Source organism: Paenibacillus sp. 2TAB23, assembly GCF_052115165.1.
In the GTDB taxonomy this organism is placed as follows: domain Bacteria; phylum Bacillota; class Bacilli; order Paenibacillales; family Paenibacillaceae; genus Pristimantibacillus.
The window spans coordinates 1-57,671 of record NZ_JBFRGD010000024.1 but is presented as its reverse complement, the minus strand read 5'-3'; the positions used below and the strand labels follow the sequence as shown (position 1 = coordinate 57,671).

General features: G+C 45.7%; 39 protein-coding genes, 1 rRNA gene and 1 pseudogene (1 of these 41 running past the window's edge). 35 read left to right on the top strand and 6 right to left on the bottom strand.

Annotated elements, in window-relative coordinates; translation table 11 throughout:
- The 7 genes and pseudogenes from AB4Z29_RS26365 to AB4Z29_RS26335 all read left to right on the top strand — a co-directional run.
- Nucleotides 1-264, top strand: partial view of a GNAT family N-acetyltransferase gene (locus AB4Z29_RS26365; RefSeq protein ID WP_441945954.1) — the 3' portion only. Its footprint begins 213 nt before the window's first position; 264 of the gene's 477 nt are visible here — the last part of the coding sequence; the start codon falls outside the window, past its left edge; its stop codon occupies nucleotides 262-264.
- A 58-nt stretch (nucleotides 265-322) separates the two neighbouring features.
- Nucleotides 323-1,429, top strand: a pseudogene (locus AB4Z29_RS26360) (DEAD/DEAH box helicase); the annotation flags it as partial.
- A gap of 111 nt (nucleotides 1,430-1,540) precedes the next feature.
- On the top strand, nucleotides 1,541-1,828 hold the full coding sequence (locus AB4Z29_RS26355; RefSeq protein ID WP_441945995.1) for a hypothetical protein: 288 nt from the start codon (nucleotides 1,541-1,543) through the stop codon (nucleotides 1,826-1,828).
- A 176-nt stretch (nucleotides 1,829-2,004) separates the two neighbouring features.
- Nucleotides 2,005-3,015 carry a glycerophosphodiester phosphodiesterase gene (locus AB4Z29_RS26350; protein WP_441945953.1) on the top strand — a complete coding sequence of 337 codons (1,011 nt, stop codon included), beginning with the start codon at nucleotides 2,005-2,007 and terminating at the stop codon, nucleotides 3,013-3,015.
- A gap of 271 nt (nucleotides 3,016-3,286) precedes the next feature.
- Nucleotides 3,287-4,192, top strand: coding sequence for an ATP-grasp domain-containing protein (locus tag AB4Z29_RS26345; RefSeq protein ID WP_441945952.1), 906 nt, complete (start codon nucleotides 3,287-3,289; stop codon nucleotides 4,190-4,192).
- 30 nt (nucleotides 4,193-4,222) lie between these two features.
- Nucleotides 4,223-4,741, top strand: a complete 519-nt coding sequence (locus AB4Z29_RS26340; protein WP_441945951.1) for a DUF6933 domain-containing protein — start codon at nucleotides 4,223-4,225, stop codon at nucleotides 4,739-4,741.
- 42 nt (nucleotides 4,742-4,783) lie between these two features.
- A complete protein-coding gene (locus AB4Z29_RS26335; RefSeq protein ID WP_441945950.1) occupies nucleotides 4,784-5,326 on the top strand; it encodes a histidine phosphatase family protein in 543 nt (180 codons plus the stop codon).
- 86 nt (nucleotides 5,327-5,412) lie between these two features.
- Here AB4Z29_RS26335 and AB4Z29_RS26330 read toward each other — a convergent pair whose 3' ends face one another.
- A complete protein-coding gene (locus AB4Z29_RS26330; protein WP_441945949.1) occupies nucleotides 5,413-6,234 on the bottom strand; it encodes a helix-turn-helix transcriptional regulator in 822 nt (273 codons plus the stop codon).
- A 119-nt stretch (nucleotides 6,235-6,353) separates the two neighbouring features.
- Here AB4Z29_RS26330 and AB4Z29_RS26325 point away from each other — a divergent pair, with 119 nt between their 5' ends.
- The 8 genes from AB4Z29_RS26325 to AB4Z29_RS26290 all read left to right on the top strand — a co-directional run bounded on the left by AB4Z29_RS26325 (nucleotide 6,354) and on the right by AB4Z29_RS26290 (nucleotide 16,693).
- Nucleotides 6,354-8,060, top strand: a complete 1,707-nt coding sequence (locus tag AB4Z29_RS26325; protein WP_441945948.1) for a glycoside hydrolase family 2 TIM barrel-domain containing protein — start codon at nucleotides 6,354-6,356, stop codon at nucleotides 8,058-8,060.
- Between the two features lie 263 nt (nucleotides 8,061-8,323).
- Nucleotides 8,324-8,584: a hypothetical protein gene (locus AB4Z29_RS26320; RefSeq protein ID WP_441945947.1), complete on the top strand. Its 261-nt coding sequence runs from the start codon at nucleotides 8,324-8,326 to the stop codon at nucleotides 8,582-8,584.
- A gap of 353 nt (nucleotides 8,585-8,937) precedes the next feature.
- Nucleotides 8,938-9,843, top strand: coding sequence for an ABC transporter permease (locus tag AB4Z29_RS26315; protein WP_441945946.1), 906 nt, complete (start codon nucleotides 8,938-8,940; stop codon nucleotides 9,841-9,843).
- 15 nt (nucleotides 9,844-9,858) lie between these two features.
- Nucleotides 9,859-10,728: a carbohydrate ABC transporter permease gene (locus AB4Z29_RS26310; protein WP_441945994.1), complete on the top strand. Its 870-nt coding sequence runs from the start codon at nucleotides 9,859-9,861 to the stop codon at nucleotides 10,726-10,728.
- A 67-nt stretch (nucleotides 10,729-10,795) separates the two neighbouring features.
- On the top strand, nucleotides 10,796-12,418 hold the full coding sequence (locus tag AB4Z29_RS26305; RefSeq protein WP_441945945.1) for an extracellular solute-binding protein: 1,623 nt from the start codon (nucleotides 10,796-10,798) through the stop codon (nucleotides 12,416-12,418).
- Between the two features lie 39 nt (nucleotides 12,419-12,457).
- Nucleotides 12,458-14,701: a helix-turn-helix domain-containing protein gene (locus tag AB4Z29_RS26300; protein ID WP_441945944.1), complete on the top strand. Its 2,244-nt coding sequence runs from the start codon at nucleotides 12,458-12,460 to the stop codon at nucleotides 14,699-14,701.
- A gap of 40 nt (nucleotides 14,702-14,741) precedes the next feature.
- Nucleotides 14,742-15,893: an enolase C-terminal domain-like protein gene (locus AB4Z29_RS26295; RefSeq protein ID WP_441945943.1), complete on the top strand. Its 1,152-nt coding sequence runs from the start codon at nucleotides 14,742-14,744 to the stop codon at nucleotides 15,891-15,893.
- A gap of 575 nt (nucleotides 15,894-16,468) precedes the next feature.
- On the top strand, nucleotides 16,469-16,693 hold the full coding sequence (locus AB4Z29_RS26290) for a hypothetical protein (protein WP_441945942.1): 225 nt from the start codon (nucleotides 16,469-16,471) through the stop codon (nucleotides 16,691-16,693).
- Between the two features lie 409 nt (nucleotides 16,694-17,102).
- Here the strand turns inward: AB4Z29_RS26290 and AB4Z29_RS26285 are convergent, their stop codons facing one another.
- Together AB4Z29_RS26285 and AB4Z29_RS26280 are read right to left on the bottom strand one after the other, a co-directional pair.
- Nucleotides 17,103-17,978, bottom strand: a complete 876-nt coding sequence (locus AB4Z29_RS26285) for a Cfr10I/Bse634I family restriction endonuclease (RefSeq protein WP_441945941.1) — start codon at nucleotides 17,976-17,978, stop codon at nucleotides 17,103-17,105.
- Nucleotides 17,971-18,327 (bottom strand): helix-turn-helix domain-containing protein, encoded by a 357-nt coding sequence (locus AB4Z29_RS26280; RefSeq protein WP_441945940.1) that lies wholly within the window; start codon nucleotides 18,325-18,327, stop codon nucleotides 17,971-17,973. Before AB4Z29_RS26280 ends, AB4Z29_RS26285 begins: the two co-directional genes overlap by 8 nt.
- A 255-nt stretch (nucleotides 18,328-18,582) precedes the next feature.
- Here AB4Z29_RS26280 and AB4Z29_RS26275 point away from each other — a divergent pair, with 255 nt between their 5' ends.
- The 11 genes from AB4Z29_RS26275 (at nucleotide 18,583) to AB4Z29_RS26225 (ending at nucleotide 35,629) form a co-directional block, all read left to right on the top strand.
- Nucleotides 18,583-19,725: a DNA cytosine methyltransferase gene (locus tag AB4Z29_RS26275; protein WP_441945939.1), complete on the top strand. Its 1,143-nt coding sequence runs from the start codon at nucleotides 18,583-18,585 to the stop codon at nucleotides 19,723-19,725.
- Nucleotides 19,726-19,857: 132 nt separating this feature from the next.
- Nucleotides 19,858-20,997: a DNA cytosine methyltransferase gene (locus AB4Z29_RS26270; protein ID WP_441945938.1), complete on the top strand. Its 1,140-nt coding sequence runs from the start codon at nucleotides 19,858-19,860 to the stop codon at nucleotides 20,995-20,997.
- On the top strand, nucleotides 20,984-23,521 hold the full coding sequence (locus tag AB4Z29_RS26265) for an ATP-binding protein (protein ID WP_441945937.1): 2,538 nt from the start codon (nucleotides 20,984-20,986) through the stop codon (nucleotides 23,519-23,521). The genes AB4Z29_RS26270 and AB4Z29_RS26265 overlap by 14 nt, the downstream gene beginning before the upstream one ends.
- Nucleotides 23,518-25,254 (top strand): DEAD/DEAH box helicase family protein, encoded by a 1,737-nt coding sequence (locus tag AB4Z29_RS26260; protein ID WP_441945936.1) that lies wholly within the window; start codon nucleotides 23,518-23,520, stop codon nucleotides 25,252-25,254. The genes AB4Z29_RS26265 and AB4Z29_RS26260 overlap by 4 nt, the downstream gene beginning before the upstream one ends.
- Nucleotides 25,251-25,958, top strand: a complete 708-nt coding sequence (locus tag AB4Z29_RS26255) for a hypothetical protein (protein ID WP_441945935.1) — start codon at nucleotides 25,251-25,253, stop codon at nucleotides 25,956-25,958. The genes AB4Z29_RS26260 and AB4Z29_RS26255 overlap by 4 nt, the downstream gene beginning before the upstream one ends.
- 372 nt (nucleotides 25,959-26,330) lie before the next feature.
- Nucleotides 26,331-26,918, top strand: a complete 588-nt coding sequence (locus tag AB4Z29_RS26250) for a hypothetical protein (RefSeq protein WP_441945934.1) — start codon at nucleotides 26,331-26,333, stop codon at nucleotides 26,916-26,918.
- Nucleotides 26,919-27,207: 289 nt separating this feature from the next.
- On the top strand, nucleotides 27,208-28,188 hold the full coding sequence (locus tag AB4Z29_RS26245; RefSeq protein WP_441945932.1) for a hypothetical protein: 981 nt from the start codon (nucleotides 27,208-27,210) through the stop codon (nucleotides 28,186-28,188).
- A complete protein-coding gene (locus AB4Z29_RS26240; RefSeq protein WP_441945931.1) occupies nucleotides 28,185-29,714 on the top strand; it encodes a hypothetical protein in 1,530 nt (509 codons plus the stop codon). Before AB4Z29_RS26245 ends, AB4Z29_RS26240 begins: the two co-directional genes overlap by 4 nt.
- 1 nt (nucleotide 29,715) lies before the next feature.
- Nucleotides 29,716-33,258, top strand: coding sequence for a helicase-related protein (locus AB4Z29_RS26235; RefSeq protein ID WP_441945930.1), 3,543 nt, complete (start codon nucleotides 29,716-29,718; stop codon nucleotides 33,256-33,258).
- Nucleotides 33,255-35,141, top strand: a complete 1,887-nt coding sequence (gene drmB / locus AB4Z29_RS26230) for a DrmB family protein (RefSeq protein ID WP_441945929.1) — start codon at nucleotides 33,255-33,257, stop codon at nucleotides 35,139-35,141. Before AB4Z29_RS26235 ends, drmB begins: the two co-directional genes overlap by 4 nt.
- 131 nt (nucleotides 35,142-35,272) lie before the next feature.
- Entirely contained in the window at nucleotides 35,273-35,629 is a 357-nt protein-coding gene (locus AB4Z29_RS26225; RefSeq protein WP_441945928.1) for a phage integrase SAM-like domain-containing protein, read from the top strand.
- A gap of 356 nt (nucleotides 35,630-35,985) precedes the next feature.
- Here AB4Z29_RS26225 and AB4Z29_RS26220 read toward each other — a convergent pair whose 3' ends face one another.
- Nucleotides 35,986-36,954, bottom strand: a complete 969-nt coding sequence (locus tag AB4Z29_RS26220; protein ID WP_441945927.1) for a metal-dependent hydrolase — start codon at nucleotides 36,952-36,954, stop codon at nucleotides 35,986-35,988.
- Nucleotides 36,955-37,005: 51 nt separating this feature from the next.
- Nucleotides 37,006-38,190, bottom strand: coding sequence for a glycosyltransferase family 4 protein (locus tag AB4Z29_RS26215; protein WP_441945926.1), 1,185 nt, complete (start codon nucleotides 38,188-38,190; stop codon nucleotides 37,006-37,008).
- 275 nt (nucleotides 38,191-38,465) lie between these two features.
- Between AB4Z29_RS26215 and AB4Z29_RS26210 the strand changes: the two genes are divergently transcribed.
- The 6 genes from AB4Z29_RS26210 (at nucleotide 38,466) to AB4Z29_RS26185 (ending at nucleotide 55,069) form a co-directional block, all read left to right on the top strand.
- On the top strand, nucleotides 38,466-44,906 hold the full coding sequence (locus AB4Z29_RS26210) for an S-layer homology domain-containing protein (protein WP_441945925.1): 6,441 nt from the start codon (nucleotides 38,466-38,468) through the stop codon (nucleotides 44,904-44,906).
- 180 nt (nucleotides 44,907-45,086) lie between these two features.
- Nucleotides 45,087-45,923: a DUF3473 domain-containing protein gene (locus AB4Z29_RS26205; RefSeq protein ID WP_441945924.1), complete on the top strand. Its 837-nt coding sequence runs from the start codon at nucleotides 45,087-45,089 to the stop codon at nucleotides 45,921-45,923.
- The gene (locus AB4Z29_RS26200) at nucleotides 45,913-46,755 is read left to right on the top strand and encodes a class I SAM-dependent methyltransferase (RefSeq protein WP_441945923.1); all 843 of its coding nucleotides are present in this window, start codon (nucleotides 45,913-45,915) and stop codon (nucleotides 46,753-46,755) included. The genes AB4Z29_RS26205 and AB4Z29_RS26200 overlap by 11 nt, the downstream gene beginning before the upstream one ends.
- A gap of 121 nt (nucleotides 46,756-46,876) precedes the next feature.
- Nucleotides 46,877-48,739: a 3'-5' exonuclease gene (locus AB4Z29_RS26195; RefSeq protein WP_441945922.1), complete on the top strand. Its 1,863-nt coding sequence runs from the start codon at nucleotides 46,877-46,879 to the stop codon at nucleotides 48,737-48,739.
- 202 nt (nucleotides 48,740-48,941) lie between these two features.
- On the top strand, nucleotides 48,942-49,793 hold the full coding sequence (locus AB4Z29_RS26190) for an ornithine carbamoyltransferase (protein WP_441945921.1): 852 nt from the start codon (nucleotides 48,942-48,944) through the stop codon (nucleotides 49,791-49,793).
- Between the two features lie 305 nt (nucleotides 49,794-50,098).
- Nucleotides 50,099-55,069, top strand: coding sequence for an S-layer homology domain-containing protein (locus tag AB4Z29_RS26185; RefSeq protein WP_441945920.1), 4,971 nt, complete (start codon nucleotides 50,099-50,101; stop codon nucleotides 55,067-55,069).
- 67 nt (nucleotides 55,070-55,136) lie between these two features.
- Here the strand turns inward: AB4Z29_RS26185 and AB4Z29_RS26180 are convergent, their stop codons facing one another.
- Nucleotides 55,137-55,700, bottom strand: a complete 564-nt coding sequence (locus AB4Z29_RS26180; protein WP_441945919.1) for a guanylate kinase — start codon at nucleotides 55,698-55,700, stop codon at nucleotides 55,137-55,139.
- Between the two features lie 98 nt (nucleotides 55,701-55,798).
- On the opposite strand from AB4Z29_RS26180, the gene dgt reads away from it, so the two are divergent.
- The 3 genes from dgt to AB4Z29_RS26165 all read left to right on the top strand — a co-directional run.
- Complete coding sequence (gene dgt / locus AB4Z29_RS26175; protein ID WP_441945918.1) at nucleotides 55,799-56,383, top strand: dGTP triphosphohydrolase; 585 nt, start codon at nucleotides 55,799-55,801, stop codon at nucleotides 56,381-56,383.
- A 37-nt stretch (nucleotides 56,384-56,420) separates the two neighbouring features.
- Nucleotides 56,421-57,131 carry a hypothetical protein gene (locus AB4Z29_RS26170; RefSeq protein ID WP_441945917.1) on the top strand — a complete coding sequence of 237 codons (711 nt, stop codon included), beginning with the start codon at nucleotides 56,421-56,423 and terminating at the stop codon, nucleotides 57,129-57,131.
- A gap of 456 nt (nucleotides 57,132-57,587) precedes the next feature.
- Nucleotides 57,588-57,671: ribosomal RNA gene (locus AB4Z29_RS26165) — 16S ribosomal RNA — on the top strand; the annotation flags it as partial.

Below are 57,671 nucleotides of genomic sequence, written 5' to 3'. Positions count from 1 at the left end.
GATTATTTCAGCGATGACGAGAAATATTTGGAGAAGGACTTCTATATTGATATTAAGAACAAGAAGAACTTCGTCTTTATAGAGGCGCTTGATGTGCTGAAGGAATTCGAAAGCAAGGGCTATGCCGCGGCTTTTATCGACTGGCTCAAAGCGAAGTACCCGAACCAAAGAATGTACGTTTATTCACTCGAGAAATCCAGAAACTTCTGGTTTAAGCAAGGCTTTGAGGTTTTGGGCGGCACCGTGTGGATGACTTATAATTAACCGTATAAATAAGCAGCGTGATTCATCATTTATGCTTTTTAAACATGAAGGAGACAAAATGACTTTTAACGATCTAATGCTTTCCCCCGCGCTTCTTAAAGCGCTAGCCAAAGAGAACTACACCGAGCCTACGCCGATTCAGGAGCAGGCGATTCCCGTCGTGCTGGCAGGCAGGGACTTATTCGGCTGCGCGCAGACGGGTACAGGAAAGACGGCCGCATTCGCGTTGCCGATTGTTCAGCTTCTAAGCAGCCAGCCAAGCAAAGGGGGAAGAGGACGCCGTACGCGTTCGTTGATTCTAACCCCAACCAGGGAACTGGCTTTGCAGATTGGCGATAATATCAAGGCGTATGCCCAGTTTACCGATATTCGGTGCATGGCTATCGTAGGCGGCGTTTCACAGAAAGCGCAGGAGCGCTCGCTTGAGCAAGGCGCGGATATTATCATTGCGACGCCGGGCAGGCTCATTGATTTGATTAACCAGAAGCTCGTCGATCTAAGTGCCGTGCAAATCCTAGTGCTGGATGAAGCAGACCGCATGCTCGATATGGGCTTCATTAACGATGTGAAGAAAATCATCGCCAAGATGCCCAGCAAGAAGCAAACCTTATTCTTCTCCGCGACCATGCCTCCCGAGATCTCAAAGCTTGTCAAAGCGCTGCTGGTTAATCCGGCCAAGGTGGAAATTACGCCAGCGTCATCGACAGTGGACCGTATCGAGCAATCCGTTTATTTTATTGAAAAATCCAGCAAGCAGGGCTTATTAAATGAGCTTCTGAGGGATAAAACAATTGTATCGGCACTGGTGTTTACACGTACGAAGCATGGCGCTGACCGCGTGGTGCGCGGGCTGAATAAGGTAAACGTTACGGCTCAAGCCATCCATGGCAACAAGTCGCAGAATGCACGCCAGAATGCGCTTGCCAGCTTCAGAAGCGGCGCTACGAGAGTGCTTGTCGCAACGGATATCGCAGCGCGCGGAATCGACATCGATGAGCTGTCGCATGTCATTAACTTCAATCTGCCTAACATACCGGAAACGTACGTGCACCGGATCGGCCGTACCGGCAGAGCGGGATTAAGCGGTATCGCGATCTCCTTCTGCGAGACCGAAGAGCTGCCGTATTTGAAGGATATAGAGAAAAAAATCAAGAAAACGATTCCCGTAGCAACCGTACCAACCAATCAGGTGCTGACCGTATAGGGGAACGGCAATAGGCAGTCTGGAATACACTAATGAGAATGAGGAGTTGATCATTTGAGAAAGCAAAAGCCAATGTCATTTGAGGATCTACTAAAGGAACTGCAAGGTCAAAAGGACGTACAGGAGGATCCGAGCCACGTTTCACTGGAAGCTTTGTTTCATGATTCGTTCATGAGCAAGTATACCCGCTCGAATAGCTTTGCGGAGTTTCTGGAGAAAGGCAATTTCAAAGTCCAGACGCGCGAGGATATTCTAAACATCCCGGATGAGTTTTTTGACCGACATGTAGCTAGGGACACGGATTTCGCGAACTGGCAGAAGATGCTGGATACAGCGACTGCGGAGTACGGCGGCAAGTAATTAGGATATGGAATTCGGTTGGACGACTTAGCTTCGTCGAATCGTTTCATGAGGTCAGAGCAGCCTTGGCAAAAGGCGGCTTTGGCCTTTTTGCTGTTTCGGGGGTTGCTGCTCGTGTGTAAGGTAGTAAGACTACTTGCGTCTAGAACGATGGACGACACACATAGGGGGCTATCATGATGAGTAGACGAGATAAAGCTTATGTATGGCGAAGAATCGGAATCGCACTCGTGCTGCTAGGCTGCGCGACGCTGATCGTATCCGCATCCAATCCGAACACGCCGGAAGGCTTTCTAATTATTGCGCATCGAGGAGCATCCGGGCATGAGCCGGAAAATACGATGGCCGCTTTCGAGGAGGCCGAGCGCCTTGGCTCGGATTTCATCGAGTTCGACGTGCAGCTGAGCAAGGATAAGGAGCTTGTCGTTATTCACGACGATACGGTTGATCGGACGACCGATCATCAAGGAGCCGTGGACGATTATACGCTGGACGAGCTGGAGAATATGGATGCGCCGGCGGGGAAAGGCACGAGCCAAGCGGAGAAGGAAGAGACGGAGACGGATAAGGAAGAGGACGGAACGGGGAAGGATAAGGAAACGGAAAAGGATATGAAGAAAGAAAAGGAAAATGAAATAGATAAAGAGAAAGATAAAGATAAAGAGAAAGAGAAAGAGAAAGAGAAAATTGTGTCCTTGGAGGAGGTGTTGGACCGCTTTGCGGGAAAAATGGCTATGCTAATCGAGATTAAGGATTCCAAGCTGTATCCGGGCATCGAGGAGCAAGTAGCAGAGGTCATTCGCAGCTATGAGAAGCGGTTAGCCGCTGCGGGCTTGGGCGGGCATAAGTCCATCGTGGACCTTGCGGAGAGGAAGAACAGTATGGGCATTGTGATTCAATCGTATGATTTCGAATCGACGCGTCTCATGCATAACCTGCTGCCGAATGTTCCCATCGCGGCGCTTGTACATGAGGACAAGCATCCTCTCTCGGACGCGACGCTCGATGCGCTCACTTCTTTCTCCGCCTATATCCATTATCCGAAGGAGCTGCTGGACAAGCAGACCGTCGAGCGCATTCATGCGCGTGGGCGCAAGGTAATCGCTTGGACCATTCAGAATGACGAGGATATGGTGAAGATGAAGAAGCTTGGGGTGGATGGCGTGATTACGGATTATCCAGGGTGAGGGATAAAATGATGGTAATCATAACTTGGCGTATGTCGTTTGCAGCTACGGGAACGTTTGGACTTCCGGCCGCTGTTGTCTCCAGATTTCTTTGATTGTACCGCTGCCTATGGTTGAAATCCGGAGACAAAGGCGAACGCTGACGCTCCTCCAGTTCCAAACCTTCCCTTCGTGCTTACTCCACGCTTGTTTCGTTCTTCAATCCTTTTATTTAGTGAGTTTGAAGAATATGATACGATGATGTGAAAGTCGTATTGCGAGGTGCTCGTTTATGAGAATATTATTTGGCTCCGATGTTTTCGATTACCGAATCGTGGATTCAGGCTATGAAGCTGAATATGAGGAAGCCGCTCAGCTCGGTATGAAGGTTGAGCTTCTATCCTTAGAACTGCTGCTTGAAGGCCACGCTATGAAATCGGTCAAACGTATCCAGCCTGCTGAAGAGCCTGAGATCATCATTTATAGAGGATGGATGATGAAGCCGGAAAGCTATGAGGCCTTGTACAATGAACTGAAGAAAAAAAATCTACTGCTCATCAACTCACCATTCGAATACAGCAATGGTCATTATTTTCCTCGTTCGTATGAGATGATAAAAGATGCAACGCCTATAAGTTATTGGATGGATGTAGAAGCTCTTTCTACCGATTATGCTCCTGTTCATGAAATGCTCAAAAAATTTGGTCAAAAGCCGATTATTATTAAGGATTATGTGAAATCACGGAAGCATGAGTGGGAGGAAGCCTGTTATATTCCAGACGCGTCGGATAAGCTGCAGGTGGAATATGTGTTAAACAACTTCGTGGAACGTCAAGGTTCGGATATAAATGGAGGGGTTGTATTTCGAGAGTATATCGAGCTTGAGCAATTGTCTAAGCATCCGCTAAGCGGGATGCCTTTGTCTAATGAATATCGCTTGTTTTTCCTTAATCATGAGTTGCTGGCAAGCGCGGAATATTGGGATGAGGCAAGTTATCATAACGTAAAGCCTAATCTAGAGCCTTTTATTGCAATAAGCAAAAGAATTTCCAGTACATTTTTTACGATGGATATTGCTAAGACCGTAGAAGGCAATTGGGTTATTATTGAAATTGGGGATGGACAAGTATCCGGGCTGCCGGAAGAGATGGATCGAAACCAATTTTATAAGAATTTGAAAGAAAGAATGGAATCGTGACATTAAGTTCTCTGAGAGGTGATGTTTATCATGATTGTACAATGCACAAAAAAGCTGGCCGCGGAGCTTCAAGCACCTTTGACCGAGCTGCAACCAAGCTTTGATAAGTCGATATACGGGTGGCATGCCCATCTATTTTTATACAAGCGCAAGAAATGTGTACTCATTATGAATAATGAAACGAGATACAACTTTATGGTGTATGGGTTAGTGAAGGCAGATTTCAAACGATTGGATACTATCCTTGTCGAGCATTTACAAGACAATTTGCTTCGAGACGGGGCAGATCAAGGACTCATTGATACGTATCTTAGCGGGGCAAGAGGGATTAGCTATACGCCGACAAGCAATAGAAGCATTATTAGCCAGGTTAATGAAATGGTTATGGTTGCGTGGGATGAGTTGGATCGCAATATGTACCACTTTAATGATCCTATGCCACAGGATATCAATCGTTTTCTTAACCGATATGTATTCCTTAAATTACCTAAGCTTTATGCAGGTGAGACGATGCTGGATGCGCTTGGGAATCTAGAGGGAAGTCATTAATGTAAGTCTGTAGATAATCGGCTGCTGCGGGGGAATGCATTTATGAAAAATATATACATCGTCCGTCATTGCAAGGCTACAGGGCAAGAGGCGTCGGCTCCGTTAACCGAAAGCGGTGCTCGGGAGGCTGAGCAGCTGGCTGCGTTTTTCTTGACAAGAGACATTGATCATGTGATATCAAGTCCATACGAGAGAGCATACCGATCTATAAAGCCGTTAGCTGACCGCTTAGGGATGGAGATCGTGCTAGATGACCGATTAACCGAGCGTGTCCTTACTACCGAGAATAGCTTGGATTGGCTGGAGAAGCTAAGCAACACGTATGATGATTTGGAATTACGCTTTGAAGGCGGCGAAACGAGTAACGAAGCGATGCGGCGTGCCGTTCCGGTCGTATTGGAAGCAAGCGGGAGCGGATACAGTAATGTGGTGATCGTGTCGCACGGCAATCTGATTTCGCTAATTCTGAACCATTTTGATAGCCGAATCGGATTTAAAGAATGGCAGGCAATGAGCAATCCGGATGTGTTTCAGCTTTCATTCGCAGGCGATGAGGTTAAGCTGGAGCGAATTTGGGCGGAGTAAGGTTCCGGCGCTTAAAGCCGTGCCCGTATCGTAGCTGAGCCAATCATAGAGTTCTTCGGCTGCTTCAAGCTTCTCAGGCATCCAACCTAGCGCTCGGACTTGTTCCATGCACGGAAACGAGCAGGGGCGATCCCGTTCCATACGCGAAACATTTTGCCAAAATGAAACTCATCCGCAAATCCGCATGCATCCGCAATGGCCTTCATCGGCTCATCCGTAAGCAATAGCAGCGTCTTCGCTTGCTCATTCCGAACTTGATTTAAATAAGCCTTGGGCGAAATGCCGATATGCTTCATGAACATTTTGCGCAATTGCGAAACGGAAATACCAAGGTCTTGCGCAAGCTCCTCCAGCCGGATGGGCTGATGATAGCCTGTTTCCATCCACAGCTTCGCCTGTTGGAAGGCTTTCATAGAGGGACTCTGCGACGTATCGTTGTCTTTCATGAATGTAATCAAGCGAGTCAGCACATATTGGAACTCGGCTTGCCGCTCATGCGAATCGGTTCCTTGGATAGACCACATGCGTGCAAACTGCGACTCGACCCAATACGCTTGTTCTGGCGAGTATGTTTTATAAAAAGGCACATCCAGAGAGTCGACAGGGACGGGCTTCAGCCAGTGATCCTGTTCATAAGGTATATCGAGCACATCGAATAGCAGCATCCGAATACATAATGGCTTGTCCATAGAGGATGACATGGAGAGCGTAAACCCACGTTTCATATACAATAAATCCCCAGCCTGCACACGCAGCGGCACTTCCTCCGCCCCATAAAAAAAGTCTCCTTCGCCGCTCTGGACCCAGTAGAGAGAATGAACATCGGTTGTATTCCGTATATCCTTCCAGCCTGGAACAGGCAGCTTCTCATATGAAAGCCGATGATGGTACATTCGGTGGTTAGACAAGGAAATGGATCACCAGCCTTGTAGCGATTTTGACAAAGAGTGATGAGGTTTAGCCATGTGATGCGGCTCTTCTTTTATGATACGCTTTACGAAGCGAATAGGAAAGGGGCTCGTTAAACGTGATACGGACATTTCAGCAGCATATGCTGCGGCCTACAAGGCTATTGGATGGATTGTGGGATTTCATAACGGATGCAAGCGATATCGGCAAAAATGAAGGATGGGCATCCCAGTTTCCTGCAGGTTCCCGCAAGCTTGTTGTACCCTCCTGTTGGAACAATGAATTAGGAACTTATGATTATATTGGTGCGGCTTGGTACCGTACTTATTTTGACAATGTGCAGGAAGCCAATATTCGGTTGGCCTTTGAGGGTATTCTTCACCATGCGGATGTTTATGTGGACGGCCAGCATGTGGGGAATCATTTTGGCGGATTTACAGCATTCTCCGTCGTTCTCCCCAAGCTGCCTCAAGGCAAGCATGAGCTCGTTATTCGCGTGGATAATACGGTGGATTGGCAAACGCTGCCGACAGACATTGCGGATTGGCACTCCTACGGGGGAATTATGCGATCGGTCGAGCTGCAGGAGCTGCCTGATGTGTACATTGAATCGATGAAAATTGACTATCAGTTAAGTGGTGATACCGCCGATATTCAGTTGCAGGTAGAGCTAAGGTCGCTTAGCAAGGAAGACAGCCAAGTTGAAGTGAGTGCAGTGACGGAGGGGCTTTCGCTCTCTGCCTTCTCTGTGCAAGTCGCTGCCGATCAAGTTGTGAGCTTGACGCTTCAGGGGAGCCCTGCGCAAATCCGTAGATGGGACATCGGAGAGCCGGCGCTGTATACGTTCACGGTTCAAGCGGGGAATGATGATCTCATCGACCGGACTGGATTCCGCAGCGTGGAAGTACAGGGCAGCGACATTTTGCTGAATGGTCGAAAGCTATATCTCCAAGGCGTGAATCGGCATGAAGAGCACCCTGAGTGGGGCTTCGCTTTCCCGCCTAAGCTGATGCTGAAGGATCTTGATATTTTGACCGATATGGGCTGCAATATCGTGCGTGGATCTCACTACCCGCAGAGCCAGTTCTGGATCGACTTGCTGGATGAGCACGGCATGCTGCTGTGGAGCGAGATTCCGATGTGGGGCTGTTTTATGAGCGTCGAAACGCTGGCAAGCCCGATCTTCAGAGAGCGTGGCGTCAACATGCTTGATGAAATGATTACACGTGATTATCACCATCCGTCGATCATTTTCTGGGGAGCGCACAACGAGATTGATACGCGGACGGAGGAAGCGCTCGAGCTGACCAAAGCTTTTGTGGGCAAAATCCGCAGCATGGACAGCAGCAGGCTCGTCACTTATGCGACCATGCATCCGGAGGAGGATATTGTATTATCCCATTTCGACGTAATCGGGATTAACAAATATTACGGCTGGTATGAAGGCAGCGTCGATGGATTCAGCAGCATGCTGAAAAACTACTACAGCAATGCCGAGAAGCAGGGCGCGGGCGGCAAGCCTGTCATCATGAGCGAGTTCGGCGCAGCGGGGATATTCGGTGATTCAGGCTGGGAGCCGCGCTTGTTCAGCGAAGACTATCAGGCTGATACGGTGACGCGTGCGCTCAACATATTCCGTGACGACCCTCGCATTGCGGGTACGCTGATCTGGCACTTCGCCGATATTCGCGTTGATGTGCGGAGCGACCGACCTTACTTCCGCGATCGCGCGCGAAGCTTCAATAATAAGGGATTGCTAAACGAGTATCGCAAGCCGAAGCTGGCTTATCGTTTAGTGAAGGAGATTTATCGGTCAGAGCGATGAGAGTGTGGGAGCAGTAGAGTTGTGTAGCAGCTCAGCAAAAGCGTGTGGCGTTGAACTCATCCTTGTAGCAGTTTAGCAAAAGCGTGTGGCGTTGGGACTCATCCTTGTAGCAGCTCAGCAAAAGCGTATGGCGTTAGGACTCATCCTATTAAGGTGGGTCCCTTTTTGCGTATCATCGTATATCACTCCGCCATTTGGTTGGCACCATGTGAGCGGATCACGCATCTGATATATAGAAGTTTAATAGAATCGAGGTGATCGGTATGGGTGGACTAAAAGCTGTTCGTCAGCCTGACTTGGTGTTGATCAGTTGGACAAGAAATCCGCTTGTTCCCGGCTCTGCACGCCGAATCGTTTCTGTACGCGTCATTGGCAGCGCTGAGCCTTGCAAAGCTACTTTGGTAACGAATGGACTGCTTATTACTGCGTTGAACTGCCTGTTGGACGATTTCAAAATCGTGTACCAGAAAAAAACGTCAAATGTGAGCGGATATTTGCTGCTGCAGCGTTTTCGGAATGTGTAAGGCGGGAAGGAGGAGTGGCGGGAGCCGCTCCTTTTTTTTATGACGAATTGTCATATGAAGTATGGCAGCTAGAAAACGAAAGGCCAAGCATCGGCGAGCTCATTTCAGGTATATGTCCTGATTTTTGCTCGTCTTTTTTTATTTGAGCAGGTTTTTAGGTGAGATTGCTGAAAATGTGTGTTCTATTGAAAAGGTTTAGTTTGCGTTTTCCTTATTTGGTTTAGTTCAGCTTATTTTGTATCTTGTCTGGGAATTCCAAAACCTTGATGATGAAAAAGCATTCGAATTCCATGTCGGACGGAGGAGGTACAATGAAATGAAAACAGGCTATGCGAGCAACATGGAGGTGACGTATGGGAACAAGCGCAAGTAGACGGTTCAAACAAAATGTGCCGCTCCTATGGATGTTTATTCCGGGAGCACTCTTTTATCTTCTTTTCAAATACACACCGATGGCGGGGCTCGTAATCGCATTCAAAGATTACAACCTCCATGACGGAATTGTACGCAGTCCATGGGTCGGCTTGGACAATTTTAACTTGATCTTCAGCAATGCTCTCACAACGGATATTATTATTAACACGTTATGGCTAAGCTTGCTCCGACTCGTTGTTGGTTTCCCGTTTCCGATTCTTCTAGCTTTGCTGCTCAATGAAGTGCGTAAAACGTGGTTTAAACGTTCGATTCAGACGATGGTGTTTTTGCCTCATTTCTTCTCGTGGGTTATTGTAGGGGGTATCGTGCTGACGTTATTCTCGCAAGAAGCGGGGAGTTTGAACCTGCTGCTGGAACGGTGGTTCGGCTACAACCATGCATTTATGTACGATGTGACCTCATGGGTTACGATCTATCTCGGATCGGGGATTTGGAAGGAAGCGGGCTTCAGCGCCATCATTTATTTGGCCGCTCTGGCTGCGATCGACCCGGTCTTGTACGAAGCGGCTGCCATCGATGGTGCAAGCAAATGGCGGCAAATCTGGCATATTACATTGCCTGGAGTCAGTACGGTCGTGGTGATGATGCTGATTCTATCCATGGGAAGTATTATGGAGGTATCGTTTGATCAAATCTATATTCTGGGCAATCCCGTCGTGGCCAGCGTCTCGGAAGTCATCAGCACCTGGGTGTACCAGCTTGGGCTGCAGGGGGCGCAATTCAGCCTTACGACAGCCATGGGGTTGTTCGAATCGCTGGTAGGGTTGATGTTGATCCTGACGGCGAACCAAATCGCCCGCCGAATGGGGAAAGAACTGTGGTAAAGGAGGGATGGATTGATGCGCGCATCCTCTGGCGAAAAAGTGTTTTATGCAGTTAATTACTTCGTATTGTTGATGGCGGGACTGCTTTGTTTCTTGCCTTTAGTTCATCTTTTTGCAACCTCGTTCAGCGACCCGGGCATGATTATGGCGGGACGGGTCTCGTTATGGCCGGTACAATGGAATTGGGATTCTTATAAAGCTTTATTTCTCGGGACCCGGATCGTCGATGCATTCGGCAACAGTATCGTCATCACGATAGTCGGCGTGTTATGCAGTATGACAGCATCCATCGCTGTGGCATACCCCTTGTCCAGAGAATATTTTTATGGCCGCCGATTTTTATCGTTGGCCATCATTTTTACGATGATTTTTAGCGGCGGATTAATTCCTAACTATTTGTTGGTCAAATCGCTTGGTTTGGTCAATTCCTACTGGGCCCTGTGGTTACCGGGGATGATAAGCACGTATAACATGTGGGTTGTAAAAACGTTTTTCCAAAACATACCAAGAGAGCTGGAGGATGCGGCCCGCATCGATGGCTGCGGCGAGCTCCGATTGATTATGAGAATCGTGCTTCCCGTGTCGCTGCCAATGCTTGTGGCGATCTCCTTATTTTATGGCGTCGCGTATTGGAACAATTTCTTCAACGTATTGATTTACATCAATGATACGAGCAAATATAATTTGGCCGTGTTGGTACAGCAAATGATATTTTCCGCCTCGAACCCGCAGTTGGCCATCGATTCGGATTTGCAGAAAGCGATTACACCCGAGGGCGTGAAGGCTGCAGGTGTACTGGTTATGGTCATTCCAGTATTGATCGTCTACCCTTTCGTCCAAAAGCATTTTGTTAAAGGGGTAATGATTGGATCATTAAAAGGTTAGCTGAGGCTATGAATGGCAGCAGCATCTTACATTTGGAGCATGGTGAAATGAAAGGGGAGGCGCATACATGATCAATCGGAAACTTCGACGAGGTTCGATGATGGCGTTCGTTTACATCCTATTGTGCAGTGTAACGGTATTAGGATGCTCTACAACTCCATCCAAGGAAAACGATTCGGGCACGGACGGAAATAAAACCGCGGCAAAGGGTAAAATGACTGCAGCCGTATACGATCGAGGCAATGTCCCGGCCGATCAGGGCACCATTGCGGATAATTGGGCGACAAAGTGGATCAACGAGGAGGGACCTGCAGAGGTTAAGTTCGTTCCGATCCTGCGCTTTTCGGATACGGAGAAATATAATACCTTATTCGCGGCAGGGGGAGCCCCGGACATCGTATGGTCTTATAGCAGCGATTTCAAAGGCCAACTGATTAACCAGCGTCAAGCTATGCCGCTCGAGGATCTCATCAACGAAACGAGTACCACCTATAAGAAGCTGCTGGAGGACTACCCGGGACTGAAAAAACTTACGACTAACCCGGACGGACATATTTATCAAATCGGTCGAATGAACGGATTGCAGCCCAATGATTCATTGTTTATTCGGGCGGACTGGTTGAAAGCGCTGAATCTGTCGGTTCCCCAAACGACGGAGGAGCTCTATGAAGTGGCCAAGGCGTTTGCAACCCAGGATCCTGACGGCAACGGGAAGAACGATACGCGGGGCATAGCGATGAGTTTTATTACAGGTGCCTTGATTGACGTTATGTTCGGGAATATCACTCCTGTGGTGGAAAACGACGAGCTAGTAAACGGCTGGGATCGAAAAAAGGATGCACTGGCTTTCAAGAAGCAGCTGTTTGATGCGGATATTGTAAATAAAGACTTCCTGAACGATAAGGATGGGACCAAAGCAAAGGAAGAATGGGTAACGGGCAAGCTGGGCATTTACGGGGGCTCGATCGATGGAATCGACGAAATGCAGGTCCTTGCCACATTAAAGAACAATAATCCGAATGCAGAAGTGCTGTGCATTGCGCTGCCTGCGAGCACATACGGCCAGTTCAGCGGCGGCTTGATTCCGCCGATCCAAGTGGTGGGTATCGTCAATGCCAATGCCAAAGATCCGGCAGCCGTTATGAAGTATATCGATTTCCTATCGGATAAAGCGAGCATGACCAAGTTGGCTTATGGAGATGATGGAACCGATCATACGCTGACCGAGGCCGGTTTTCCGGCACTTAAACAGCTTGATAATCCAAAGTTCTCTTGGACAAATGACGTTAATTTATTGTATTCGCCGGCCTTCTTCGGGAGCGTGCCTGCTTATATCAATTCCCTGAACCTTGATAATCCGATAGAAAAGACATGGCTGGAGCTATACGGGCAAGCAACGGAAAATTACTTGAGTCCGGACCGTCCTTACCCGGGATTTACATTCCTTGAGTTTAGGCCTGTGCTGCCCAAAGAGCTGCAGACCATCTCCTCTACCGTAAACGGGCAGATCGATAATATTTTGAAGAAAGCGATCGTCAGCGGCGATTCCTACACCGCGGATCAAGCGATTGCCGATGCGCAACATGCATGGAAGCAGGTCGGAGGCGAACAAATCGACGATTGGTGGAAGGATTGGTATAATGCAAATAAAGACACGGCTTATTTAACCAAAGATTTATATACGAAGTAAGATCGTTCAACATCCAAACGATGGGCAGGGGGATAAAGAATGAAGCGCAATAAGTGGTTTTATCGGTTGTTGTTCTCTTATCTCCCGATCGTGCTCTTTGTTGTTTCGGGTTTGATTATCTCTTGTTTTCTGTTCATCGTGAAGCTATCGCAGGAAGAGGCGGGACGCGCCAATGCGATGTTCGCACAGACCGTGATGCAATCCGTGGACCAGTCGTTGCAGACAATTGACAGCGTTATCATGCAAGGGATTCAGACGGATGAAGTGTTCTCCGCTTTCTTTAACGAGAAGGGGACGGCGAATTCGTATTTCCTGAATTACGAAATGGGCGAGAAGTTGAGGGGATGGATGGATTCCAATCCGTGGATTTCGTCTATCTATGTCGTGCGATGGTCCGATCGCCTGCTGCTAGCGCAGGACGGCTTGGCCAATTTGGATGGATTTACGGACGAGGCGTTCATCAAAGAAGCTCAGAGCGCAAGGAACCATCTCAATTGGACCGGCAGACAGGACCCGTTCGCGCCGCATGATCCGTCGCAAAAGGTGGTTAGCCTTGTACGCAAGGCTCCGCTGGAGCACGGCAGCCAGGGGGTGGTCGTCGTCAATATTCGGTCCCAGGCCATTGCCGGGTCGATTGAAGAAAAGACGGCCTTGAAGTTAGGTTTTATCGCGATCCATAGGCAAGGGGACATGCTGCTCGATACGAGCGAAAGATCTAAGGAGAAGGCTAAGAACAATCATGTGCAGCTGGCAAGTGTCACATCGCCTTATACGGGATGGACATTTGAAAGCGGTATCAAGCAAGGGAATATGATCAGCTACGCTTCTGCCTTTTCATACTTATGGATCATTCTGGGATCGTTGGTCACCGTAGTTGGCGTGATTTGGGTGGTATATGCGACGCGCAGAAATTACAAGCCGATCGAATCGATTATCACTCGCATTCGAATGAATGCTCCCAGCAAGAAAGACGAATTTGCCGAAGTTCGGCATATGGACGAATTCGGGTTTATCGAATCCACGTTCGGAAATATGGCGGAGGAGCTAGGCAAGTTCCGGGAGCAGTCGGCAAAGGATGATGTCATCAAGCGCAAGCATGTGTTTCAAAAGATCATGAGCGATGACGTCACAGGTGAGGTCGAACAATTACTTTCGGAATTGAAGGACGGACACTTGTTGATCCAGTCCAAGCAGTTTCAATTCTCGATCGCCGAGATCGACCGTTTCCACCAGTTCGACAGTCGATACTCGGCGTCGGATCAGTATTTGCTAAGGTACGCCGTGACCAAAGTGATTCAGGAGATTGCAGAGTATTATCCATTCGGCATCTATTGCGAATGGATGTCGCAAACAAGGCTGATCCTCCTATTTAGCCTCGGCGAATCCGATTCGTGCAACATGTCCGAGACAGTGAACGGATTTTGGCGGGAAATGCTCGATTGGATGGAACGGTTTATGACGTTCAGCATTACCGTCGGCATAGGTCGCGAAGTGTTTTATATTCGCGATTTGAAAAGATCCTATCGGGATGCCGAGGAGATTTTGCGATATAAGTGGCTGCTTGAAGACCGCAAAATCATCTCGCGCGAAGATGTCGAGGGGAAATCAGGGAAGGTTTATTACGAATACCAGCATCTTGTCCATGCTCTCGCCGACTCGTTCAGAGTAGGCGACGCGAAGTGGGAGAACACCTTCGAGCGGCTGTTCAGCGAAGTGAAAGGGGCTATTTTAACCGCGGAAGATATGGTGAATTTACTGAATTACCTGCTCTTTGAGCTGGATAGAGAACTATCCTACTTAGATATGGAGTCCATCGAATCTTTGAAAGAAAACAGCTTGTCCCATATACGCGAAGAGATTTACATCATTGAGTCTGTTACGGATACCCAGGAAAATTTAAAGAACATCCTCTTGACCTTATTTAATGATATTCAAGGCATGCGGGAAAATCATAGCAACCATGAGACGGTTCGTGACATTAGAAGTTATATCGAAATGAATTATCATGATTCGAACCTATCTTTGACCTCGATTAGCGATAAATTCGGCATGAGCGGAAATTATTTAAGCCGCCTCTTCAAGGAAGAATTCGGGGAAAGCTTCGTCAGTTATTTAATTTATTTTCGCATGGAGAAAGCCAAACAATATTTGAAGGCAACCGCGGAACCCATTCAACATATTGCTAACTTGGTCGGGTACACCCATTCGGTTTCCTTTAACCGCGTATTTAAGAAACTCGAAGGCAAAACGCCGGGGGAATACCGGAGTATGAATGTGAAATAACCATAATAGTCACATCTAATCATGAAGGAGCGGGATAGGAATGAATCTTGCAGGAATAGATAAGAACTGGGTAATTGAGAGGATCGAATTCGCTAAGCTTCACGGGGAGCGGGCGCGCAGTGCCGGGGCAAACGCCAGACTAGGCATTCATGGCACGGCCTGCGAAGTGAGCCTGGTCCGGATCACCATTGACGGCCAAACGGCATATGGCGCATCGCGCATCACGGCAGAGCAGGCGAGAACGCTTGTCGGGAAGCCTATTCGCGACTTATTCGACGATAAGGGGAAAATACTTGAGCCTTATCGCATCTGTCTCGAATTTCCGTTACTCGATTGGTTGGGGCGTAGATGGAACCAGCCGGTGTATGAAATGTATAATGGGGCGAGCAGCCAAACGCAAAACGGGCTGGCCGTTCCATGCTATGATACTTCTCTTTATTTTGACGATTTGCATCTAACCAATGACAAGGATGCGGTCGCGCTCATTCAGGAAGAAGCGAAACAAGGCTACGCGAAGGGACATCGTCATTTTAAAATAAAAGTAGGACGCGGCGGGATGCATATGCCGCTGATGGAAGGGACTAGACGGGACATCGCGATCGTGGAGGGCGTAAGGGAAGTGGCTGGCCCGGAAGGAAAGCTGATGATCGATGCCAACAATGCGTATAATCTTAACCTGACAAAAGAAGTTCTGACCGCTTTATCGGATATTGATCTGTATTGGATCGAAGAAGCCTTCCACGAAGATGACGAATTGTATAAAGATTTGAAGTCGTGGCTGAAGCAACGTAATCAGAACGTGCTAATCGCGGACGGAGAAGGGTATGCCTCCCCCCGATTGGTTGACTGGGCTATACAGGGGAGAGTCGACGTGTTGCAATACGATATTATCCATCCCGGCTTTACCCACTGGCTGGAGCTTGGCGCAAAGCTGGATGAGCATGCCTTGTTGACTGCGCCGCACTGTTATGGCAATGCTTATGGCATATACGCAACGGGACATCTGTCTGCCAGCATCAAAGGTTTTCAGTTCGTGGAATGGGATGACATCACGATCGAAGGAATGGACGCTAGCGCGTATTCCGTGCGAGACGGAATGTTCTATGTTCCTGCAAAAGCAGGATTCGGACTGGAGTTTGATAATGATCGGTTTACCTATCAAGTAACTCAAGGTGGATGGGTGATAGATTAGTTATGTAGGATTGAATGGTTGCGGGGTAGTGTTTTTTTGTAAGTTGTACGGTTGGGAGAAGGGGCTGTCCGGAAAGTCAGAAAGCTGACTGCTGGAAGCCCCTGTTTGTATAGCCTGTGTCGGCAAAGAAAACTCAGCAAGTTACTCCAGATGTGGAATAAAGCAGTGCGTAACCGTTGGACGCTGATGAAGGTTGTAAAATTAATTGAACTGGTTTTCCGGAGTCAATTGAACATTGTAGCCAAGCTTCATTTAACTATTTTCATGTGGTCTTTCTTCATCTCCATAGACGTAGCGTCCGGGGCATTTTTGGTATAGCTATTATGATCGCCAAAGTAGGTTTTTTACAATCTACTATAAGCAGCATGCATCCGGCTCGCTACTTTCCTACAAATGCAGCAAGAAAAAAAGTTGGTCGGATAACATTACGTTTTTCCGCCCAACTTTTTATTTTAAGGACTTATTGAATAGCCCCTATTTTGTTTCATTGTATATCACCTCGCCTTTTGCTTGGCACCATGTGAGCCGACCACGTATCTGATAATTAGATGTTTAATAGAATCCAGGTGATCGGTATGGCTGAATTAAAAGCTCTTCGTCAGCCTGACTTTGTGAAGATCAGTTGGACAAGAAATCCGCTTGTTCCCGGCTCTGCACGCCGAATCGTTTCTGTTCGCGTCATTGGCAGCGCTGAGCTTTGCAAAGCTACTTTGGTAACGATTGGACTGCTAATTACTGCTTTGAGTTGCCTGTTGGACGATTTTCAAAATCATGTACCAGAAAAAAACGTCAAATGTTAGTTGTTATTTGCTGCTGCAGCGATTTTGGAATGTGTATGCTGGGGAGGAGCGGCTGGAGCTGCTCCTAATATATTGATAGTTATTAATTTTATAAGCAAGGAACATCTTAGTGAAAGCATGAAGGCACTTCGATCAGTTTCAATTTTAGAAAGTGAGGTTACAAAAGCGCTCTGGGCTAAAGGATTACGATTTTACGATTCAGAAAGAACAGAAGGGCATGTTAGGCAAGCCGGCTAAACACTGATGCAGGTTAAAACTTATGCAGTGTTTAGGAACATGAAGTTAAACATAGTGTTTAGGATGCTTTTAATACAATAGCTGCTGTCATAGAACGATCAAAAAAAGTATGGTTGTTGTATCTAAATCTTCCACTAAATATTTTACTATTATTCAGTAAATTATTTAATAATTATTTAATAATATTGTCAAACATAGCATAGATATCATCGGTTTTAATCAATGAATGTAAACCGTCTACTGCACGTTCAGGGATCAAGTTTACATTAACAATAGAATGGGTTGTAGCAGCTCTAAAAGCAATCTCATCTGCTTGATTATGTTTTACATTTGATGCTAAATGATACTGGAAATTCATGGTGTTATTCCAATATCGCATTTTTAGATGAGCATATAAAGACTTGAATATATTACCCTCATGTATAAATTGATTACGTCGGTCAGGCCGTAACGAAGTAGTTAATCCAATTCCTGCTAGGACTGAATCCCAGGGGCATTTTCCTTGAAGGTTATTGTATAATAGGTTTATATTGTGAATATTTTCGATTGATAGATCACTTATTTTATAATTAGAATCAACCAGCGATTTAATGTTTTTATGATTTATTATTAATAAATCGGGGTTTGAAGAAACTTGACTAACACAATTATGTTGTTCAAGCACCATTTCTAAAGTATCAAGCATTTCTTGTGTTTCAGAAAGATAAACACTTCGAAAATCATAGGTTTTTATATTGGGCATTTTTACAATGTGATACTCTGGTACTCCTCTATCAATTCTATAGTTCCATGCAGTTGCAGCGACAATCAATTCAAACCAACTTCCACGGGCGTTAGAAAATGCTGAACTAGCAGGCGGTGCCCAACCGTTTTTACTGACCGATAAACGAACATGTTCTTCTAGATCATCCAAGCATTCTCCTATATTACCATTTGGAACAGAATTAGAGTAAACTTCTGATAATGTAACAATAGGTTTAATCCTCGTTTTTGTCTGATTTCCATCCGTAAATAATTCCACTGAATTACTTGCGATAGTACTATTCATCTTTTTTAATACCCCCTTTAAAAGTGCTCTCTAATTTGAATATTTCTCCTGCTATATTAATCAATGTTTCTTGTCCACTTTTAGATAGGTGTTGATATCTATCAAGAATTAGATTCATGTTTTCGTTATTGCTGCTAAATAATTGTTCGGGTTTAATTTCAAGTGCCTTGGAAATGAAGAATAATGTCTTTATTTTTGTACTGCCTCTTCCTTGTTCAATTTTTTGAATTTGTTCAAGAGATAAGCCAACTTTCTCGGATAAGGCACTTTGCGTTAATTTTCGAATTGATCTAAATTTTTTTATGCTGATTCCTATTTCCTTAATCTCATCATCTAATGAGTTATCCATATGCCCACCTCGCATTTCCAATATAGTCCAAATATGACGGGTATAAAAGATTCTTATAATTAGTAGTTAATTTATTTTTGCATTACTTTTAATAATGTTTTACACTTATTAAGTGAAGGAATAGCTTGAAATTCCGACGGGCGTATCTAGGGTTCTCGAAAATGGAAAAGAATATACGTTCGTATTGGTATATGAAAAAACAAAGTTAAACAGTATAATTAGACAGTAAACTAAATGAAGTGAGGCATATCAAACGTGGAAAACAAACCGCATATATTTTCTTTTTTTTCTGGTGCAGGTTTTTTAGATCTAGGATTTGAACATTCTAATTTTGAAATAGCTTTTGTAAATGAGTTTCATGAGCCTTTTTGTAAGGCATACGAGTATTCAAGAGAGAAATTAGAAATTGATGAACCAGTGTACGGCTGCCATAATACTGATGTAATAACTTACACGGTTGAACCGGAAAAGACTAAACTCTCAAACTTTATAAAAGAATCACGAAAAAGTGATAACACTATTGGTTTTATTGGCGGGCCACCTTGTCCTGATTTTTCAGTAGGTGGTAAAAATAAAGGTAGTGAAGGCGAGAATGGGAGACTTACAGCTACTTATGTGGATTTAATATGTCAACAACAGCCAGACTTTTTTGTATTGGAAAATGTTAAAGGATTGTGGAGGACAAAAAAACATCGAATATTTTATGACAGTATACTCGATAAACTTAAACAGTCTGGATATATTATGACTGATCGAGTAATTAACGCACTAGAATATGGTGTTGCTCAACATAGGGAGAGAATAATATTATTTGGTATTAATCAAAGCTATTTAGAATCTCGAAACCTATCTATTGATACAGAACAGTTGAAAAATTGCTTCCCTTGGGATAAGAACACTAAATATTCAATGGATGAAATAAAATCATATTCTTGGCCTGAACAAGCTGATTTCGAAGAAAATAGCGAGTTGAAAATTCCAAATGGAATTCCAGAGGAATTAACGGTGGAGTATTGGTTTAAGAAAAATATTGTTGATAGTCATCCTAACAACAAAGCTTTTACTCCAAAAGCGGCACTTCCGAGATTTAAAGTTATACCTGAAGGAGATGACTCTAAAAAATCATATAAACGTCTCCATAGGTGGAGATACTCTCCTACTGCCGCTTATGGGAATAATGAAGTTCATCTTCACCCATATAAAGCAAGAAGGTTGACAATATCTGAGGCATTGGCTATTCAATCTCTGCCTAAAGAATTTGAATTACCTGAGACAATTACACTATCTAATGCATTTAAAACAGTAGGTAATGGAGTTCCGTATTTAGCTGCAAAAGGTATTGCAAATACAATCATGGATTTTCTTCAAGATATAAATACAACAGAGACCGTTAATTAATATTAGCGGCTCTTTTTTTTGTTGAAATCAGACTGGTATAATGTGGTGAAATCTACGGCTATACTTGTATAATAAAGGAGTTATATATATTGAATTATCTATTTAATTATTCCGTGAAAGGAGTAAATTTATATGGCATCAGTACAGAATAGCAATTCTATTCCGATTCTATCTTTTTTCACGGGAGCGGGATTTTTGGATATAGGATTTATGCAAGCAGGATTTAAAACAATATGGAGTAATGAATATAACATTAATTTTGCAAAAGGATACGCCTCAGGAGTTTCAAGCATGACCGGTGAAGAACATAAAATATCTAATATGACTTCAATAATTGATTTAGGTCCAAACCAAATTGCTAAAGAAGCTTTCCCAGAGGGAAAGCTTCCAGAATTATTTGGTATAGTAGGTGGCCCGCCATGCCCTGATTTTTCTGTTGGCGGAAAAAACCGTGGACATTTAGGTGAAAAAGCTGATAGAGGAAGATTATCACAAGTTTATGTGAGTAGGATATTAGAACTACAACCAACCTTTTTTCTATTTGAAAATGTTCCTGGATTATTAAGAAATGGAAAACACAGGGAGTTCTTTAACCACCTAAAACTTCAGTTATCTACGGATTATTTAGTAGAATTTAATATTCTTAATGCTTTAGAGTTTGGTGTTCCTCAAGATAGAGAAAGGGTATTTATGGTAGGTATAAAAAAGAAATGGTTTAAGAAACAACTTGGTATTAGAAATATCCCAAGAGAGTACGAATGGTTTAAATGGCCTGTAGATCAGAGGTATAAAGATGCAAAAAAACGCTTCAATTGGCCTTCAATATCACCTTACGGTATGAGCCCTCAACAACCAATGGATATTCCAGAAGAACTTATGGTTGGTACATATATATGCGATCTGGAAAAACTTAAATCATTACCAAATGGACTAGATGGATTAAAGCCTAAAAGTGATAAATATACAGTCATTTCCGAAGGTGATGTTTCTAGAAAAAGTTTTAAAAGATTGCATCGATGGAGGTACAGCCCAACGGCTGCATATGGAAATAATGAAGTTCATCTTCATCCAGTTGAACCTCGACGAATATCTGTTAGAGAGGCATTAAGAATTCAGAGTGTACCTGACACTTATATACTTCCTGTAGAGATGCCGATTACACATAAATTTAAAACAATTGGTAATGGAGTACCAATAAAATTAGCGTTCGTAGTAGCCACAGCAATTCGAAATATGCTTGAAATTAAGGAGGGGCCAAATGACACATACTGAACTTTTTTTTGATTTTACACCAGATCCTAAGGTACTCATAGCATTGACGCATACACCAATGTTACCTTTAGATTCGTTATGCGAGCTCATAGATAATTCAATAGATTCATTTCAAGCGGCAAAACTTACTGGAGTTAAGCTTGATAACTCATTAATATCCATAGAATTACCAAGAATGTCTGAGCTTAATAGCAAATCCGGACTCATAAGGATTAGAGATAACGGTCCGGGTATGACAGCTGAAATAGCTGAGAAATCTATTAAAGCAGGATTTTCGGGAAATAATCCTTATGATAGCTTAGGGTTGTTTGGAATGGGTTTTAATATATCAACTGGAAAATTTGGACGAGTGACAAGATTAATGACAGCACGCAAACTCGATAACAAGGCTGTTGACGTCATCATAGATCTGGACTATATAAATCAAAGTAAAGATTATCAATTACCGATATTTATTATTGATAAACCTCAAGTATTACAACATGGCACAGTAATAGAGATTAGTGAATGGTGGCCTGAAGGTAATGCTAATAGCCAGTTTGTAAAACGACTGGTACAATATGGACTCCCAAAAGTAAGAGCTGAATTAGGTAGACGATATGCATCAGTATTATCTAAAAGAGAAATTAGAATATTGGTTAATGGAGAGCCCTGTGAACCATTTGAACATTGTGCATGGGATGCCGGACGTTATGTTGAACGTAAAGGGAATGGGAAAATACAGGCAAGATATGATTTTGATCACGTCATTGGTGTTCAAAGAAGGTGTGGAAACTGCACTGCCCTTGTTCCCAGTGATAGAAATGAATGTCCAGCTTGTAAGTCATCAAGTATCCGAAGTGTTGAAGAAAAAGTAAGAGGTTGGGTTGGGATTCAAAGATTTGATGATAGTACTGAATATGGAATAGATTTAATTCGTAATGGACGAGCAATTAGAATTGCTGAAAAATCGGCGTTTTTTGAGTTCGTGGATGAATTTAAAAAAACGATTAAAGATTATCCTATCGATGGGCAATTTGGGAGAATTATAGGTGAAGTACATTTAAATCATGTCCCGGTAGACTTCCTTAAACAGGATTTTCAAAGAAGTAGCCCGGAATGGCAAAGAGCAATTAGTTACTTGCGTGGGGATAGTTCCTTGCAACCAAACCAACCGGGTGCTGACATGAATGATAGTTATATTTATAAACTATTTCAAGGCTTTCGTAGAGTGAGGAAACCTGGAAAAACTGATCTTTATATGGGATTTTGGGATAAAGAAGCCAACGAACAAAAACGAATTGCAAGAGATGTTGAAAAAGATTATTACGAAAAGTTTCTTAAAAGACTTCCTGGATATTACGATGACTCTGAGTGGTGGAAGCTAGTAGAGCAAGCTGATTCCCCACCTCTTGAAGAGCTTGTTGAATGTCCATCTTGTACTGCACAAAACTTACAAGAACATGATACATGTTCAGTATGCAGTTTCGTTCTAATAGGCAAGCTATGTATTAATCCGGACTGCAAACATGAAATACCAAAATCCGCTAAATCCTGTCCAGAATGCGGCTTGTCACAGCTACCTACAATAGAAGAACCCTGGGGATGTCAGGTTTGTGGTACTAAGAACAGGGCTACTGAAAAGAATTGCACATCGTGTAATGAGGAAAAAGGAACAGAAAATACAGTTTCTCAAGATTTCCTTTCAAAAAACGCGAACAAGTCCGATGACCTGTCCATACCAGGATGTTCTATTCTGTTGGCTGATGGCACATATAGTTCACCTGTGAATGTAAATGTATATATTACTCATCTTTCAATAAAAGCAAATCAATTAAAAGATGGAGTTCCCCTAATTACATTTAAAGGTGAAGAAATAGATATCTATTTAGATAAGACCCACAAAGTATTCAAGTCATTCCGGATCCGGCCGGAGCAAATGATAGCTGCGGAAGTTGCACTTTATATCTATGATATGAATAGAAGACTTTCTGGAAAACAATATCAGGGGCAACACACGCTTTCCAATATTGAGTGGCTGATTTTGAATAGCAGGTGGTCGGATAAGCTCGAGGACAGTCCCGAGAAAATCAGGGAAGATATTATTATGTTCTTTGCCCAGCTAAAAGAAAAATTGCCGACACTTATTAAAGAAATGGCCGTAGATATATTTAATGAAATGACTGAAGAGCAAAAGAAAGCTATGGTTGATAACATGCTTAATCAAAGCGTTGATATCAGTCAGCTTGGTAAAATGAAAGATAACGGGGCATTTCTATTATACGTTGATGAGGATGGAATAACTGATATTTTTAAAAAATACCCATTTATATTCTTTGATGGCGGAGTATGGGATATTTCATATTCCAATTCAGTAGAACTAACAGGAACTATTTTACTACAGGCACAAGTAAGAATTCGGAACATTTACCTAAACTGTTTAAATGATATTGCGAATTATATAAACTACCGTTCCACCGAGACAGGTATTACTCAAAAAACACGGTTGTCTTTGGATTTCCTGCAGCAAAAGGTGATTAAGTGAGAGTTTTTATCAGTGAAGAGAATCTAAGATTCGGCACTTGGCAAGCATTTGAAAGAATAGTTTCACGCTTATTAGCTCATGAAGGTTTTGAAGGTATAAGACTTGTTGGCCAATCCGGTGACCGCGGGGCAGACGTTCTTGCACACCGGGCTGGTAAGCGGTGGCTATTCCAAATGAAACACTGGAAAAACAAAGTAGGCTTGGATGTTGCAGATCAAACATTGGAGGCTATGAGGATATATAGAGCACAAGTGCCGGTAATTGTGGCATTGAACGGCTTTGATGAAAAGCTGAAAGAACATCAAAGAGCTCTTATGAGCAGAGGAGTCCCGCTTCAGTTATGGGATACAAAGGCTCTAATTTCTAGGGCTGAAAAACTTCCGGAGATGTGCTTATTGGACAGAAACCCGCGGGAATATCAGGAGCAGGCTATCCGTTCGACGATACAAGCGTATAACGAAGAGAAAAAAAGAGCTCTTGTGGTAATGGCTACCGGAATGGGCAAAACTTTCGTGGCATGCGAGATGGTTAAACGTATTAATGCTATATCCCCATTGCGGATTCTTGTAATAGCTCATACGAATGAACTTGTTTATCAGATAGAGAAAGCTTTTTGGCCCTTTTTATCTAAACACCAGGAAACTGCAGTATGGAATGGTTATGAGCAACCAAGCCGAGAACGTTTGGAAAAGAGTAATGCTGTGTTCGTATGTCTGAATACTATTTCCGATTACGTTCAACAGGAAAAAGAACTCCCGCATTTTGATTTAATTATTATTGATGAATGTCATCATGTAGGTGGGCAAATGTATAATGCTGTGTTACACACTACAAGGGCAGGTTCAGAAAACGGCCCTTTTCTTCTAGGGTTAACAGCAACACCTTGGCGACCTGATGATATTGACCTCACTGATTATTTTGGTGAACCTCTAGTACGCGTAGACATTGTTACCGGTTTACGAAATGGATTTTTATCAAATGTCGATTATAGAATGTATACGGATAATATAAATTGGGAAGCGTTGGGCGATTTAAAAGGGAAAAAATTTTCGCCGCGGCAGATAAATAGGACATTATTTATAACTGAATGGGACGATGCTGTTGTAATTGAACTTAAGAAGGTGTGGCAAGAACAGCACAAACCGAGGGCCATAGTTTTTTGCGGTACGATCGATCACGCAATCACAATGAGGGACCGCATTAATTCTCTTGGTTTTTGCAATGCGTCGGCGATATATTCCCAAACTTCTACAGGGCGCACAATGGACCCGGCAGAACGTAACCGCATACTTTGTGATTTTCAAGACGGAGCTATCGATGTATTATGTGCGGTTGATATCTTAAATGAAGGTGTTGATGTACCGGATGTTAACATTATTGTGTTTCAGAGGGTAACCCATAGCCGAAGAATATTTATCCAGCAGTTAGGTAGAGGATTAAGATTGTCTAAAGATAAGGAAAAGGTCATTGTTCTTGATTTTGTGTCTGATATACGAAGATTCGCTGCAGGTATCGATTTGAAAGATGGCCTCTCTGAAGATGGACCCGCTCCGGGTAATCCGATGAGGATCAGTTTGCCGCATAAGGTGACTTTCAGGAAAGCCGGAGAAGAAGATCCGAGAACTGAATCTTTCATGAGGCAATGGCTTGAAGATGTGGCTGCAGTCGAAGGAGCAGGTGAGGATACAAGTGTACTTAAATTTCCGCCGGAATTACCAGGAGGACGAAAATGACATTCAATGAAGTGATTAATGATATCGAGAAGATGGTAGGCTTAGAAATAGAAAGTATTAAGCCAGGTGCGAACATTACTCTGACTGGGATAGACAGAGCGGCAAAAAGAGTCGAGTTGATTACATCCTCAGGTAAAGAGAAAACTAGGCCATTTAGTGAGTTGGAAAAAATATGGGTTAAGCTATGTTCTTCACCGGCTGTACACGTCGATAGTGTTCTTGGAGGTTCCGGGTCAAGCAGGAATCAGCCGGAAACCGTAATGGCTAACTTGCCATACATAGAGTGGTTTTTTATGGACGGCAAAAAACATCTTGCTTTGATTAAAGAACCGACGCACGATTATGGGACGCTTTTAAAGATGGATGAGGTTACTGCAATTGAGATAAAAGATAAGTTGAACAATCTAGATAATACTGCTTGTGAAGTTGTAGTAATCACTGATGATATTAAAGTATCTGCAGGTGCTTATGAAAAGATCTCAGGAGTGCCAGTAAGTCCAGTTTCTCCGGGGGTATACGAGCAATATATGGATAAAGTAAGATTTATCTTTGTTTCTAAAAGCAGTGTAAAGGAAACAATAAACTCCGGAACATATGTAATAACAAGGGGTAATATTACTGGCATAGGACAAATCATTAACATAGATAGCAGGCAATTTGAAGTTTTTTTACAAGGAGACTTAAAATTTCTACTTCCATTATAGTTTGTATTATAAATAAAGTGTGGTCGTATGAAGAAAAGTAATGACGTGCCAAAAGTATTCTTATCTTACAGTTGCTCCTCTTTGCAACATGAACAATGGGTAATGAACTTAGCAGCCAGACTACGCAATGATGCTGGGTAATGTACTAGATTTTATATCGCAAAGAAAACATGAGAAGATATTGCTGAGACAGAGTCTGACTCCTCGGCATCTAGTTTAACGGAGTACTTTGAAGAAGCATCTTTTTCTGACGAAACCAATTATAAGCATAGCATTAAGTATATAAGTCTTAGTGGACTCTTGCCAAATAAATATGATTTAGGATCTTGTCTTGTCTCGATTGCGGATACGGGAGTCTCAGGTTGTCTATTTATGTTAAATAGTAAAGATATAATACATACATTGTTCACTGTTTTGTGTACGGATCCAAAAGATTTTAAGCGGGGTTTCATAGTTGGTTATAGCGAAATGAGCCGAAATTATGTCATACAATTTCCAAGTAACCGTTTTAGTCTTAGATCTGAACAAGTAGAAGAGTTGTGTAAAATAATAGACGACTTTTTCCCTTATTACTTAAAAGCTTATAGGCAAGAGCATTTCTCAAAATCTCAGTTTATAGGAACAGTTAAAGAACTACATGATCTAGTTCAGGAGACCCGAATTTTCTATAATGTGTATGATTCAGTAACCCCCAGTGGTGATGTAATAAAAGCCTATGATGCCTTAAATTTAACTTTAATTCGATCAAAACTAAGTGATGATGTGTTTCACTATGTTTCCTCAAAACTTCCATTTGATGGACTAACTAAAGAAAACATATTTATTATGATTCAAAAACGACGAAATCTAATTACAGAAAATTTTCTTCACAATCATGAACTCGATATGATCCCGCTTTCCTTAGTAGTGCTGTTAAAAGAGTGTAAGAGCTTGTTAACACATAGTGAATTAAAGAAATAGCAAATTTGTTGAGAAACTTAGAAGATTTGACAGACTTATTTGAGACAACATTTAAAGGTTGATCCAGTTTTAGAATGGTTTAGTATTGTACGGAGTATTTTTAGTGAAGATTGGGAGGAAAAGATCGAATTCTATTGAATATAGTCTTTAAGATCTAAAAAAATCACGGGCACAACAGACTACATTGTATTACTATTATGCCCTTAAGAAAATTAATTTTCTTTTGTAATTTATCCTGGGGGCTATGCTCCTTTTTTTTATATATGAAACAAGTGAAAGGTAAGGGGAAATGGGAATAAATTTGTATTATAAAGATTCTGGCGGCTGGTTTCCGATGCCAGCTTGGTCCAATTTTTTCATTAATCTTGGAGAAGAACTTGCTAAGAGAAGCAACGAAAATAAAAGGTGGACTGCTGCTCTGTCGTTGCCAACAAAGGCCTATATTGCTCCTTTTATTGGTGTCGGAATAGTATCATCAATTTTCATTAATAGTTCTCCTGATGGTTTGTTAGAAGCCCATTTTCAAACGATAGCTTCTCTTGAACAGTACACTCCTGTCTTGTACAGGAAAAATAAACGGGTATTAAAAGCTGAGTTTTTAGGAGTTGCGGATTATCAAGGGGAACAGAGACTGCTCATAAAGACACAATCAACTCAAGCCGGTGGTTTAACTGAGTATATTTCAAAAAAGAATGCATTAGATGTGCAGATAAACCTCAATCAAAGTTCTCGATTACCAAATAATCAGCGGGGGAGGACTGTTACTATAGAATCCCCGCTGGCAGATACTATTTTTGGAGTCCATTCTAACGCTTTACTAAAGCAATCAGAAACAAAATTATGTTTTGTTGGGGGCAAAGAACAGCTTGAAAGTGAAATGAAAAAGGCTCAATTTGCCGTTCTTGAAGGTAATCAATTTATTAGGGGTACACTTAATGACTTATTGCGCATAAGGCAATTTCAACATACAGTAGATCCATACCAATCCGAATTTGTTTCCTCACAAGCGAGAAACAGTGAGACTGAGCTTAGCTTGAATCCTAGTTCCATAGTAATATACTCTGGATCAAATGGTTATTTGAATTGGATAGAAGATTTTTTGTACAAAAATTCCGTGATAATTCTTGACCGCTCAGAACCACAATTTGAGATTGCAGTTGAAGAGGTCAACAGTCGGTATATTCAAAGTAACCGGATAACTTCTTCAGAATTGGATCTTGGAACAATGCCTGGAGGGATTGAGTTGTTATATTGGGAGGAGGTACTATGAATACTCTGGCCAGTGTCAACAAAATATTTGAGTTAACCAATAATTATAATTTGCGTTTTCATGAAATATCATCGGAACCTCTAGCAAAATATTCTTTATCTTTAAAAACACTTGAATATAAAGTCTTCAATCTGGATGAAGGCGATAATTTACTTAGTGATTTATTAACACATTTCCGAAAATTCAGGTACGTACTTTCAGCAAGCCCACTGCCTTTCTCCGCTCATTCTGATCAAATTAATGAGAAGGATTTAAGCAGGCTGTCACGCCAATGCCAATTGATGTATCCTGGTTTAAAGGACGATATTGATACGGTAATGAAGAATTATGAAGTATTACGAACCTCTACTGAAAAACCTGTACTGGAGTACTTACGAACAACCTTTAAAGATAAAATTGCCACAGGTTTGGTCTTAAAGACTTCAAGCAACTTGAATGCAGTAGAAGAGGCGTTAAAACGTACTTTTATATCAATTAATTCTTTTTCCGTGGTCACGCCTTCAAGACTAAAAAAAGAATTATTTTTTGACAGGCTTATCATTTTGGGTCCAACATATTGGTATCCGGACTATATTTTTCACTGTCCACGCTCTCAAACCATTGAAAATATATATTATGACTGGCAATTGTATCGCACTCCTAGAATGGAGTATTTTACAAAGTCGGAATTTAAGATTTCAACATTGCATCAAGGCTGTAAAATTAATGTAAACAAATCAACTGGTCCTGCCTCTCCAGAAATAATTGAGATAAGTGACCAGATTATAGACTACAAAAATGTTGAAAAAAACTTGTCTGAAAAATCAGTACTTATAACACCGGAATGTGTCAATGCAAAGTTAGTTGGGCTGACAGATGCAAAAGGCATGTTGTTTGAGGATCATTCGCTAAAGAATATTTGGACGGTATCATTACAATCGGACGAACAGGTATCAAAATGTTCTATTAATGAATTGGACACAGACTGTTATTTGCTTATACGTACCGGCACTGGCCGGGATTATATACAAGTAAAAGCCGATGAGTTTCTCGGGATCAAGGCAGTAAAAATACGTGAGCGCCATTCTGCATGGAAAAAAAGGTTGCGTAAATATACTGGTAAATACCATTCTGATAAAATTTGCCGATACCTTCGGAGTCATGGAGGAGTTCGTGCAAACGAGACTAACCTCCGAAATTGGGCTTCAGATGATAATATTAAGCCACGGGAGTATAACGATTTTTTAGCAATTATGAAGCTTATAAAACTTGAAGAGCATGCAGAGAAACTCTGGAAGGAAGCGGATGGCTTATTCCGTGCACATCAGAGAGCTGGCACAGTTATTCGAAACTTGTTAATACAAGAAATTAAAAAATCTAATCTTAGTAAATTGGAATTGGAACAAAAAATGACTTTCAGTTTACCCGATGCTGAAAATGCAACTTTTACAGCATATAAAATTGAATACATAAGTAAAAATGTTTATCAGGTCCAACCCCATCAGCTAAGGGGATTAATTGATTTATTTAATTCAGGGGGACAGTAAAATGAACCAAACGTTAAGTGCAAACTTAAAAAACCGGGATGCGCTCTATGACAGTTTAAAAGAAGAATTCATTGGTCCATCCGTTGCTAATAAAAGCATAACACTAAACACTGATAAAACCGTCTTATTCGGTAAAGCCGAAGAGTTGTATAAGCCATACAAGGACCAAAAAACTGGAGAAGAGATTTTACAACAACCTCCGTCGCGGCGTTATGGTTCCGCAGTATTGTACCCTCTTCGGACTAGGAAAGAAGAAGTCTTAGAGGAAAAAGAAGAAAATAATAATGATCAAAGTCTTGAAGAGAACTTAGTCTTCGAAGAAGCAACAAAAGATTTAGAGATAATAGATAACCATGATGCTATTGACGAAGAAGACACGGAACTAGATATGGTTTCTGCAAATGCTTACCACCAGAGTAGTATGGCCATTAGCTTCAAGGCAGATTTACCATGTGGCAGTCAATTGGTTATTAGTGTTGACGGGGGGAAGTATAGGCCATTATCCGTTAGGGTAAATGGAGAAGAAGAGGGGAAAACACGTAGATGGTGGGTCCGTGTTCCAGTACATTTTGTTGTTAAAGTCGATACGGAAAAGCTTTTAGGTCCAAAAGACATTCTGGAACACGGGGAAATTACATATGCAATTGATAATGATGGGCTGGATATTCAAACGGATATATTATCCCGCCCGTATAAAGATACTGAGCGGTTAGTTACTATAAGCCTGATAAACCGTACCGAAGTTGCCAGGCATATTCCTTTTGAAAGCACTTGTCTTTTTCAGGCTACTTTTAAAGTTCAAGTTGTAACACCTGATCAAAATCAATCAATTTTGCCTTATCCTGAGATGGCAGATCTTAATGCATTGGATGATGAAGAACGTTCCATTGCTTTGTTGTACCGCAAGACTAAAACTTTTGCAGTTGGTCATGGTTGTGCGGCAGACTGGAGTGAGGTTATAAACGACAAAGTCAGTTCTGTACAAACCAGCTTTTTGCCGTCTTATGAAACGAAAAGTATGACACCGGATATAAAAAGAGATGACGGTACTGATATTGTAGTATCCATGAAAGATCTGGCAGGATTAAATCCAAACCAAGACGGCTTTGAGCAATTGGAGGAAATTGTCCACCTTTATGAGAAATGGATTGAAATGCGTTGGAAGGATGCGAAGGATGCGAAGGATGCTAATAAGTTAGATTCTACGTTATATTCAGCGGCTGAAAGGAATCTTCAAGAATGTAATAAATGTGTAAAGCGAATGAGGCAAGGGCTGGAATACCTGAAAAATCCGGATGTATCACGCGCCTTCCGATTAGCCAATCAAGCTATGCTATTACAACAGCTGATTGGCGGATCCTTACGCACGGCAGAGGTCATAGATGAGAAAATTCGTTTTTCATCTCCTTACCTGGCACCGGATTTGACTGCATTGCCGTACAACAAGGGAAAATGGCGTGCTTTTCAAATTGCCTTTATCTTGATGGCTATGGAATCAGCAGCAGAATCCGATTCCCCTGAACGTGAAACTGTTGAATTGATTTTCTTCCCTACAGGCGGTGGTAAAACAGAAGCTTATCTGGGGTTATCCGCGTTTTCCATATTTATGCGAAGGCTAAAGAACAAAGCAGATGCAGGAGTACATGTACTTATGCGTTACACACTGCGTTTGTTGACGGCTGACCAATTCCAAAGAGCCTCCAGACTAATTTGTTCAATGGAATATATACGACGTCAGCATGTAGAAGAATTAGGAAGTGATGAGTTTTCAATTGGTATTTGGCTAGGCGGTGACACGACTCCAAATAGTCATACCAAAGCAAAAAGTCAACTGACAGAATTGAGAAGCGGCAAGAGCAATGTAAACCCTTTTTTGATTACTTCTTGTTCTTGGTGCGGAGCGAAAATGGGAAAGCTTCCATCGAATCATGTTAAGCCTATCGTTGCTAAAGGAAACAAACGGAGCACAAAAAATAAAAATCAATCACAGCCCAATTTCACTGTACATGGTTATAGAGTCTCTGACGGTAAGATTATGATCCATTGTACTGATAACGAATGCCCTTTTAGTGAAAAACTGCCCGTATATGTTGTAGATGAAGACATTTATGAGAAACGGCCTACCTTTATTATTGGAACTATTGACAAGTTTGCCCAGCTTGCATGGAATTCACAGCCTCGTGCTATTTTTGGATTCGGGAAAGACGGATCAAGAATTAGTTCGCCTCCAGGCTTGATTATTCAGGATGAACTGCATCTTATATCCGGTCCATTGGGTTCCATGTCTGGGATTTTCGAAGTTCTTATAGAAGAGCTATGTACAGATTACCGGACTGGTAAAGGGATAAAACCCAAAATTGTTTGTTCAACCGCTACGATCCGCAGGTACCAAAAGCAGATTTTGGACATATATGCCCGTACTGAGGTGGCATTATTCCCGGCACCTGGTTTAGATGTAGATGATTCGTTTTTCGCAACATATGCCCGCGACAAAAACGGGAAATTGATGTCGGGAAGGAAATATGTCGGTTTGAACGCTCCTGGCCTGGGGTCTATGCAAACACTACAGGTGCGTTCATTAACATCCCTTCTTCAAGCTCCAGTTGCAATGAATGAACAAGAAAGAGATCCGTGGTGGACGCTGTTAATCTTTTTTAATAGTTTGAGAGAACTTGGTACTACAGTAACATTGCTTCAATCTGACATACCTAACCATCTAAAAGTGATAAAAAACAGAGAAGATCTGGACTATAAAGAGCTGCGTCATCTAAATAAGATTAAAGAACTTACCTCCCGCTTATCAAGTGACGAAGTAGCTTCAGCAATCAGTGAATTAAAAACAGAAATTGGCTCCGGCAAAGTGACTGACGTTTGCCTAGCCTCAAATATTATTGAGGTAGGTGTAGACATCGACCGTTTATCTCTTATGGCCGTTGTAGGCCAGCCTAAAACGACCGCACAATATATTCAGGTAACAGGTCGTATAGGACGGCGCTGGTATGAAAGACCGGGACTCGTTGTCACTTTGTATAGTGCATCGAAGCCAAGGGACCGCTCTCACTTTGAGAAATTCCGCAGTTACCATGAAAAACTATATGCACAAGTTGAGCCAACAAGCGTTACTTCCTTTTCTCCCGCCGTAGTCGATCGGATGCTCCACGCGGTTATGGTAGGTTACGTGCGCCAGTTCGGCCATATGGATGAGGTTGATTCCCCATCGCCTGTACCTGAAGATCTATTGGTACAACTGCGGGAGATAATATGCAACCGGGTTAAAATAATAGATAAAGAAGAATTGGACAATATTCAGAAGGTTTTTGAGCGCCGCATCTCACAATGGAAAACGTTACGCCCATCCGAATGGTCAAAAAAGAGAAGTGCTGATGACTATCCGTTGCTTTATACCGCTGGGTCTTACGTGGACCCAACAACAAGAAGAATGTCCTGGGCTACACCGAATTCTATGAGAAACGTGGACTCGCAATGTTTAGGGGAAATCAGCACACATTACGTGCTTCAAGAGATGGAGGAACTGGAATCATGAGATACCCGATCCGTAGAGCTCAGTTAATCTCCCCCTTTGGTACAGGAGCGATGTCTATATCTAAAAATGGTACATCGGCTGTATGCAGCGGACTCGATCATTGGTTTAAAGATCGCCATGGGAAAATGGACTTTACCGATTTGTCCCAATATAAAATCCAAGAGTGGCGTTTGGAACGGATGTTGGAAGTAAGTCATTTCCGGCTTCCGCCGGACTTTAGGACAAGAAGCAGCGATGATAATAACATGAATATGTTTTTGTCCGTCCCCTTTCTACGCTTTCCTAAATGGCATTATTGCCCGTTTTGTGGCCAAATGCAGGAACTGGAGTATCATCGGAGAAGCAATGAACTTTGTCAAGGCTGTGAACAAAAAGGTTATAAGAACTACCTGGTTCAAGCGCCATTCATTGCAATTTGTGAAAAGGGACATTTACAAGATTTCCCCTGGCGGGAGTGGGTTCACCGACAAAAGAATCCATCGTGCACACAGACATTGTATTTGGTGAGCACAGGCGGAGGGGCACTTACATCTATGCAAGTAAAATGTGAGTGTGGGATTGAACCGAGAATGCTTCATGGCGTAACCTCTGCAGATGAGGAAGGTACGGAACTAAGCAGATCATTGAGTGGTGATGGTTCAGAATTCTTTTGTCAAGGCAAACGACCGTGGCTCGGTAATGATGAAGGGGAAGAATGCAGCTGTCATCTTAGAGCCTCATTGAGAAGTGCATCTAATGTTTACTTTGCTCAAGTACGCAGTGCCATTTTTATTCCCGGCAACAGTAATAAACAGATTTCCGCTCTGTTGTCCTTTTTCGAAAAATCTCAAGTTTTGAGCATCATAAATCTAGCCAAGCGTGCAAACTTGAGTTTAGATGAAACGGTCATGGAGTTAAAAGAACAATTCCTGTTAGAATTAAATGGGTACTCTGATTCGGATATACGGCGGGCGTTGCTTGCAAGGGACTCGCGGGATACCGGTCAAGAAGCGGAGGATGAACTGCCTAATGATATGGAGGCTATTCTCCGACAAGAGGAGTATGAAGTACTAAACGGGGAAATAAATCAGGAAGAATTGAAAATTAAGCCTGTTGATCTTGAATTATTCGAACGTAATATTTTCGATGTATCCAGGTATTTCTCGAATATTCATTTAATAGAAAAATTAAAAGAAACACGGGTATTAACAGGATTTAACCGTGTATTTAACGATCAGCAAAACGATATAGAAGATATGAAATCAATGATCTGGCGTAATCAGCCTACTGACTTTAATGATGATTGGCTTCCAGCGTATGTGGTGTACGGTGAAGGGATTTTCTTTAATTTCAGTGAAGAGGCTGTCAGAGAGTGGGAGCAAAGAGAACAGGTAAAAGGAAGGGTTCAGCCCCTGAGTGAGAGATATCGGCATTTAGTAGCGAATCGTCGTACTAGAGAGAAAAAAATAAGTCCTCGGTTCGTCATGGCCCATACTTTTGCACATTTACTTATAAACCAGCTCGTTTTCGAGTGTGGGTACAGTTCTTCATCGTTAAGGGAAAGATTATATGTTTCAGATAATGAAGCAAATCCGATGTGCGGTGTTCTTATTTATACCGCAGCGGGAGATTCGGATGGAACTATGGGCGGATTGGTTCGAATGGGTAGGCCTGGTTATCTTGAAGCGGTTATCCTCAAAGCATTTATTAATGCTGGATGGTGCTCTACTGACCCGGTTTGTACAGAAATTGGCTTGCAAGGCCCAGACTCCTGTAATTTAGCTGCTTGCCACAGCTGCTCACTGGTGCCAGAAACAGCTTGTGAAGAGTTCAACCGCTTTTTGGATAGAGGATTAGTTGTTCCATTGCACGGTGTCGATCCATTAACGGCTTTCTTTAATTAAACAATTAACTGTAATCAAGGAGGGACTTTAATAGTCACCTCTTTTTTTGTAGTAACGATCGTACAACGTTCAGTAGCAAGAAAGTAGAACAGTTAATTTAAAATCAGCTCAATTATCATGTGAACAAATAGTTGGACATTAGAGCAAACAGATGCAGTGTATCAAGGATAGGTGAGTTTATGAGTCTGTTAAATGAATTTGAAGATTGGTTAGTTTCCAAGGACAAAAAATCTGGGAACACATTAAGTGCGAGTTCAGCTTATAAATATGCCCGGGCTATAAAAACTATCTCAGATGATATGATCAAAATAGGGCTCTTAGAAAAAAAATTTTATGTAAATAATTCTATGCAAGAATTAAAAAAGGACATCGAACGAATTAAGAATAATGATTTCTTTTTTAGCAAAAACAATATCGGCCACAATATGTATAGTGTGGCTCTTGATCATTATTTAAGCTTTTTACAAGAAAGAGAATTATTTCTCTAGAGGGAAACTCTGCAAAAAAAAAGCAAAGTAAACTTCTACCGGGAAAAATATTAGGTTTAGAAAAAAGCATTCCGTTTCCTCGTATGCTTATAGCCTACTATTCAATGGATCTCCGATTTACGGTACTCCAAAGCTGTCGAAGACAGTAATGATTGCAGTGACACCCAATCTGACGAGCTTAACTGTTACCGGAAAATATACCATTTGGTTCTCTGTACGCAGGATTACAATGCCTCGACGAAGTTAATGAAGTGGCGCTTTACGAATCAAACAGATTGGAGTCAAAGAATCCATTAAGATTCTCCTATTCCCTTCTGCTTTACGCTTTCGAGTGCCCTCTTTCAAATTGCCAATCATCAAGCAAAAGGAGGCTCCCACATCTTTTTCCTCCACCCGATCGTGTCCCCGGTTACCTGCAGTCGTTCATCTAACGTGACATCCATCCCGAAGGGGAGATTATGCCCATGTCGAAAACGGATGTCGCGCAGCTCGACAAGGTACCCGTTCTGAAGCTTCTGACAGGAGATATGAACATGATGCGTGAAATGGAGAAACGTACGCACGCCATCGTTGCCCATCGCCGCTTGAACCACATCGTTCTGTTCCCCTTTCTCGAAGATGACTTCTTCCTCGAACGTCAATCCGCGAATCGAGCCCGTGATATAAGCCTGCCCGGTTTCACGGACATACTTCCACTTATGGGGGAGTCCGCGCGGAATCAAAAAGGAATAACCGGCAGTTCCGTATCGCCTGCGAACGTGTCGCAGCATGATGCGGCCGATCACAATACGGTATCCGATAAAGAAAAAGGTTAACGCATAGACGAGCGGGAAAATAGCCGTTGCCCCGAAGACACCGAACAGCCATAGCAGCAGCCCCGCAGCATGAAGAACGAACAGGATCGGATCGAAGATTGGGATGGTGTTGGCATGGAACCATTTTCGTGAAACCGGCCTGAAGCATTGCACGCCGTATGCATTGAACAAGTCAAGGAAGACGTGAAATACGACCCCGGCCATCGTCCATAGAAATATCGGGACCAGATAGGCCCAGGCATGAAAGGAGAGGGCAATCAAGGGGGCAAGGACAGCAGGCCACCCCGCGAGCATGAGCAGAGAATGACTGAAGCCCCGATGATGCTGCAAGTACGATTTGTACCCGCGAATACGAATGACGGCATCGAAATCAGGGGCGTTCGACCCGATGATTGTCGCCGCGCATAATCCGTAAATGACGGTCGAATGGCTCATAAAAGCGGGATCGGCAAGTGAAATCGCCAGCCCGCCCAAGGTGGCGCCAGTAAGAAGATGTGTTCCGGTATCCATATCCCTGTACCTCCTCATGAAGCTCAGATGTGAGCATTCCCCGTTCTATCTTCAAGCCGTTTCGCTTTCTTCACGGATGCATGCCATCGTTTGTCTCGCAGCGGCCAGCTGGTTATGCTCCGTTTCTGCAATCTGCACGCAGCGTGTGTAAATCGACTCCATTGCGAGGTCCCATGTGCGCGTGAGCGCAAAAGCTCGGGCGTTTACCCCGAAATCCTGCCAGTCCCCCGGATGCTCAATCCAATCGGTCAATGCAGCTAGAAAGCTATCCGTATTTCTCGGCTTCGCATGCATACCGGTCTTCCCGTGCTGAACAATCTCGGTCACGCCTCCGCTGTCGGCAACAATAGAAGGTAGCCCGGACGCTGCAGCCTCCAATACGACGTTACCGAATGTTTCGGTCGATGAAGGGAACACGAACAGATCCGAAGAAGCGTAAAACTCTGCTAATGCTTCACCACTCTGATAGCCAGCGAACGTAGCATTCGGAGGAGCTTCCTGTCTGGCCTGCTCCATCATGGGGCCGTCGCCGACGATGAGCCAGTGGACTTGCCCGCGAATTTCTTCAGGCAGTTGATGCATCAGTTGAAGCAGCATATCCAAATCCTTCTCCGGCGCCAGACGGCCAACAAAGAGAAGCAGGTACCGCTCCTTAATCCCGAATTGCTCGCGAATGCGGTCCGAACTTTTCTCGGGCGTGAACAAATCGCAGTCCACCCCTCTGGTCCACAAAGCGAGATTGCACAGACCCTTGTCTTCCAGTCGGTTAATCGTCTCGAGAGAAGGAGCGAATATGGCGCTGCAGGAGCGGTGGAACCATTTGATATACGGCCAATAACAGGCACGGGCGAACGGAAAGCGATAGGAGTCGAGATAATGATCGAAATGGGTATGGTAAGAGGCGACTACTGGAATGTGCAGCTTCTGGGCGGCAGTTAGACCGGCGAGTCCGACATTGAAGGGGGTGGCGATATGGACAAGATCAGGCTTGAACCGAGAAAGCTGATGGCGAATCCGCAGCAAATTGGGAATGGCAAACCGATGTTCCGGATAGAGCAGGAGAGGAAGACTGGCGAGCCTGCACACCTCTTCTTCATAAGATGGTTCCGGAGCGGTAGGCACAAACAGCATGCATTCAACGCCATGATCGAACAAATAATCGATCCATCGCTTCAAAGTAAGGGCAACGCCATTAATCTGCGGGACATAAGTGTCTGAAAACACGGCAATTCGCATGGGATCACTCCTCTTCCGGGATGATATCCTCACAGTAGTGCATGATTATTATCTCTGATGCGCATTTGAGTAAAGAAATGATGAATTTACGCCGCAGAAGCGATGGTGACCCAGTTATAATTGGCAGGTTTACATAGTGCGTGTTCTTCTGCAGTAATTCCCTTCACAATCTCTTAACCCCCCACTAACATCCCAAACATACTCACTACTTATCATTACTTCTATGACGTTGTCCAAGGAACGGGCAGCGGTACTTCATGAGGAGGAATGAAATAGTGAGTAAGTATGTAAGGAAAACAAATGCATTCATTATCTTTGCTCTATTACTCTCGTTACTACAGCCGGCAATTATCGCTCATGCGGCTATTACAGATCTTCCAGCTACGGAATACGGCAAGGTCATCGACATTCGCCAAGCAGAGCTGGCACCGGGTGCGATGTATACCTGGATGGATATGGAGAATGAGAGAGGCCTCCAAAAAATACACGCGGTCGCTTTCGACCCGAAGAATCCGAATCTTGCGCTTCGTGCGGGCACGAAGGATGGGAAAGTATACGGCATGAAGGGCGTGACCGAAATGGCCGCTCACGCGGATGCACCGGGAAGCCGTGTCATTGCTGGAATTAACGGCGATTTCTATGAGATCAGCGGCTTCGCGACAGGTGTGCCGAATGGTTTGTTTATGGATGATGGCCGTATTCTGAATAGCGCTATCACCGCCTACGCTTTCGGATTGAAAGCCGACGGCTCCTCGATCTATGGCGCTCCGAAGCTGACGAAGACGGTTACGATCGGCGGCGTGACGACCAATCTTACGAGTATTAACCGTTACAGGGATACCAACCAGCTTGTCCTCTACACAGACGATTATAATACCTCAACAAAGTCGACGAATCTAGGCGATGAGGTCGTGCTGGATATCGTGGAGGGTGATGTGAAAAGCGGGCAGACGATGAAGCTGAAGGTGGCCGAGGTTCGCAAGGATCAAGGGGATACTAAGCTCGCCCAAAGCCAGGTCGTGCTGTCTGCATCCGGCACGTCTCGCGCGGTTATTGCGGGGCTCCAGACGGGTGACGAGATAACCGCGAGCTTTGCCCTAGACGGTGATTGGAGCCAAGTGACGGTAGCGATCGGGGGCCAAGGCCCTCTCGTGAAGGACGGCATCCCGCAATTGAATGTTGGGCCGGAGGGCGTTCATCCACGTACGGCAATTGGGACAAAAGCCGATGGAAGCATCGTCCTATTCGAGATCGACGGAAGGTCACCGGGCTTTAGCGAAGGCGTCGAAACGGATGAGCTGGCCATGATGCTGAAGGACATGGGTGTCGTTAACGGTATGAACCTTGACGGTGGCGGCTCGTCTACGTTCGTCGCAAAGCTGCCGGGAATGAACAAGGTGCAAATGCTGAATCAAGGCTCTGACGGCGGGGAGCGGAAGACGGGTAACGGATTGCTGCTCATTAACACCGCGCCTGAGCTTCAGTCCGCATCGAAGCTGGCGATTCAGCCGAACGCGCAGCGCATTCTGCAAGGCGCAACTTATACGTTCAAAGCAGCGGGCATCGATGCTAACGGACATCCGGCAGCTTATTCGGATGTGCTCAACTGGCAAGTTGATCCTTCGCTAGGAACGATTAATGCAGAAGGTGTTTTTACGGCTGGCACGGCAGCTGCGACGGGCATCGTTACGGCAGTAGCTGGCTCTGTACAGGGACAGGGAGAAATTGAGGTCGTCGATCAACTAACTGGACTCCAATTTCCTGATGTCATCAAAACCTATACCTCAGGAGCCAAAGCAACCTTGTCGTTGAAGGCATTGCGCAATGGACAAACGGTACAAGCCGACAACCATAGCTTTGAATGGCGAGTTGAAGGCAGCATTGGGACCGTGGATGAGAACGGAATTTTTGAGGCGACACAGGAGAACGGACAGCATGGCAAGATCTTCGCGAAATACGGCGACGTGGAAACCTCCTTCGAAGTGAATGTTGGTCTGCCGCCTGTCATGCTGGAGGATTTTGAATCCGGCTTAGACAAATACATCGCATCCAGCGCTGCCGCGAATTCCGTGAAAATCGTGGAAGTGACCGATCAGGATTATATTCGAAGCGGGAATAAGGCGCTGAAGCTGGAGTATGATTTTATCGGCAAAACGGGTACGTCTGGCGCATACTTGGCGGCAACGAGCACGCCGAACCGGATTCAAATTCCCGGTTATCCGGAGAAAATAAGCATGTGGGTATACGGGGACGGCAAGAAGCACTGGCTTCGCGCCCAGCTCAGGGATGGCAACAATGCGGCTATTCCGGTTGATTTCACGGATAATATCAGCGGCGTAGATTGGATCGGCTGGAGGTACCTTGAGGTGAACGTACCCAAAGGGAAAACGACGCCGCTTACAATGGACATGCCGGTCCGCTACATGGAGACCAGCAATGTGAAGAAGACGGATGGCGCGCTGTATGTCGACGATATTCGGGCGATCTACGGTCCCCTTGAGGAGGATACGACACCTCCGGTATTCAAAGATATTTATCCGGCTGAGAATGCGGTTATTAAAACCGCAACGCCAACGATTTCGGTCCATGGCGAGGATGCCGGCTATGATCCGATTAAGCATCCCGGCACGACGTTAATAGATCCGGCGAAAACACGCGTATATGTAGATGATCAGCCTGTGGAGCATGGCTTCCACCCGCCTGCTGGCCTCATCACGTACAAGCCGACGATTCCCCTTGCAGAGGGACGCCATAAGGTGAAGATAGCGATTCGCGATATGGACGGCAATCAGACGATCAAAGAATGGTATTTCATGGTCAACCTAGGCTCGCCCTATTATGTATACGACACGCCAATGGAGCAAAATGTCGGCAACACGTATACGTTGAATATTCGCGCAGAGAAAGCTAGCAAGCTGAAGGAAGGGCATCTTGCCTTTCAATTTGACCCGACAGCCGTAAAGGATATGAAGCTTATCCGCGGCAGCAAGGTGCAGGAGAGCCAGCTGGAGGCGGTTATTGATGCGGCGCAAGGCAGCGTTCGATTAAATATATTACATTTAAATGAGGCTAATCTTGCTGACACGGATCTGATCGGACAGATCGAATATACGGTTCGTAACGATTATATTGGCCCGTTGACGCTGGAGCAGGTGGCGGTTGAAGTGTCGAAGCCGCTCATTATTGCGAATACGTCAGGGTCTGTCATCTCCACGGAGGGAGCAGGTACGCCGATTAGCTTCATAGGAGCTGCTGCGCAAGCGAATGTGAAGACGCAGCTGAAGCTGAACTGGGATCATTTTGCAATCGGCATGGGTTACGAGGCAGCTTTCAAAGTGACAGCCATGCAGGACGATGCGGCAGTTGCGGATGCGAGGCTGTTATTCAATCAAATAGAGGTTACAGATGCGGCATCTGGAAGTGATGGTAAGCTGACTACGTCGGCAGTGACCGGGGCAGCAGGCACATATACGGTGCAAGCGGTAAAAGGCAGCGCATATAGCCCGGTCATGACATTCAAGGTGGCGCCATATGCCGGAACGGCAGCGCCGCGCAATATGAATGTGACGATGGGCAGCGATCCGAGCACGTCACGCCAATTCACTTGGCAGACGGATCCGCTCACGATGGATACGGTTCTTGAGCTGGTGAAGCAGTCGGCATTCACAAGCTTCGAGGACGATAATGTAACACGAATTACAGGCGTAAGCTCCATCTATAACACCAATAATGACGGAACGATGCGTGTCCACAAAGCGGAAGCTGCACAGCTTGAGCCGGATACGGCGTATGTATTCCGTGTCGGCGACGGCAAGACCAATGTGAGCCAGCAAGGCGCGTTCCGAACAAGCGCGGCTGTTGGCGATACGATGAAGTTTTTGTTTATCGGCGATTCGCAGGCTGACTCGAAGGCGGGCTTCGCGCTTTGGGGCAATACGCTGGACAAAGCTATGGCCTACATGCCGGATGCGGAAATGCTCGTCCATGCGGGAGATATTGTCGACAAAGGGTACGAGCAAGAGCAATGGGATTGGTGGTTCGAAGCGGCTCAGGAGAAGCTTCTTCATACGACGCTTGTACCTATTATCGGAAATCACGAGGTGATGGGCACGAACGGTGCAGGCGACTATTTGGCCCAGTTCCATAATCCGCAAAACGGTGCGGCAAGCGTAAAAGGCTCGAACTACTCCTTCGACGTGAAGGATACGCATTTTGTCGTGATGAATACGGAAATGTCCAACCAGATTTTTGATGAACAGGCACAATGGCTGGATAATGATTTGGAAAAGACGGACAAAAAATGGAAGGTCGTCTTCTTCCACCAAGGTCCGTATGGCAGTATTTATGCGAATGAAAAGGTTCAATCGACGTGGGTTCCGGTCTTCGACAAGCATGGCGTGGATCTCGTCATGAACGGACATGACCATATTTATATGCGCTCCTATCCGATGAAGGATGGCAAACAGGTTGCTGAGGGACAGGGCACGCGGTACGTAATCGGCGGCTCATCGGGTCCTAAGTTTTATGCGCTCACTCCGCGCTACTGGCAGGAGAAGATTTTTGATGAGAATGCGCAAATCTTCACGGCAGTTGAAATCACTAAAAATGAGATAGTCGTGATAGGCCGAACGGTGGATGGCCGTGAGATTGACCGCTTTGCTATCGCTAAGTTTGAACCGGAGTCGGTTACGCTGGACCGATCAACTGTGGAGCTTGAAGCAGGCCAGACGATCGCGCTGAAAGCGGAAGTGCTGCCGGACCAAGCTACTGCGAAAGAGCTGGTATGGTCAGTTGCTCATTCGGCGCCTGAGGGTGCGGTTAGCGTTAATGAGTCGGGCCTTATTACAGCAGTGAAGCCGGGACAAGCAACGGTAAGGGTAGCAGTTATCGGGTACCCGGATATATTCGCAGAGAGCATCATTACGGTTACCGATGTGCTGCAAGGCATTACGATTAAAGGGGAAACGGCGCTTCAAATAGGTGCTGAGGATACGACAGTAGTAGAGGCAGTATATGGCTCAGGCAAAAAAGAGGTCATTTCTGAGGGTCTTGTTTTTGCCAGCTCGAATGAGGAGGTCGCCGATATTAGCGAAGCGGGCCTCGTACATGCTAAGAAAGAAGGCACGACGGAAATATCCGCGGCTTATAAAGGATTTAGCGCCAAATATGAGCTGACGGTTACAACGAACGAGCCGGAGATCACGTTGAGCAAGCTGGAGCTGAGCGAGCTGCCGCTCGAAATGACTGTAGGTCAATCGGCTAAAGTAAAACTGACTGCGATCTATAGTGACGACAGCACCAAAGACGTCAGCGGGGAAGCAGAGCTTGCGAGCAGCAGCCCATCCATCCTCGAGATTACGGATGGCGGCATCGTTGTGGCTTTGCAAACAGGAGAAGCGGCGATTACGGCAAGCTATGGCGGCAAAAAGACAGAGCTTGCGATTAAAGTGCTGCCAAAGGCGACACCGACACCGACTCCGACGCCAGTTCCAACGCCAGATCCAACGCCAGATCCAACGCCTAGTCCAACGCCAACAGTGACGCCAACGGCAACACCAACGGCAGCACCAACAGCGACGCCAACTCCTGATGTGTCCGGTGTGGTGAAAGTGACGGATAAGCAGCTGGCGGATAAAAATGCGAGCGGCGAGGTTGTGATTGTGACGAATGCCCAGCTTAAAGAGCTGGTATTACCGGGTAACACGGCTGAGCTGCTCGCTGGAGCTCCGTTCAAGGTAGAGGCTATGAATCTAGCGATCAGCATTCCCGCGCAGCTTCTGGCACAATTAACGCAGCTGCTTCCAGCTGATCAAGTGAACAAGAGCACCATTTCTTTAACAGCCAAAGCTGTAACCGGCAATGAAGCAGAAAGCTTGCTAGAGCAGGCGAGCAATCAAGCTGGAGCCGGGCTGCAGCTCGCGGGCGGACTGCTCGAATTCAGCTTGACGATGAAGACAGAGTCCGGCCAATCAGTCACGTTAAGCAAGTTCGAGCAGCCGCTCACGATCTCTTTTGCCGTGGATCCGTCAGCGGATACAAGCTTGATCGGCATTTACTATTTGGCTGATGATGGCAAGCTTCAATATGTAGGAGGCAAGTTGGCGAACGGAAGATTGACGGCGACGGTCAACCATTTCAACAAATATGCGGTGCTGGAATATGATAAGTCCTTCCTCGACATGCCGCAAACGCACTGGGCAGCGAAAGCGGTGAAAGAGCTTGCGGCCAAGCAGCTCGTTCAAGGCGTATCTGCTGAACGGTTTAACCCGGGCCAAGCAGTCACACGCGCTGAGTTTGCAGCTATGCTTGTGAGGGCGCTTGGTATAACAGGGCAAGGAACTTCGCAGTTTGCGGATGTAGCTCCTCAGAAATGGTATGCAAACGAGGTCGCGCTTGCCGAGCGAGCAGGGATCGTAAATGGCGTAAGTGGGAAGATGTTCTCGCCTAATGCGACCGTTACCCGTCAAGAAATGGCGGCTATGCTCGTCAGGGCTTATCGCTATGCGATGAACGATCAGGCTGCTGTCCTTGCAAGCAAGGGAAGATTCACGGACACGGGGTCAACTCCCGATTGGGCCAGCACCGCAATTGAATCGGCTGCGGAGCTTGGACTGATGAACGGACGCACGGCTGAGCTGTTTGCCCCTAAAGCAAACGGTTCAAGAGCCGAGAGCGCTCAAATGATCGTGAATTTGCTTAACAGCATGAACGAATAGCTATTTCATAACAAGACAAAAGAGCAGAGCAACAAGTAGTTTCTACTTGGCGCTCTGTTCTTTTTTTGCTGGAAGAAAAGCACGCAGCCTCTGCCTTATCCTCCAAAATCATTCAAACTCATACAAATGTTGCCATAACAAGACGTATGAGGAATAATAGGGGAGAAGGGTGGGGTAGTCATGAGAATGGCTTTTACTGTCGATGTGGAGGACTGGTTTTGCAGCCCGGATTTGTCGCTCTCGGAGTGGGAGGGCTATGCCTTAAGGCTGGAGAAGCCGGTTCATCAAATCCTGGATTTATTGGACGAGCATGCGGCGACAGGTACTTTTTTCACACTCGGCTGGATTGCTGAACGGAAGCCCGAGCTCATCAAAGAAATACACCGTAGAGGTCATGAAATTGCATCGCACGGATATTCCCATCGCTTGGTCTACAAGCAGTCACCCGAGCAGTTCAGGCAAGACATACGCAGGTCAAAGGACATTCTCGAGCATACCATAGGCGCCAAGGTGAACGGGTACCGCGCCCCTTGCTTTTCCATGACGGATGGGGGATTGGAAATCCTTATCGAAGAAGGCTTCACGTATGATTCAAGCCTCATCCCGAATACCTTCAACAAGCTTTACGCCAAGTTTGATTTGCCGGCTTCGAGCACCCATGCCTACCAAATCCGGGAAGCACTATGGGAAATACCGTTGCCGGTGTACGATATGAACGGTATCCATATTCCTTGGGGCGGCGGCGGTTATTTTCGCATATATCCGTACGCGGCATTCCGTTTAGGCGCTAGAAAAATAATAAAGAAACGCGACGCCTTCGTTTTTTACATACATCCGTACGATCTGGATCACGAACAGCCGCATATCTACGATACCTCCAAGCTTAACAGCTTCAGGCGATATTATGGCCTCGCCCATACGCATATGAAATTAAAACAGCTTTTGTCCGATTTCAAATGCATGTCGATTCGCAGCTATTACCCACGGGTTGGAGGGGAGCGGAAAGTTGGATCTTAAAGCGCAAATCATTTTAGAAAGCGTTTTATTGGCGGGAACGGCTTATTTCTTCAGCATAGAGAACGGAATACGCTGGGGAAGCGGTGAGCTCCCAAACCCAGAAGTCAGGCGAAGCTTGCTGGCAAAAGGCGTGATATCCAGCGATGGGAAGCTCATTGATCCTTCGTTCGGATATGCCTGCTACGAGCACTATAGGCAGCGATACAAGCCGGACTCCTTTGATCGCCTACTTCAGCAGGAAGCAGATCAACACCGCAGAATACTGGATTTATGCTGTGGAGCAGGCGCCACCATATTTTCCATGCTCCAGCAGGGGCCGGAGCTCATCTATGGGATTGACGCTGATGCGGAGCAGACGGCGTTGCTGGAGGCGCTGCTTCGCTGCACGAATATTCCTGACCATCAGGTTATAGCGAAAACCGCGGATGCGCATCACATTCCGCTGGGCGATGCAGCTGTTGATATGGCCATATGCCGAGCAGCGCTGCAGTATTTGGATGCGGAGCAGACGTTGGAGGAGCTTTACCGGGTGCTTTCCCCAGGCGGGAAGGTGTTTTTGCTCGTTCATGGCTCCGGTTATAACTGGGACTATCTTTTTACGAGGAAAGGCATTCTCAAGCTCAAAACGTTCTCATTCGTCAAAAGCAGGCTATACCGTTCACGAGTCGCCGAGCCAGCGTTCAGCCGCTCGCAGGCGAATTATTTTACGACGAAGATGTTGGGCAAAATGCTGGAAGCGCAGGGGTTCCGCCATATTCAGCTGCATACCTTTGCGGACTCGATGCGGCTAGGCGTGCTTCCGGTCTATTTTGCAATGACCGCGGTGCGATGAGGATGTATGACTTGCGTAGAACGGTCTGAAACGCTGCTTTTAGAGAGGATTGGCTACCCATTGGCCTCAATATTCTTTATAATTAAATGAACGAGAATAATAGAATGAGAGGTGACAAAAGATGGCATACATGATCCCTGAGGTGATTCGAAAGAGCGCGACAGCGGGAGAGCGATTGGTGTTTCGCACGCTGAAGACGTATTTGGCAGAAGATTACGTGGTTTATTTCGAACCGGAAATCGAGGGGGATCGGCCTGATTTTGTCATTATAGGTCCGGATCTTGGGCTAGTGGTGCTCGATGTGAAGGATTATACGAAGTCTTCTATCGTTCAGATCGATGTCGACGAATGGCAGATTCACTCTTCTGCGGGACGGATGGAAGCGGTGGAGAATCCCTATAAGCAAGCTAGGAACAGAGCGCGGCGGATCGCGAGGCAGCTTAAGAATGATCCGCAGTTGGCCTTGCAGCGGGAAGGACAAGCAGGCATTCTGAAGTTTGCTTGCGGCCATGGAACCGTATTTACGCGAATGGAGCAGGAGGATTTCGAGAGGCTTAGCCTCTGCGATGTCATGTCCCCGACGTTTGTGCTCTGCCGTAATGAAATAGATGCGGATCGGGAAGGCTTCTCAGCTGATCTGCTCATTGAGAAAATACATGGCATGTTTACGGAGTGGAGCCGCAAAAGGTATATGCTGCAGCTTGCTGATATGCAGGCCATCCGCAGCCATTTATACCCTGAGGTACGTCTGAGCTCCGAGTTCCGTCAGCTCCCTGATGAGCAGGACCAGCTTCTGCTGTCGCTCCACCAGATTGAGGCGATGGATGTGCAACAGGAGCTTGCCGCGAAGCTGCTTTCGGATGACGGGAATGCTGCGATAGGCATTGGCAGTAAATCGCTTATGCTTGTTAACCGGGCCAAGATTATTGCCAAGCATCATCCAGAATGGAAAATTCTTATTTTGAGCCACAGTCATACGATATCGGGAAGCCTTCAAAAAATGGTTGATGAGCTCATGGAGGAGCCTGAGGATTTATTCGATTGGGTGATGCTCGAGGAACAGAAGGATGATAAGAAACGGAAGCATAATGTCGAGGTTTATTATTTTCATGAGTGGCTGAGCAAGGTGCTGAATGTAAGGGAATCGGGTATTGCAGGCCTGATTGAGAAGCTGGAGAGCAACGAGGCGATTCTTCCGACGTATGATGCGATTCTGATCGACAAGGGTCAGCAATTCGACCGCGAGTGGCTAAGGCTGCTGAACCAACTGCTTAATCCTAGCATGGCTGCTGCGAGTACGGAAAGCAAGGAGCGTTCGCGCATTCTATCCGTCAACTACCGCAATACAGCCCAGATTGTTCAATTCGCTTGGCGTTTCTATCAACAACATTCGCTGCTGGATAATAAGATGCAGGAAGGCTCGATTGACGGCGTTGCGTTGATTCCTCCCCATAGCACGAGGCGCAAAGGTTCGGAGCCTGCGATTCTGCGCTGCCGCAATCTGCAAGAGGAGCTGGAGGCCGTCGTCAAGCGGATTCATTACCTGCATAGCGAGAGGAAGGTTCCCTACGGGGAAATGGTTATTTTGTATCGCGTCAAAAATAACTACTATTCCTCCTATATTGATCTGATTCGCAAAGAGCTGCGGCGGCAGGGCCTTCCGTTTCAATGGTTATCGGAGGAGAATGCCGATACGATTCAGGCATTAGGCGACTCGAATGACGCCAACGCCATTGCCATATCGTCTGTGGACGATGCGAGAGGACGCGATTACCGCGCAGTATTTCTTGTGAATACGGAGAATATGCCCTACGCCTTGGAAGAAGCCGAGGAACGCGAGACGGCAAGGTTTTATATGGCAATGACCCGCGCACTGGATTGGCTGTTTATATCCTACAGCGGCGACTCTAGGTTCACCCTATACCTGGACGAGATTCAGCAGCAGCGCAAGGAAAAGAAGCCTGCTTCAAGGAACATGGGATAAGCGGAAGTGTTTCGGGCGCTTTTGACATGAACCCATCCGATCTTGAAAGGCTTGCCAAACTTATATCTGCTTTCGTTTCCGAAGAATCCCTGTAACAACTGCAGGGATTCTTCTCGTTCCGGTTGACAAAACATAGCGCACGCCTTAAATTGAATGTTAATTCATTACTATGAATAAATATTCACTACAAGGAGCCGAAGCGATGAAACACTTATTGTCTTTAAAAGAATGGGACGCGGAGAAGATTCAAGCCATCATTGAACGGGGGATCGAGGTTAAACGCAGTCCCGAGCAGTTTTACCATGCCGCCGAGCGGAAAGGGCTGCTAATGCTTTTTCAAAAAACATCGACTAGAACGAACTTGTCCTTTCAATCCGGTATGAACCAAATGGGCGGGTATTCAGTTGTGATGGACTGGGACGCCAGCAACTTCAGTCTCTCTCCCATCCAATATGAAGCTCGGTATGCATCCAGAAATTGCGATGTCATTATGGCAAGGCTCAAGAAGCACACCGACGTGCTTGAACTGGCAAAATACGCTAGCGTTCCCGTTATTAACGGCTGCTGCGAGAAATATCATCCCTGTCAGGCGCTCGCGGACTTGATGACCATTTACGAGGTAGCGGGAACGTTCAAGGGGATTACGTTAACGTATGTCGGCATTCATAACAATGTAGCCAATTCCCTTGTCGCCGGCTGTATGACTATGGGCATTAAGCTTCTGCTGGTCACGCCAATCATCAACACTCCGTCATGGGATGAAGAGCTTATGCGGGAGGCTTATCAAAGCGGGTATGTCGTCAATGTGAGCAGCTTGTCCGAAGCAGCCGCGCAATCCGATTTCGTATATACGGACACATGGATTGATATGGAGTTTTTTCATGAGGAGCATTATGAGGAAGAGAAGAATAAAAGGCTGGTGACAATGCTTCCTTTCCAGCTGAACAAACGGAATCTTGCGGGCCATTCGCCTTATATCATGCATGATATGCCGATCCATCCGGGCTTTGAGATTGAAGCCGAGCTGGTTGAAGCGGAACGCTCGATCATCTAAGAACAGAATGCATGTACAGAAAGCGCTGCTTCTGGACCTGCTTGTCATAAGCTGACGTTCTATTCTACTTTTCTGGGGCGGAGGGGAAGTCCTGTTCCATAATCGACGATTCGTGCGATGATGCTGAGTGCAACAGGCAGCAAAGTCGCATACATCAAGACATATCTGCCTAATCTCCCTTTCAAGCAGCCAATTACTTAAGAAAGCTGTCCATAATGTGGGATTTGCCGCATTAGGCCGTTGTCCATTTCCCTCTATACTTATTTGTGAAAGGGCTTTCACAAGTGAGCAAAGGGGGATTTATAATGAGGCTAGCTTTTCAAAAATGGTTCAGTTTGGCATTAGTATTCGCAGTCCTCGCATCGACCGTGGTTATTCCGGCTCCGCATGCGCAGGCAGCAGCAGGGGAACCGGCCGCTGCGGCAGTCGGCCCTGCAGCGATTCATGCCTATCAGCAATCGGCTAAATACGTGGCTTCGTCGAACTACACGTTAAAGGCGAACGGGGTGGATATTCCGGTAATCAAAGCGTATAACGACTATGATTATGCGAATTTCTCAGCGTCCGAGGGGGCAATTACGTACGAGCTCACGATACTGAACACGGATAAGGTCCATGAGTATGCCATCAGCCCGAAAAAGCTCGGCATCAAGGCTGATTCGGTCGTCGGCAGGACGATTACATTCACGACGCAGAAGGATGAATATCTGATCGTCATGATGAATAACCGTACGACCAAGATCGTTATTGCTGCCGATCCAGCGGAAACGGATGTGCCGAACGCTTCTGGTATCGGTATTTTTAACGTGACTGCAGCGCCATACGGCATCACGGCTACGGGCGAAAAAACGGGCGTGACGGAGAGAACGGCGGCGCTGCAGCAAGCGATTGATGACGCGAGCAGCTATGGTACGGCACAGGGAAATGGCGCGCAAGGCATCGTTTACGTACCGATAGGCACGTATTATATCGGAAATCTTGTGCTGCGCAGCAATACGGCGCTCTACATGCAGCCGGGAGCAACCTTTGTCGGTACAGGCAAAACAGCCGATTACACCGAGCATTGGTTCAAGGACTCGATGGGCCGTCCGGCTACGTGGTGGATTTCGACCGCATTCGATTCGACGAACATTAAGATTTACGGGCGAGGGACGATCGACGGCAATGGGCAGGCGCTGCATGATGACAAAAGCACGAACGGCAAAGGCATGATTAACAATCTCGTCGTGCCGATCGCGACAAGCGACTTCCAAATGGACGGGGTTATTATTAGAGAATCATCAGGCTGGGCGGTTGTGCCTGTTCGTTCCAATGATCTGATATTTACGAATCTCAAAATGTTCAACAGTCTCGGAATGGGCGAGAATGACGGCATTGATATATGCGAATCGCAAAATGTCGTCGTCCGCAATTCGATCGGCATCGCGCTCGATGATCCGTATTCCACCAAGGCTTGGCGGGAGGACACCGATATCTCCTCGGGCAAAGTGCCATGGCCTGGCAGCCCGGAGCCTGTCCAGAACGTGCTTTTTGAGGATGCGATCTCATGGACCCTATGCTACGGCTACAAAATCGGGCAAGGCGTCATGCAGGATCAATCCAACATTATCTTTAAGGACGGTGTCGTCTACAAGGCTGCCGTAGGCTTCGCTATCCATCATAAGTATGGCGCAGGCAGCGTGAGCGACGTAACTTTTGAGAATATCGACGTCGAGGACATCAGCGGCAAGAATGAAGACAACAGCGCATGGATGACGATGTTCACCATCAACGGCGGCAATGCCGGAGTCGGGCCGATTACGGGCGTTACGGTAAAAAATATTACGGTTCGCGACGCTGGCGAAAGCTTTTCGAAGCTAAAAGGCGTGGAGGGCGCGGAAATTTCCGACATTTCGTTCGAAAATGTGTACATGCCGGGCAAAGCACAGCCTGCAACCAATTTGCATGAGCTGAATTTTCTCAGCAAGGAGTTTTACAGCGGTGTGACCATTAAGCCCTTGCAGAACCCGGAGCCGCGGACACGCACGAACCTAGCGCTGCGCCAGCCGGCAATCGGATCGTCGAACGATGGGGCGGAGGATACGTCGCCATACGTGAACGATGGCAATTTGGCTACGCGTTTTGGGTCAAAGCGTGGCATTGATCCGGGCTGGATTTACGTTGATCTTGGTGAAACCAAGGCGATTAACGAAGTGAAGCTGTTCTGGGAAGGTGCCTATGGAAAAAGCTATCACATTCAAGTTGCCAACGACATAACAGATGAATCCAATTGGCAATCGGTATTCAGCACGACAACGGGCAAAGGCGGCGTTGAGACGGTCAAGTTTAACGAAGTGGACGCGCGATACGTACGGATGTACGGTACGGTGCGAGCAACCGTTTATGGCTATTCGATATGGGAGCTTGAGGTTTACGGGCCTGAAGTTTTCCCGGACAGCTTGACGCTGAACAAGTCGGCTTCTACGATCGCTACCGGTCAGACCGAGCAGTTAACGGCGACGCTGCTGCCAGCTGAGACGACAAACAAAAGAATCATCTGGTCTACGAGCAACGCTAACACGGCTACGGTCAGCAGCAGCGGTCTGGTTACGGCGCTTAGTACGGGAACAGCTGTCATTACGGCCAAATCGCAAAATGGCGACGTAAGCGCGAAAGCAACCTTTACCGTTACGGAGCCGGAAGCACCCATGACGGCTATTGCGCCGGATGACGCCAACATTGCGTACATTGGCCGCTGGGACAAAAGCTCGGAATCCGTGTACAAAAGCTATTGGCCGGGAGCTTCGCTGCGAACGTCCTTCACGGGGACGAACGTGCGGCTGAAATTAGGCAGCGCTGCGAACCTTTTCGTCAAGATTGACGATGGTGACTATCAGTCATACACCAATGCGAACGGAAGAGTTCTACTGACACCGACTCCGCTCGATGAAGGGACGCATACGCTGACTGTTGCATCTCGGGATGTGCTAGATGTTCTCGCCTTTGAAGGCTTGCTGCTCGACATAGGCGCAGAGACGGCGCAGCCGCCTAAGCGGGAGCAGCTCATTGAGTTTATTGGCGACTCCATTACGGTTGGCCATATGACTTCGAATGTTTCCGTCGCTTCATATGCGTGGCTGGCGGGCGAGCAGTTGAATGCCGATCATACGCAGATTGCATACACGGGCATTTGCTTGCAGACAGGCGTTGCATGCTACGCGCCGAACGCACTGGGAATGAGCGAGCAATATTTCAAGCTTCAGACCGGTGATTACCCTGATTCTCCTGCCTGGAATTTCAGTACGTATGAACCTACTGCCATTGTCATTAATCTAGGTACGAATGATGCGAAGTTCAATGTGGATGATGCAGCATTCCAAAATACGTACGCAACGTTTCTAGCAGACTTACGCAGCAAATATCCGAATACTAATATTTTTGCGCTGAGGACGCTAGGCGGCTTTAAAGCTGCGCCGACGCTTGCGGCGGTCAACAACCGGATCGAAGCAGGCGATTCGAAGCTTCATTATGTAGATACGACGGGATGGGTAGCCAGCTATCCGTCAGCCGATTTCATTGACAGCCTGCATCCATCGAGTGCCGGGCATGTGAAAATCGCAACTCGCTTAGCGGAATACATGATGCCTATTTTAGAAGGAACAGACCCAACAGACCCAACAGACCCAACAGACCCAACAGACCCAGATCCGTTGGATGCTCCTTCTATTATTGGAGCAACTGCTGGTGCTAGCAAAGTGGACTTGAGCTGGAAAGGCGTTGACGGAGCTGATGGGTACAATATTTATGTGAGCACGCAATCAGGTGTTTATGCGCAGAGAGCTGCAACCGTAACAGGCTCGGTCTACAATTATCAAGCGACAGAATTGAGCAATGGTACTGCATACTATTTTGTTGTAAAAGCATTTAACGACGCAGGCGAGAGCGCTGCTTCTAATGAAGTAAGCGCCGTGCCTCAGTCGAGCACGGGACCAGTTGAGCCGACCAATCCACCGGAGCCGGAGGGGCCGACTCCAACACCTACGCCATCCGGCTCTTCTGTATTGCTGAATGGCAAAGAAGAGCAGCTTGGAAGCGTTGAAACGACTAATACAGATGGTCAAACGGTCACTACCGTTAAGCTTGATGCCGTGAAGCTTACGAATAAGCTTGCAACCCTGCCGACAAATGCGGTCGTTTCGATCCAAGCGACTGCTCAAACGGACGTTATGATCGCAGAGTTGACGGCTGAGCTGATGGAAAGGCTCCAGCAGAAGGACGCCGTCATTGAGCTCAAAACAGCCGGAGCCGTATACGTGCTGCCAGCGGTTCTGCTTAATTTAGAAGCATTAGCGGAGTCGTTCGGCCAATCGACTGCGCTTGAAGCCATAAAGCTTCGTATTGAAATCAGCCATCCGGCCGCAGATGTTCAGAAGCTGTTGGAGGCGTCTGCAACGGAAGGCGGGTATGCTCTGATAGGCTCAGCCTATGATTTTAAGCTCACGGCAGTCCATGGAGATCAAACAACGGTAATCAACCAATTCAATGGATTCGTAGAAAGAACTATCGTTATTCCTAATGGTGTTGATCCTAGCTCGGTGACGACAGCTATCGTCATCGATTCAGACGGAACGGTGCGCCATGTGCCTACCAAAATCGTACAGAAGGACGGGAAATATGCTGCGGAAATAAATAGCTTAACGAACAGCGTTTATTCGCTCGTGAGTCATTCCGTACGTTTTACAGATATAGGCGGTCATTGGTCAGAGGAAGCGGTACATGATTTAGGTGCCCGATTGATCTTGAACGGAGTTAGTGCAGATCAGTATGCGCCAGAGCTAAACGTGACAAGAAGCGAGTTCGCTGCGATGGTTGTCCGCGCACTTGGACTTAGGTCGGTTAAGGCTGCCGATACTTTCTCGGATGTGGAGCCATCGGCATGGTATGCGGATGCGGTTGAAACGGCTAGTGCCTATCATCTCATTGACGGTTTCGAGGATGGAACATACCGGCCTCATGCGAGCATAACCCGGGAGCAGGCCATGACCATTCTCGCTAGTGCGATGAGGCTTACCGGGCTTAAGGCTAAGCTGCCTACTGCTGGTACGGAAATACTTGTAGATCAGTTTGCAGATAGAGAGGCTATTGCGGAGTGGGCGCTTAGCGGAATTGAGGATTGCCTGCAAGGCGGACTCTTACAAGGAAGAACGACTACGCAGCTGGCTCCCAAAGCGAATCTGACCAGGGCAGAGGTTGCCGCGATTATTCAGAGGCTTTTACAGAAATCGGAGCTTATCTAATAGACAGCAGTCATCAAAAAAAGAGCTCCCTCGTCCCAAGTGGGCAAGAGGAGCTCTTGCTTTGCCTTCAATCGTTTTGATTGCCCGCGATAATATTCCTTATGCGCAGCATCGTATCGTTGAAGTCAACATCGTCATGGTTCCAGACGATGACATCGGCATGCTGCGTATATTCGATGCTCAGTTCGTGCTGCTCTGCTTTTTGAATCCGATTATCGGTTTCTTCCGCTGCGCCTCCTCTTAGCTTAAGCCTCCGTGTTATGGTGCTAATATTCGCTCCGATATAAACGGCCACGGTATCCGTATACAACTGCTTAAGTGCGAGTACGCCGGCTAAATCAAGCACGATGTGCGCTTTGTCATCTTGTCGAAGCACGTCTTCAATGCTTGATTTTAATGTGCCATATTGGTACCCGTTGTAGCTAGTCCACTCAATAAAAGACTGCTCAGCGAGTGCATGCTCGAATTGCTCAGCCGTCATGAACTGATAATGGACCCCATTTTTCTCATGCGGTCTTGGAGGCCTCGTTGTAGCGGTAATGATTTTGGGGTAGCCAAGGACGGTCAGCTCCCTTTGAATTTCGGATTTTCCTGAAGCGGACGGTCCGTAGAATGCGAATATTTTACCCAAGGCGTAAGCGCTCCTTTGTGATCTGTTCAACAATCCCTTACATTAATGACCATATATTGCTAGAATGGCTCTAAAAGAACTCACCGGGGAGCGAGCCTATGATTCTGATCAATCATCCATCCAATCCGTTCTATAATGAAAAAGATACGGAGCGGCATTTCAATACGGAGAATGCGAAGCAGCGGATTTCGATCCGTGATGGCTTCGAGCGGGATTTCGGCAGGGTTATCCATTCGGCTGCGTTTCGCCGCCTGCAATCCAAGACGCAGGTAATCGGAATCAGCGAAGGCGATTTCCATCGGACACGGCTTACCCATTCCCTTGAAGTATCTCAAATTGCCAGAGGAATTGCCACAACGTTAAATGAAAAAGACGACTTCTTTCTAAATTCAGAGAACAAAATAGATATTTCTCTTATTGAAACGGCCGCTTTAGCGCATGATTTGGGGCATCCGCCGTTTGGACATCAGGGTGAGCGTGCTTTGAATAAATGCATGAGCGCCTTTCATTTGAATTTTGAAGGAAATGCACATACCTTTCGATTATTGACCAGCAGGGAAGGGGATCGTGAGGCGGGACTTGACCTGACTAGGGCATCGTTGCTGTCCATTCTCAAATATCCAGCGAGCATGAAGCGGGTCAACAATCCCGAAGCGGGTCAACAATCCCGAAGTGACGGTTAAACCGCCTAAAAGCAGTATTTTTGAAGAGGACGAGCCGGTGTTTGATTGGATTATAGAGGCGTTTGCGAAGGATGAGCAGGCTTACTTCACTAGCATATCGGAACCGACCGCTGGGAAGCACAGCAAAACAATAAACAAAACGTTTGAGTGCTCAATCATTGAACTGGCCGACGATATCGCTTATGCGACCTATGATTTGGAGGATGCTTTTAAGCTGAATTTGATCAAAAGAGAGGATCTATGCCAAGTAGTCGAGCGGCATAAAATGATCTCATCGGTCCGGATAGCGGAGGCGCTGCGCATTTTTCTGGATGCAAGTACCGACCGGCATAAACAGACGAAGCGATTTTTTGCTGATTTGGTTTCGGGGTTTATTCACGAAATTACGGTTAAAGACGTGCAGCCGCATTTTGCTTCTAATAGATTGCGTTATAAAGCGGTAATCGGCGATGAAGCGGCTCAGCTTCTGGAAGACTTGAAAACACTCGTCGTGGATCATGTCATTTTCTCGCAGAAGGTACAGACCTTCGAATGGCGCGGCGGTAAAATTATTGAGAAGCTGTTCGTTGCCATGCTGAATGACAAGAACCTGCTGCCCGAGGATGAAAAGACAAGCTGGAGCCCAGCCTCCGAGAGGCAGAATGCTAGATTGGTTTGCGATTACATTGCAAGGATGACAGATACCTATGCTTTGAAAATGTATTCGCGCCTTTACGAGGCGGCAGGCGGTAGGCTTTTCGATATTTAATTGGATAGATAATTAACGGCATCGACATAGGTCATAGACATCGAGATCCAGATCCAGATCCAGATCCAGGTCCAGATCCAGATCCAGGTCCAGATCCAGATCCAGATCCAGATCCAGATCCAGATCCAGATAGGTCATAGAAGCTTCTTGGTGGAGTTTCTATGATCTATATGATTTAAATAGTGTTTTTGAAGTTATTATATTTAATTTTAAAAAAAGACTTGCAATGATTATGTAATACATGATATATTCTAATTCCGGCCGAGAGAAACGCGCGGACGACAAGCAAAACAAACGTAGCAAACGAAAGAAAAGATTGCTCTTTGAAAACTGAACAACGAGTAACAACTGCCTCGCAAATCCTTCGGGATAAGCGAAAAAGCGATAACAGATGTAATGAGCATTTCAAACACCTGAAGCTTTTCGATTCGACATCGCGTCGAAGCGAAAACTTCTAATATGGAGAGTTTGATCCTGGCTCAGGACGAACGCTGGCGGCGTGCCTAATACATGCAAGTCGAGCGGATCTTGTCCTTCGGG

Excerpts from the sequence above, each read along its gene's own strand:
- AB4Z29_RS26355 (WP_441945995.1), top strand. The coding sequence starts at position 1,541 with ATGTCATTTGAGGATCTACTAAAGGAACTGCAAGGTCAAAAGGACGTA.
- AB4Z29_RS26350 (WP_441945953.1), top strand. The coding sequence starts at position 2,005 with ATGATGAGTAGACGAGATAAAGCTTATGTATGGCGAAGAATCGGAATC.
- AB4Z29_RS26345 (WP_441945952.1), top strand. The coding sequence starts at position 3,287 with ATGAGAATATTATTTGGCTCCGATGTTTTCGATTACCGAATCGTGGAT.
- AB4Z29_RS26340 (WP_441945951.1), top strand. The coding sequence starts at position 4,223 with ATGATTGTACAATGCACAAAAAAGCTGGCCGCGGAGCTTCAAGCACCT.
- AB4Z29_RS26335 (WP_441945950.1), top strand. The coding sequence starts at position 4,784 with ATGAAAAATATATACATCGTCCGTCATTGCAAGGCTACAGGGCAAGAG.
- AB4Z29_RS26320 (WP_441945947.1), top strand. The coding sequence starts at position 8,324 with ATGGGTGGACTAAAAGCTGTTCGTCAGCCTGACTTGGTGTTGATCAGT.
- AB4Z29_RS26315 (WP_441945946.1), top strand. The coding sequence starts at position 8,938 with ATGGGAACAAGCGCAAGTAGACGGTTCAAACAAAATGTGCCGCTCCTA.
- AB4Z29_RS26310 (WP_441945994.1), top strand. The coding sequence starts at position 9,859 with ATGCGCGCATCCTCTGGCGAAAAAGTGTTTTATGCAGTTAATTACTTC.
- AB4Z29_RS26305 (WP_441945945.1), top strand. The coding sequence starts at position 10,796 with ATGATCAATCGGAAACTTCGACGAGGTTCGATGATGGCGTTCGTTTAC.
- AB4Z29_RS26300 (WP_441945944.1), top strand. The coding sequence starts at position 12,458 with ATGAAGCGCAATAAGTGGTTTTATCGGTTGTTGTTCTCTTATCTCCCG.
- AB4Z29_RS26295 (WP_441945943.1), top strand. The coding sequence starts at position 14,742 with ATGAATCTTGCAGGAATAGATAAGAACTGGGTAATTGAGAGGATCGAA.
- AB4Z29_RS26290 (WP_441945942.1), top strand. The coding sequence starts at position 16,469 with ATGGCTGAATTAAAAGCTCTTCGTCAGCCTGACTTTGTGAAGATCAGT.
- AB4Z29_RS26285 (WP_441945941.1), bottom strand. The coding sequence starts at position 17,978 with ATGAATAGTACTATCGCAAGTAATTCAGTGGAATTATTTACGGATGGA.
- AB4Z29_RS26280 (WP_441945940.1), bottom strand. The coding sequence starts at position 18,327 with ATGGATAACTCATTAGATGATGAGATTAAGGAAATAGGAATCAGCATA.
- AB4Z29_RS26270 (WP_441945938.1), top strand. The coding sequence starts at position 19,858 with ATGGCATCAGTACAGAATAGCAATTCTATTCCGATTCTATCTTTTTTC.
- AB4Z29_RS26265 (WP_441945937.1), top strand. The coding sequence starts at position 20,984 with ATGACACATACTGAACTTTTTTTTGATTTTACACCAGATCCTAAGGTA.
- AB4Z29_RS26255 (WP_441945935.1), top strand. The coding sequence starts at position 25,251 with ATGACATTCAATGAAGTGATTAATGATATCGAGAAGATGGTAGGCTTA.
- AB4Z29_RS26250 (WP_441945934.1), top strand. The coding sequence starts at position 26,331 with ATGTTAAATAGTAAAGATATAATACATACATTGTTCACTGTTTTGTGT.
- AB4Z29_RS26245 (WP_441945932.1), top strand. The coding sequence starts at position 27,208 with ATGGGAATAAATTTGTATTATAAAGATTCTGGCGGCTGGTTTCCGATG.
- AB4Z29_RS26240 (WP_441945931.1), top strand. The coding sequence starts at position 28,185 with ATGAATACTCTGGCCAGTGTCAACAAAATATTTGAGTTAACCAATAAT.
- AB4Z29_RS26235 (WP_441945930.1), top strand. The coding sequence starts at position 29,716 with ATGAACCAAACGTTAAGTGCAAACTTAAAAAACCGGGATGCGCTCTAT.
- drmB (WP_441945929.1), top strand. The coding sequence starts at position 33,255 with ATGAGATACCCGATCCGTAGAGCTCAGTTAATCTCCCCCTTTGGTACA.
- AB4Z29_RS26220 (WP_441945927.1), bottom strand. The coding sequence starts at position 36,954 with ATGGATACCGGAACACATCTTCTTACTGGCGCCACCTTGGGCGGGCTG.
- AB4Z29_RS26215 (WP_441945926.1), bottom strand. The coding sequence starts at position 38,190 with ATGCGAATTGCCGTGTTTTCAGACACTTATGTCCCGCAGATTAATGGC.
- AB4Z29_RS26205 (WP_441945924.1), top strand. The coding sequence starts at position 45,087 with ATGAGAATGGCTTTTACTGTCGATGTGGAGGACTGGTTTTGCAGCCCG.
- AB4Z29_RS26195 (WP_441945922.1), top strand. The coding sequence starts at position 46,877 with ATGGCATACATGATCCCTGAGGTGATTCGAAAGAGCGCGACAGCGGGA.
- AB4Z29_RS26190 (WP_441945921.1), top strand. The coding sequence starts at position 48,942 with ATGAAACACTTATTGTCTTTAAAAGAATGGGACGCGGAGAAGATTCAA.
- AB4Z29_RS26185 (WP_441945920.1), top strand. The coding sequence starts at position 50,099 with ATGAGGCTAGCTTTTCAAAAATGGTTCAGTTTGGCATTAGTATTCGCA.
- dgt (WP_441945918.1), top strand. The coding sequence starts at position 55,799 with ATGATTCTGATCAATCATCCATCCAATCCGTTCTATAATGAAAAAGAT.